This is a genomic window from Microcoleus sp. D2_18a_D3, from assembly GCF_036702455.1.
GTDB lineage: Bacteria > Cyanobacteriota > Cyanobacteriia > Cyanobacteriales > Microcoleaceae > Microcoleus.
In genome coordinates, this window is sequence record NZ_JAUBTK010000031.1 from 1 (window position 1) to 57,671 (window position 57,671).

The window sequence follows — 57,671 nt, forward strand, 5'->3', positions numbered from 1 at the left end:
ATTAGTCATTAGTCATTAGTCATTAGTCATTAGTCATTAGTCATTAGTCATTAGTCATTAGTCATTAGTCATTAGTCGGTGCTGGGTGGTTGACAATTGCCAATTCCCAATTGCCAATTCCCCATTCTTAATTACCGAGATTTAATATCTTTCTGTAGACCGATGCAGCGATCGCACTTTGAATTAAAACAAGAGACAGCGGAATCAATCTGCCTAAATAGGCATCGCCTTCATGGTGCTAATTTGTTAAGATTTATAAAGGCAAGAGATATCCGCACAGGTGCAAACTCATCAGAATTCTCACGCCCGAACCAAGCAGATGAGCAAAGTATACAACGAAATTATTATAAATTTCTTGCCCTAATGCTCTGAGGCAAGCCGATAATGAACATCGAACTATTAAAAGAAAAATTAGAACAGCTAAAAAAACGTCCCAATTGTAGCAAAGGAACGATCGACCAAATCGAAAACTGGTTAATCGGTTCCCACATTTTGCAGAGGTTGCGGATTAACCCTTACTACCTAGCAGCCGGTACAGTCAAGAATATTAAAAGAATTACTTCGGAATTTCTGCACGGAGTAAAAGCCGGCGCCTTCGACTTGCACTGGGATATTCACTGTCCCCACTGCAACATGATTACAGAAGAATTTAAGGACTTGGCAGACACATCAGAAATGTCTTTTTGCCCGATGTGCGAGCGCGAGTTTAAAATTGATTTGCTCGATCGCGTCGAAGTTACTTTTTCCCTAAACAAAGAAATCGAAGACCCGCAACTGCGGCCCGTCTGCGCTCCCCCTCCCGTACTCCAGAGCAAACTGCAACTGGTAACGCCTTTATACTGCACCGAATCGGAGATTGTCACCTTAGAAAACGGTCGATATCGGTACTGCTGTCCCCTGACTTTAGCTAAAGGGATTTTAAAGGTTGAAGGCGAAGAAACAGAAGCCATACAAGAAATTAAACTCAAGCAGTTGGCCGGCCCAGATTTTGACAAAAAAGAGCTGGCCGTGCGTCCGGGAAAAGTTAAGCTCGAATTGACTAATACCGAACACAATTTGTCGGGGCTGATTTTGCATACAGATGAATTGCCCGAGGAACTGACAGTAGAACAACTGCCCCTGCGCCTATCAGGAATGCAACTGCTTCATCACCCGGATTATAAGCGTTTGTTCGGCGATCAAGTAATATCGGAAAGAGAGCGAGTCAAGATTCGGGCGATTACTATTATGTTTACCGATATTACCGGTTCTACCAGAATGTACGAAACACTGGGAGATACTAAAGCTTACAATATTGTGCGCGACCATTTTGAAATTTTCTTTGACTCGATCGAGAAATTTGGCGGTAAAGTCATTAAAACTATCGGCGATGCCGTCATGGCTTCATTTATCAGCAACGAACAAGCAATTATGGCCGCCGTCGGTGCTGTGGCCAGTTTCAGAGAATACAATTCAACTCGCCAACAAGAAGAGTGGATTCAAGTCAGAATTGGCATTCACCGAGGTACGGCTTTGCTGGTAAATCTCAATAATTCGATCGACTATTTTGGCTCCACAGTCAACAAAGCCGCCCGCATCCAAAATCTTTCTAAAAGTGACGAAGTTTCGTTTTCCGAAGATGTTTACAACGACCAAGCATTTTTAACTGCATTAAAAGCTGCTGGAGTGTCCGAAATTCACAAACGAGTTGAAGATTTAAAAGGGATACAAGGGGCGCAAGTCGCTTTTACTGCTAGAATTAATACAGAATCAGTAATCGCACTTTCTGCTACACTGGTCGGTGAAAGAAGCTAAGTAGGTAAACAAATATAAGTAGTTATTGCCAGCCTCTTCCTGCGATCGCCCCGACAGCAGATAGAGTTTTTCGATCGCCCTCAGATAATGGCTCCAACAGTTTAGCTCATCCTGAAGCGACTGCCGTTATAATGGCAACCTCAGCTCTGATAAAAATAGTCTGAATTAATCAGCCGCACGCTTACCAGATATGTTGGCGGCTCAATAACTGAAGTCGAGGACTTCACATCATGACTTCTCCTCAATTATCTCCAGAAAATACACCCGAATCGATCGCACCACCCGCCCTCGAAATCGAACAATCAGCAAAAACCGATGCCCCTTTTCCCATTGTTGGGATTGCCGCCTCAGCAGGAGGGTTGGAAGCATTCACGCAGTTACTGAGCCATTTACCGAGCGATACGGGTATGGCGTTTGTGCTGATTCAGCATTTAGCCCCCGATCACAAAAGTCTCCTGAGCGAGATTCTCGCGAGAACGACGCAAATGCCTGTTAATGAGGTAAAAGACGGCATAGCTGTAGAGCCAAATCAAGTCTACGTTATTCCGCCCAACACCAAGATGGTGGTATCTAACGGGGCGCTGAAACTATCACCCCGCGAGAAGATTTATGGCAAATATATGCCGGGAGATGCGTTTTTTACCTCATTGGCAGTCGATCGCGGACACAAAGCAATCGCCGTAGTATTATCCGGGGGAGACGGAGACGGTTCACTCGGGCTCAACGCCATCAAAGCAGCCGGAGGCATGACTTTTGCTCAATGTCAAGGCACGGCAAAATTCGATAGTATGCCGATTACCGCTGTTGCCACAGGCAATGTCGATTTCGTTCTGCCACCGGAAAAAATTGCCGAGGAATTGGCAAACTATAGTCGCAATCCCCTTCTCACTGGTCCGCTTCACCTGAGAAAAGTTGAGGAATCGCCCGAAGAGGGAGATGCCCTGGCAAGTATTTTTGCGCTGCTAAAATCGACCACCGGCGTAGATTTCAGCCACTACAAACCCACGACGATCGCTCGACGCATCCAGCGACGGATCGTGTTGTACAAGCTCGATAGCTTAGAGGATTACGCCCAATATCTTCGACACAATTCGGCTGAAGTCAAAGCTTTGTATGAAGAAATCTTGATCCACGTTACCAGTTTCTTCCGTGACCCGGAAGCCTTTGAAAAGTTAAAAGAACTGGTTTTCCCCACGATTACCCAAAATAAATCGGCCGAAACTCCGATTCGGGTTTGGGTGGCGGGATGTTCGACAGGTGAAGAAGTTTATTCGCTCGCCATTTGCTTGTTAGAGTTTTTGGGCGATCGAGCTATCCAGCCACCGATCCAGATTTTTGCCACGGACATTGGCGAACAGGCAATTGGCAAAGCGAGGTCTGGCGTCTACTCAGAAAACCAGATGGTAGATGTTTCACCACAGCGACGTACTCGCTTCTTTATTGCCCAAGAGGAAGGTAGCTATAGAATCAGCAAGGCAGTCCGCGAACTCTGTGTATTTGCCCGACAAGACTTAGGCAGCGACCCGCCTTTTTCCAATCTCGATTTAGTTAGCTGTCGCAATGTGCTGATCTACTTGGGAGAGTCATTGCAAAAGAAAGTGATGCCGATTTTCCATTACAGTCTTAAGCCAACGGGCTTTCTCCTGTTAGGCACTTCTGAGAGTACCGGAGAATTTTCCTACTTGTTTACTTCAGTGGATAAAAAGTGTAAAATTTATGCCAAAAAGTTGACGGCGACTCGTCCCAATTTTTCGTTTACGCCGAGTTCCTATCCCGTAGCTAAAGCACGTGAACGGCAGGAAGTGAAGGACAATTTTACGAATAGCTTTGATTTACAACAAGAAACTGACCAACTGATTTTAAATCGATATGCCCCAGCCGGTGTAGTTGTCAACGAGCAGATGAAAATCTTGCAAGTGCGGGGAGACATCGATCCTTACTTGAGAGTGGTAGCCGGAACGCCCGACTTAAACTTGCTGACAATGGCAAGGGCAGGCTTGCTGGTTGAGCTTCGCACCGCGATTTATCAGGCACAAACGCAGAACGCAACCATTAGGAAAGAAGGGGTATTGCTTGAATCGGGCGGACGATCGAGTATCGTCAATTTTGAGGTGATTCCCTTCCGGCCACAGGCAGTCGAAGGACGCTACTTTTTGGTGGTATTTGAAGAGCCTTCACCCACGGTGCTTAACCTCAGCATCCTCCCTTCTGAAAGCTTCGAGCAAGCTGATGTAGTGCGTGAAATTGAGCTGCTGAGGCAGCAACTTGCAGCCGCTAACCAACAAAAGAATGCGGCTCAAGCCCAACTGCAAGCGGTGATCCAGGATCAGGAAAGTCTCAACCAAGACCTCAAAGTTGCGAACGAAGAAATCCTATCGAGCAACGAGGAGTTGCAAAGCACCAATGAGGAGTTAGAAACTGCCAAAGAAGAGATTCAAGCCACTAATGAGGAACTCACTACCACTAACGATGAACTTCGCAGCCGAAATATTGAACAAAGCCTGGTCAATAACGATCTGATAAATTTGCTTTCCAGTATCAATATCCCTATCTTAATGCTGACCAACGATTTACATATTCGACGTTTTACGCCAACGGCACAGCAAATTTTTAGTCTGATTCCCACAGATGTGGGACGACCCTTTAGCGACATCCGATCGACTCTGAACGCTCCCGACTTGGAACAGATGATGTTGGAGGTGATTGATACTCTCCAGACGAAAGAACAAGAAGTTCAAACTTTATCGGGATATTGGTACAACCTCCGCATTCGTCCTTACCGGACAACGGAAAACCAGATTGACGGTGTGGTCATGGTTTTGCTCGATATTGATGCTCTTAAACGCAGTGTCAGAACCTTGGAGGAATCCCGAAATTATGCTGAGGCGATCGTGGAAACTGTGCAAACGCCTTTAGTGGCGCTAGATGCTGATTTCCGAGTGAATAAAGCAAATCGAGCGTTCTATAAAACCTTTCAGGTTTCACCGTCAGAAATAGCGCAATATTCGCTGTTTGAGCTAGGAAACGGGCAGTGGAATATCCCTCAATTGCGATGGATATTGGAAGATATTCTCGTTAGCGATGTTCAGCTTCAAAACTTTGAGTTGGATCACGTTTTTGATCGGAGCGGGTCCAAAACCATGCTGCTTAATGCTTGTAAACTTCAACAAGAAGACCAAGCTTTAATGATTCTGTTGTCGATCGAGGATATCACCGAGCGCAAGCAGTTGGAGATACTACGATCGCAGTTATTGGAGCATGAACAGTTGGCCCGCCAACAAGCAGAAAGTGCTAACCGTGCTAAAGATGAATTTCTCGCGAATCTCTCCCACGAACTCCGCAACCCCCTGACTCCGATCCTGGGATGGGCAAAAATCCTGCGCTCCGGCGTGCTTAAGGAAGCAGCGGCTAATCGCGCTCTAGAGGTGATCGAGCGCTGCGCTAGGACGCAATCTCAGTTAATCGAAGATATCCTGGATATTGCCAGGATTACGAGCGGCAAGCTCGCTCTTAATAGCAGTTTGATGGATCTGGTTTTGGTGGTGCAAGCTGCGCTGGATGGGGTTCAATTATCAGCGGAGGCAAAAAATATTCAAGTAGTTTCGCAGTTGAGTGGTGCAACTGTTTTAGGCGATGCTGATAGATTGCAACAAGTTGTGTGGAATCTTCTGTCTAATGCCATTAAGTTTACTCCTGCGGGGGGACGAGTAGAAGTCACGCTGTCGGCGATCGAGAATTACGCTCAACTTCGAGTTAGCGACACGGGAAAAGGCATTCGGGCCGACTTGTTGCCGTATATTTTCGATCGTTTCCATCAAGGGGATTCCAGCAGCGGCAAGGCTAATCAAGGGCTGGGATTGGGTTTGTCGATCGTGCGTCATCTGGTAGAATTGCACGGGGGAACGGTGGAAGCGGATAGTCCGGGTGAGGGACAAGGAACTACAATGACTCTGAAATTTCCGTTGCGATCGTTGCCTCAAGTGTTGACATCGGCGATCGATTTAAAAACAATTGCTTTGGCTGCGCCTTTGAATGCCTCTACCGATATTGTCCCCTCTCTCGAAGGCTTGCACATCTTAGTTGTAGACGATCAGATCGATACGCGGGAGCTCTTAGCATTTGTGCTCGAAAGCTACGGGGCTGAGGTTTTGACAGTTGCATCTGCCAGAAGTGCGATCGTTGCTTTGACTGAAAATCCCGGCAAATATGACGTGCTAATCTCTGATATCGGAATGCCACAGGAAGATGGGTATTTCTTAATTCGAGAAGTGCGAACTCTTGCTGCGGAAGCAGGAGGAGAAATCCCAGCGGTGGCGCTGACTGCGTATGCGAGCGATAAAGAACGCGAAAGGGCGATCGAAGCGGGTTTTCAAACTCATATTGCTAAGCCAGTGCAGCCCGTTCAACTAGCATTAAGGGTTGCCAATTTAGCGGGACGGTTTTAAATATTGTGGAGTTTTTATTTATGATATTTCAGATTAGATGAGGCAGTTAAACTCTTGTCCCCCCCTTCTTAAGGGGGGTTAGGGGGGATCGATCCGAGATTAGGAGGATGATGACCAAATTAAACGACTCGAATTTCCACCTACCTTACAACCCAAAACTCATCCCTATCGCCAAGGAACTTCGGAAAAATCCAACTCCAGCCGAAAAAAAACTTTGGGAAGATTTTCTGAGAAATTTCCCTTTTCGAGTTTTGAGACAGCGCCCGATCGACAATTTTATTGTAGATTTTTATTGTGCTGCTTTAAGATTGGTAATTGAGGTTGATGGCGAGAGTCATTTTACCGAACAGGGGAAACAATATGATGCGGAAAGAACAGGAATTTTCGAGGGGTATGGACTGCAAGTTGTCAGGTTTACGAATGTTGATGTGTTGCAGTGTTTTGAGGGAGTTTGTCAGGAGTTGTTGGGTGCGTGCGATCGTCATTATTAGGGCCATATCCCCCCTAACTCCCCTTATTAAGGGGGGGACAAGAGTACGATCGGGCATCTCGTAATAGTTAAGGCCAGATCCCCCCTAGCCCCCCTTAATAAGGGGGGGACAAGAGAGTTATGTTGCGCTAAAAACAATTGCTAAAAATAGCACAATATGAGACCATACAAAAAAATATAAAAATTACGGAGTTCAAATTCTTGGTAACTATTAAATGTCGGGGCATTACCTTCTCCAATATCCAAGCCGTAATCTTTGACAAAGACGGCACTCTAGAGGATTCTCAGGAGTTTTTGAGACTGTTGGGGATGAAGCGAGCGCGCCTCGCAGACGCTCAAATTCCGGGCGTTGGAGAGCCTTTACAAATGGCTTTCGGTATCGAAAGCGGCAGCATTGACCCCACGGGCTTGCTAGCAGTCGGGAGTCGCAGGGAAAATGAGATTGTGGCGGCGGGATACATCGCCGAAACCGGGAGGGGATGGCTGGAATCTTTAACTATTGCGCGCCGCGCTTTTGACGAAGCTGACGAAATGTTTAAAAATAGTGCTGTTTCTCCTTTATTTGTCGGCAGTTTGGAAGTCCTGAAATATCTCTCGGAAGCGGGTTTAAAACTGGGAATTCTTTCGGCGGCTACGACGGAGGTTGTGCAGAAATTTGTGAAACACCACGCATTAGCCGAGTGGATTCAGTTAGAAATGGGAGTGGATTCAACGGTTCATAAACCTGATCCGAAATTGTTTTTGCAAGCTTGTGAGAAACTCGGAGTAAATCCCGCAGCAACTTTGATGGTGGGAGATTCAGCGGGCGATATTCAGATGGGTAAAAATGCGGGCGCGGCTGGGTGTATAGGGATTTGTTGGGGGAAGGCCGAGGTTAGTCATTTGGAAAATGCTGATGTGGCGATCGCATCTTTGGATGAAATTACAATTTTAGCAGATTGAGCAAACATCAGAGCCTGGAAAATCTCGCTTCTACCGTAGTCTCGATCCCCCTAAATCCCCCTTAAGAAGGGGGACTTTGAGCGCTTCCTGTCCCCCCCTTCTTAAGGGGGGCTAGGGGGGATCGAGGCCTAATCGTCAAACAGCAGACCGGTATTACGTTTGACCTTAAGTTGACACCAATTGGCATTGCCGTTTCCCTACAAACAACGCAAACCCAGAATTACGACATCTCTTTCAAGGCCGTCAAGTTCGGCAACTTGTGGCAGATATCCCCAGCGCTGAAAGCCAAATTTCTCAAACAATCTTACACTCGGCTGATTGTGAGCAAAAATTATTCCTATGAGAGTTTTTAGCTTCAATTCTGGACTCCGCACAATTGCCGATTGCAATAAATTTTGTCCGATTCCGCAGCGTTGGCGATCGGGTGCGACGTAGATGCTAACTTCTGCTGTATGCTGATAGGCGGCGCGTCCGTAGAAAATCTGCAAACTCAGCCAGCCAACAATATTTTGTTCTGATTCCATTACCCAAATCGGCCAGGAATGGGAGGAGTGTTCTCTGTACCACGGGAGGCGGCTTTCGACTGAGACTGGTTTTAAATCTGCTGTGGCCATTCTGCCCGGTATTGCTGCGTTGTATATTTGGACAATTGCTGGCAAATCGCTTTCTTCTGCGTCGCGGATTTTCATCGTTGGGTTGACTGTTGACTGTTGACTGTTGGCTGTTGACTGTTGACTGTTGACTGTTGACTGTTGACTGTTGACTGTTGACTGTTGACTAATGACTAATGACTAATGACTAATAACTCTTGTACAGTTCCATAATATCGCTGAGAGCCATCCGCGAATTTGCTCCCAAAGTTAGCGGTGATGTGTGTCCTCGCTGCAAGTGTTCTGCCGCTGCACAGCCAATCATTGCTGCGTTGTCTGTACAATATTTTAATGGCGGAAACAATACCCGCAAGTTGTGTTTTGCTGCGGCTGCTTGTAAGTGTTTTCGGAGTCCGCTGTTTGCTGCAACTCCCCCACCCACTACAATAGTGCTAAGCCCGAAATTTACGGCACAGTCGATCGCTCTTTTTGTTAAACCCTTAGCTACAGTTTCCTGAAAGCTGGCCGCAATATCATTAATTGTAGAGGCAGGCAAGATGCCTTCCGCACCCACATTGTTATTTTGTTTCTTGAGTTTCTGTACTAATTGCAAAACTGCGGTTTTCAAGCCGCTAAAACTGCTGTCGTAAGGATGGTAGCCGCCACCAGGCAAGGAAATTCTGCCTTCTGGTAGAGGGTATGCTTGGGGATTGCCAAGGGCTGCCAATTTGTCAATCAGCGGCCCGCCGGGATATCCTAGCTGCAACAGTCTCGCTACTTTATCAAAAGCTTCGCCGGCTGCGTCGTCGCGTGTGTGTCCTACAGTTTCATAAACGCCGCAATCTTTGACGTAAATGAAGCTAGTGTGTCCCCCGGAAACTAACAAACACAAAAACGGTGGCTGCAAGTCGGGTTCGGTAAGGTAAGAAGCGTAGATGTGCCCTTCGAGGTGGTGGACGCCTAAAAAAGGTTTTTGATGGACTATTGCCAAGCTTTTCGCCGCTGTCAGCCCGACTAACAATGCACCTACTAAACCGGGGGCACAAGTCGCTGCAATGCCGTCAATTTCTGACCAACTCAGGTTTGCTTCACCGAGACACTGGGCAATTACCTGATTGAGCATTTCTAGGTGACTCCGCGAAGCGACTTCCGGCACTACTCCGCCAAACTGCTCGTGGATTTTAATTTGTGATGCTACAACATTGCTGCAAACTTGACGATTCTTAACAATCGCTGCTGCTGTTTCGTCACAACTTGTTTCGATCGCGAAAATGGTTGCCATTAACTGGTAATTTTATTTGATAGGTTAGTTATTGCTAGCTTAACTAATTCGGCGCAAGTCCCCCGCTCTACCTGTACTCAGGTTATTGTTAAGGGATTTTTGCCCGATCGACAGGTAAGGCCATCATCTGATGCAATGAAGGAATATCCTCGCGGTATTGCTAGCTCAGCATTGACCTATGAAAACGCGAATCCCTCACTCTATTGGGATTTGCCACATCAATGATGGATACTTTACACTGTCAACAAACACGGTAATCTGGATTCCAGATTGGCAAGTTGAAATGCTTGTACAAAAACTTATTGTTTTGTAACAAAAGGAAACAATTCCATGCGACGATTGTTTGCTGCAATTTTAGTGTTGAGTGTCTGGTTCAGTTTTGCTCCAGTTGCTTCGGCTTACAATTTAGTGCCGTGCAAGGACTCTCCCGAATTCAAGGAACTGGCTAAAAATGCACGTTCTACAAATGGCGACCCGGCATCTGCGAAAGCGCGGTTCGATCGCTATTCTCAAGCGATGTGCGGCCCGGAAGGATACCCGCACTTAATCGTAGACGGCAACTTGAGCAAAGCAGGGGACTTTTTGATTCCTAGCATACTGTTCTTGTATATGGCAGGTTGGATTGGTTGGGTCGGCCGTTCTTATCTGCAAGCAGCCAAAAAATCTGACTCTCCTGAGGAAAAAGAGATTATTATCGATGTTCCAAAGGCAGTCGCATTTATGCTGAGTGGCTTTTTGTGGCCTCTAGCAGCTCTCAAAGAAATCACCACTGGTGAAATGTTTGCGAAGGACGACGAAATTACTGTTTCCCCCCGCTAAAATTGGGAAATGGAGAAGAGCTAATAGCTAACAGTTAATTAATTAACTGGAAATTAGCAATTAGCGCGCTAGACCGATAGGCAATTACCCACTGTCTCGAATTTTCAGGAGCAGAATTCATGCAATACTTTGTCAAGTTTCTTTCGACCGCCCCAGTATTGGCTATCCTTTGGCTATCCATTCAAGGCGCGGCTTTAATTGAATTTAACCGCTTTTTCCCAGACCTGCTTTTTCACCCAATGCCTTAAGATTTGAGGGAAATTAGGTTGCAAAACCTAGTAGGTAAAAGTTGAGAGTTTTGAGTTTTGAGTGATGAGTTACAGGTTAATTTAAAACTCAAATATCAAAACTCTCAAACCATACCATTTCGTCGTGCTAAACAGCGCATAAATGGGTAAAATCCCAGGATATCAACTATTTAGTTATCAAATTAGTTACCAATGACTAATGACTAATGGCTAATGACTAATGACTAATGACTAATGACTAATGACTAATATTTTGAATCGATGAAGTCTTATCTCGCCGCAGCAATTCAAATGACTAGCTTGCCTGACCTGCAAAAAAATTTGGTTCAGGCAGAGGAATTAATCGACCTGGCAGTGCGTCGGGGTGCGGAGTTAGTTTCCTTACCAGAAAATTTCTCGTTTATGGGAGAGGAGGAGGAAAAGATTGCTTCAGCAGAGGCGATCGGGCTCCAAAGCGAAAAATTTATCAAAACGATGGCCCAGCGATTCCAGGTAACGATTCTGGGCGGCGGATTTCCAGTGCCGACGGAGGGGGGGAAGGTATACAATACTTGTTTGCTGGTAGACCCAAACGGCACGGAAGTGGCAAGGTACAGAAAAGTACATTTGTTCGATGTGAATGTGCCAGACGGCATTACTTACAGGGAATCGAACACTGTGAAAGCTGGTGAAGATTTGCCGCCTGTTTATGTGTCGCCGGATTTGGGGACGCTGGGACTTTCGGTGTGCTATGACGTGCGGTTCCCGGAGGTGTACAGGCATTTGTCGTACAAGGGGGCTGATATTTTGTTCGTGCCGGCGGCGTTTACCGCTTACACTGGCAAGGATCACTGGAAGGTTTTGTTGCAAGCTAGGGCGATCGAGAATACTTGTTATATGATTGCCCCTGCACAAACTGGCCGCCACTACGGCCGCCGTCAAACACACGGTCACGCGATGATTATAGACCCTTGGGGTGCAATTTTGGCGGATGCTGGAGAGGAACCGGGTGTGGCGATCGCAGAAATTAATCCCGATCGACTAGAACAAGTCCGCCGCCAGATGCCATCTCTGCAACACCGGGTTTTTATTTGAAGGAATTTTGAGACCAATTGGTCTCAAAATTTCAGTCCCCGTCAATCGATTTTAGATTTTAGATTTTAGATTTTAGATTTTAGAGGTTGCAGGGCGATCGCGAACAATGCGAAAGCAATTTTAGAATTGAAGAATCGACCCCATACCTGCTCGTACAACATAATATAGCAACCGCTACATCGGTCTTGACATAAATAACGTCATGAATAGAGCCCCCGATCCCTTGCTTCATCAACGGTTTGAGTCGGATACTAGAGCCTTTCTCAGTAACATCAGGTGTTCTGGGATATAGGGCACAGCGGGCTTACCTCACAAAGCGATCGAACTGCTATATGTAACTGTCAACTGTCAACTGTCAACTGTCAACTGTCAACTGCTATATATTGTTTAATACAGGTTCAATGACCGTGCAGTTCTGCTAAAAGGCGAATTGGCGAAAGTAGAATTGCACGAAATGCGTCTTTTTGGGATAAATGAAACACACTCTTTCGGTTTTAGTTGAAGATGAAGCGGGTGTCCTCACTCGAATTGCTGGTTTGTTTGCCCGTCGGGGTTTTAATATTGAAAGTCTGGCCGTTGGCCCGGCGGAACAAGGGGGAGTGTCTCGGATTACGATGGTTGTACCGGGAGATGACCAAATTATCGAGCAGTTGACAAAGCAACTGTACAAGTTGATTAACGTGCTTAAAGTTCAGGATATAACGGAAATTCCCTGTGTGGAACGCGAGTTGATGTTGCTGAAAGTTAATGCTGTTAGCGGGACGCGATCGGAGATAATTGAGTTAGCTCAAATTTTTAGAGCGCGAGTGGTGGATATTGGTGATGATACGCTGACATTGGAAGTTGTCGGAGATCCCGGTAAAATGGTGGCGATCGTCCAGGTTCTCAATAGATTTGGGATTAAGGAAATTGCTCGTACTGGGAAAATTGCCCTGACGCGGGAGTCGGGGGTAAATACTGAGTTTCTCAAGTCTTTGGAAGCGAAAGTTTAAGTCATTAGTCATTAGTCATTAGTCATTAGTCATTAGTCAGAAAGAATGTTTTAACTTTTAACTTTCGACTTCTTATTACCAACTACCAATTACCAATGACTGATGACCAATGACTAATGACTCCTGACTAATTACCATTTAGGTTGACTTTCTATCAAAAGTGTGGCTGCGATGCTGTCTATAGGCTTTGAGAAAAAGTATCCTTGTCCGTATTCGCATTGCAGCGCTCTGAGTAAATTAAGCTGTTCGATGGTTTCGATTCCTTCAGCAATTACATCCATACCTAAATGACTGGCTAAAATTAAAATAGTCTGTACAATCGCTTCGTTGCCTTCATCTTCAGTCATGCGGCTGACAAAAGCTCGATCGATTTTTAAAGCATCAGTGGGAAAAGTGTGCAGGCGGCTCAAAGAAGAATAGCCAGTGCCGAAATCGTCAATATATAATTGAATTTCTAAATTTTTCAATTCCGCGAGGATAGCGACTGCTGATTCCGCATTCTCCATGATGACGCCTTCAGTAATTTCTACCTTTAAAGTGCGGGGGTCAAGCTGAGTTTCTTGTAAAATTTCACGAATGCGCTCGATTAAATCTGGTTGTTTAAATTGTTGGTTAGAAAGGTTGACGCTGACAGTCAAGGGCGGATTTGTTGGGAATTTTTGGTGCCACTCGTGGATCTGATGACAAGCCGATCGCATCATCCACCAGCCCATAGGTATAATCAATCTAGTTTCTTCAGCTACTAAAATAAACTCGCCAGGAGATACGACACCCCGCTCCGGGTGATACCACCGAATCAGCGCTTCAAAACCGCTGATTCTACCAGTAACTAGAGAGACGATGGGCTGATAGTAAAGCTGAAATTCCTGGGAGTCTAAAGCGCGTCGCAGGTCGTTTTCCAGTTGCAAAAGGGCGACGGCTCGAGTGTGCATACTTAAGTCAAAAACTTCGTGGCGAGCTTTGCCCAATCCCTTAGCATGATACATGGCAGCATCTGCATCTCGGAGCAGTTCTTCAGGCCGATCGTACAATATGGGGAACGGGGCATTGGGAACAGGAGAGTCAGAAGATAAGCAAGACAAAGAAGTTTCTCGATCGATATTTCCCAGATTTTCGGGGTTCGACAGTTTGCTGGTTTCCCTTGGATACGGAGGAAAACCAGAACAAACAATCCCAATGCTAGCACTGGTAAAAACTTGATATTCGTTAAGGTAAAAAGGCTCTGCCAGTTCCGCCTGCACTCGTTCGGCAATCTGGATCGCATCCTCGGCGCTTTTGATATTTTCCAGCAAAATAGCGAATTCGTCGCCACCGAGACGGGCAACAGTATCTCCAGCGCGCAAACAGATTCCCAGACGCTGCGCGATCGCGATCAGCAACCGATCGCCCACTAAATGCCCCAAACTGTCGTTAACAACCTTAAAGCGATCGAGATCGATAAACAGCACCGCAAACAAAATCTCCGGGCGACGTTTTGAAAGCTCGATCGCGTGCCCCAAGCGATCCATAAATAAAGCTCGGTTGGGCAAACCGGTTAGCATATCGTGCAAAGCATCGTGTACTAACTTATCTTCGGCTATTTTGCGGAGGGTAATATCTTCGACAGTGCCTTCGTAGTAAAGTAAATTTCCGTCAGGGTCGCGAACTGCCCGGCCGTTCTCGGAAACCCAGATAGTAGTGCCGTCAGCGCGGTAAACTTGGGACTCGAACTCAGACACAAAACCCTGTTTTTCGATCGCGCGCAAAAACTCGACGCGGCGGATGGGATCGAGGTAAAGTTGGCGGTCTATGTCTTGGATATTCGCGATCAATTCGGCGGCCGACTCGTAGCCGTAAATTCTCGCCAAAGCAGGGTTAGCGCTGAGGTAGCGTCCGTCGGGCGTTGTCTGGAAAATGCCTTCGATCGCATTTTCAAAGATACTGCGGTATTTCTCTTCCGCCTGTTGCAGGGCGAATTCTGCCTGCTTGCGATCGCTGATATCGGTCAACGTGCCGAGATAGCCTAGAACTTCCCCGCTTTGGGTCATTTCTGGCACTGCTTGCCAAAATACCCAGGTTGTGAAGTCACCGTTGCAAAAGCGATACTCTAACTTACAGGGCAACTTTTGTGTGACAGCGCCATACCACTGGCTCAAAACACGCTCGCGGTCTTCGGGGTGCAAACTTTGCGCCCAACCTTCGCCTAGTGCCTTTGGCGCAGTCAGTCCCGCCATCTCCAAAAATCGCTCATTGACGTACAAGCAATCTCCAGCAGCGTCGGCGCGGAAAATCCCCACCGGCAGTATTTTTGCCAAAGTGTAATAGCGGTATTCGCTTTCTAGCAGCGCGCTGGCTGCTACTTTAGTCTCTGTGATGTCAAACATTGCGCCTTGAAGGATGACAGACTTGCTTGCTTCATCGCGAACTGCGGTCGCTTGATCGCGGAACCAGACGACTCGACCGTTGCGGGCGATCGCGCGGTATTCTGAAACCAGCGACCCCTCGCAGAAGATATCTTCTCCATCGCTGAATTTCTGTGTGGCGTTTTCAACTAACACGCGGTCACGGTCTTCTGGGTGAACGAGTTTCAGCCACAAGTCGGGATCGGCTCTCCATTCAGCTACAGAATAACCTAGAAAAGTCTCAATTTGCGGGCTGATGTAAAGTTTGGCAGCCTTGCGGTTGAGGGGAGAAATGTAGGTGACAGCGGGCATTTGTTCTACCAGGGCGCAGTATTTCGCTTCTACAGTGGACAGTGCTGCTTCTAGGCGCTGCCGCTCTAATTCGGCGGCTGCCCGTCCCGCAAAGATGCTGAGAATTAATCGGAATTTGGCAAGATGTGCTTCCACCAGGGGTCGATCGTGAAAAATACAAATAATGCCTAAAGGTTCGCCGTAAGAGTTTTTCAGCAAGACTCCCAGGAAGCTGCGCGCACCTGTAGCTACCGGTCTGCGGTCTTCTGGAAAGGTTTCCAAGAGGTAGTCTGGACAGGAATACATTCCCGCCTCCAGCACCCGCGCTTCGGGAGTATTGGCGGTGTCGTACTCAAAGTTTTGCTGCTGCTGTCCGTCGCTCCAAAAACTGATAAGTTGCAATCTATCGGCAGCAGCATCGGTGCCTGCCTTCGACTTAATCGATTTGGCAGCGACGGCGGTGCGAACTCCGAGTGCTGAGGCTAAGTGGCAAACTAAGGCATCAAAGAATTCTGCTCCCCCCGGCGACTCAGTACCTGCTAGGATTTCGCCTAGCAAATCTTCCTCTAATTGCTCGGAAGCAGTAACTTTGGGAGGATTCTCGGCATTCGGGCGATCGGGATTTTCCCCCATCGAAGCCGAAATGCTCAGACTTAGGGTTTTGCAGGTTCCTGGCCCCAAAAGAGGCGAAGAATTCACACTTAGGCGCTCTTGCTTGGCCAAGAATACAGCGCGGCCCATACCTAAAACTTTACCCAAGAAGCTGTCAGTTGCCGGCCACTGATTTGAGTTGGGGAAAATCAAAAAGTTTTTCCGCATTTTCAATCCCGCAGATAAATCGTCGGGCTTTAATTCTGCCAACTGCTGTTGCTCTTGGGCTAGCGGTAGACTGGAAGGCCTTCGCTGCCACTTGAGATAAATCACGGACACCAAGGCTAAAGTCGCCGATAATCCCAGAAGATATGCAAGAATCTCAAAGTAAAAAAATAAATCTAGCTCGAACATCGATTAGCACCGCTCGACAATTATTGTAGTTATCTGAAGCCAATCTATTTAAAAATAACTAAGTATCGTCACGGATGGGTAACAAATACAAGGTCAGATCGCCCTGAAGGCGACAAGAGAGTTAACAGTTGACCAAAAACCGGGCAATACTTGACATTCCCGAACTTTTTGTGTTTTTTTTTCGTACAGGCTCAACCCGTACAGGTGAAACTGCAAACACATCTCTAGGGTTGTGGCGCTCCTCTAAGGGTGAGTTGACCTTTACTTTTATAATCATATTTAACGCTGCATTCACATCAGCATTAATCCGACTTTCATTCAAAGGCCGAAACCACCCACGTTTACCTCTCTTACCCTGGTAAGACTCTTGCTTACCGACAGGCTCTAAATCCAAAAATCTGCACTTCTTTGTATAATATGCTTCTGTAACTATTACCTTGATACCGACTAACTCAGCTTGGTAAGTAATAATTTTTAGGATATGGGTATGAGTAATTACTACAAAAATCTGATCTTTTTTTTGGTCTAATTTGATATTTTGTTTACCCCTCAGATTTGGGCCAATAATTAACTGGATTATTTTCTCATCCACCAACCGCTTGACAATCAAACTGCTGGTTTGATGAAGGTAGTTTTCTAATCGCTTGTTTCGATTATTAAAGGTGAGTGGCTGGATTTGGCGCGTGGTATCTTTTCCGTGGTCAAGTTTTGACAGTAAAAATGCTCGGCGCTGATTGAAACCTTGATGGATTGATTTGAGATGTTTTTTATCATAGATAGTTGGAATAAATGTTGGCTTATTAGATGCCAAAGGGACGAGGTGATCGAGCCATAAATCTCTACCTGCTATGAGGTGAGAATTTAAATCCACCAACGTTACAAGCTTTTGATGGGCAGCCTCAACAAAGTAGAGCGCTGTTTCAATACCTATCCTTACCTTGAGGACATTTTGGGATTTTGTAGAACTTATTATGTCACTTTGAGATAAATGAAGTAGTTCCTTATTTTTGTCCCCTCCCCTTTTTTCTATCGATTGGTTATCCTGAATTAAAAAGTTAAATCCCCAGATTTTATGTTTGTATTGGGGGATGCTGCGGAGGAATGAAAATGGAGGTAGATATCGGTCATAAGCTATTCTTGACTTGGGGCAACCCTCCCAATTCTGAACAAGTTGTTTGAGAATTTGCTTGCTAATTTTAGCCGGTAATGATTTAGAGTCGTCGGTAGGTTTTAAGATGGCAGATAACAGTCTGATACTTCTGGTATCACCAACTTTAGAGCCAGAAGGAAAAATTTGTTTACTCATATAATATTTACCATGAGCGGATAGATTTCGGGACAGAAACGATAAGTCATCAAACTGTTTATAAAACTGATGCTGCCGATCTATGTAATGCCTTTCAACAACCCTCATAATTTTGGGGATAAACGAAAACTTTTTTGTTGCTTTGCTAAGCAATATACAATAAAGTCTAGGGATTATCTGATCTAGTGTAACACCCATGATGAAAGCGATCGTTTTTCAAACCCCCGGAAGCCCGTCCGTATTGAAAGTGCAAGATATCCCCGCTCCTACTCTACAAACAGAAAGAGATGTTTTGGTGCGGTTGCGAGCGGCGGGTATCAATCCGATAGATACTAAGTTGCGATCGCGCGGCACTTTTTACCCCGATAAAACTCCTCACGTTTTGGGGTGCGACGGCGCTGGAGTCGTAGAGGCTGTCGGTGCTGGTGTGCAAAGTTTCCAAGTAGGAGACGAGGTTTTTTTCTGCAATGGCGGTTTGGGCGGGTCGATCGGTACTTATGCCGAGTTTGCCGTTGTAGACGAACGCTTTCTCGCCCTCAAGCCTGCTGCTTTAAGTTTTGCTGAGGCGGCGGCGGCACCGTTAGTTTTAATTACAGCTTGGGAATCGCTGTACGATCGAGGGCGCTTGCAAGCCGGCCAAAAAGTGCTGATTCAAGCTGGTGCCGGCGGTGTCGGCCACGTCGCGGTACAGTTGGCGAAATTACAGGGGGCAGAGGTTTGCACGACTGTTAGTTCTGAGGAAAAAGCCAATTTTGTCAAGCACCTAGGTGCAGATTCAGTTATTTTATACAAAAATACCAATGTTGTCGATGAGGTTTTGACTTGGACTCAAGGACAAGGAGTTGATTTGGCTTTCGATACAGTCGGGGGAGAAACTTTTTACCAAACTATTCCGGCTGTGAAGATTTATGGAGATTTGGTAACAATTTTGGAACCCGATCCGGCTTTGGGCAATTTGAAAACAGCGAGAATGCGGAATCTGAGAATTAGTCTGGAATTAATGTTGACACCGATGCTGGAAGGTTTGGTGGAGGAACAGGAACAGCAGGCTCATATTCTGCAGAAGTGTGCTCGTTTGTGCGATCGCAACTTGCTAAAAATTCACGTCAGCAAAACTTTCCCTCTCGAAGAAGCGCAAGCCGCTCACGAACTGTTAGAAACAGGCTCAGTAACTGGTAAAATAGTGCTGGAAATTGGGGGTTAAAAAAGCCGATGGTTAACATTGCGGGTTGAAGAAGCGCGGGCGATTTCAAGAGACTGTTGGCGAATCAAAAAAGGGTGAAACCAAACATCCAATAATCATCGCAGGAGAGCTCTAGCAATCCTTGCAGGAGTCGTAAACTTTTTACCCCATCCCAACCCTCCCCTTATCAAGGGGAGGGAATAATAAATTTACCAATGATGCGAGGATTGCTATATAAACAAGAGCGAAAACCGCATAGGAAAAATGCCGCTGTTGATAGAGAAAATTGGGGGTCAAGTGCTTAAATTGACACGACGCAAGGCACGGCTTCCTATCCTAGTTTTGGATAACTAAGGAATGAGAATTAAATAACTTCCACAAGTTTGTGGGATGGGCGTCCCGCCCGTCCCACAATAACAATTAAAATTGTAAGCTGTTACGCCTTTAAATTGGAAATTCTGGACAGGCTAGAAGCCCGTCCCACAAGAGTTTTATTGATTTTTGACACACAGTTTAAATGTAGAACAGCTTAAGTTATTTAATTCGCGATCCTAACGGCGATTCACTTGTAACCAAATTTCCAGCGTCACCAGCAGCCACAGCTTCAGCCCATAGCGGGGAAAAACTTCCCCACGATAGTTTAGCCACTCGCGGATTAGTGTTCGATCGAGGTAAGGTGCGATCGCCGCATGACGATTCAGCAGCAACGATCGCGCTTGCCGCTGCCAATCCCTCAAAAACCACTGCTGCATCGACATCACCATCCCGCTTTTCGGACGGTTGACAATGACATCGGGCAGCAAATCCGCCACAGCAGCCTTGAGAACCGCTTTTTCCTGCGCGCCCGAAAGCTTATATTCTGGCGGAATTTGTAAACTTAGTGCCACCATCCGCGCATCGAATAGGGGGGATCGAGCTTTTAGTCCCGCCGCAGCCGTGAGATTATTCACCTTGGTCAAAATGTAATCGGCTCCTTTAAACTCAATGTTGAGCCGCATCAGCCGATTCAAAAACGTCGTTTCTGTCTGTTGCAATTCCTCAGCAAAGACGGAAGGCGCATTCTTCACCTTTTCCCAAACCTCCGGCTTCAGCAAACGTGGCAAATCCACATAGCATTTTTGAAACGAAGTCAAGTAAGCTGCGATCGGATCGGCTTTAACCTGAACCGAACCGTACAAACTATTCAGCAGCATCGGCTTATTTTTCGGCCCGCCAAAGCACGGATCGCCGCCTTCGCCATTGAGTACCACGTCTGCGAATTGCTTTGCCGATCGCCCCAACAGCAAATTGGGAACCGTCAAGCCTTCCCCCACCGGATCATCCATCGCCGCCAGCGTTTCCGGTAGCAACTCCCAAATTTGCTTTGGCGAAACTTCTAAAATATGGTGCTCAGTGCCACAATGTGCTGCGACGAGGTTGGCAAATTCAATCTCGCTGGGATATTGAGCGCCAAAGTGCATGGAAAAAGTGTGCACCGGGCGATCGTGCAGTCGCGCTGCGATCGCGGCGACGCAACTTGAGTCTATCCCGCCCGAAAGATATGCTGCGACTGGTTCTCCCGCTGGTAGCGCTTCCTGCACCAGTTGTTCCAAAAGCGATCGCACTTGTTGACTATGCCATTCCAAAGGGCGATCGGCGTTAGTAATTTGCTCCTGTGGCTGCCAGTATCTCTCCGCCTCAATATCCGGTAAGTACAGGTAGCTACCGGGCCGCAACTCTCGTACCGCTTCCCACAGCGTTTGTGCTCCGGGTACAAACGCACAGCACAAGTAGTCGCGCAAAGCAACTAAATCAAGTTCTCGATCGTGATACGGATTGAGCGATCGCAGTCGAGGCGCAATCCAGCGAGTCGTTCCTGTACGGGTGTAATAGAGCGTTTTGGCTCCCACGCGATCGCGCCCCAGACACAATGTTTGTTCGTCTCTATCCCACACGGCAAGGGCAAATTGTCCTGACAGCAAGCTCAGTGTTTTAGTACCGTACTGCTCCCACAGCCGCGCGACGATCGCCAAATCGGTCAATCCATCTGTGTCAATCTGTTGTTTGAGCATGGGAGTGCGATCGAAGCAGCAGTCACCTACCAGCACAAATCGCTGATTGGGGCTGAAGGTGGGTTGAGCTCCGATTATGGCAAAACCGGAAGTTTCCCAAGTTGCAGGGTGCGATCGGGCTTCTGGGCCCCAAGCAATGACCCAATTCGGGTAGATAGACTTCTGAGTGTGCATTTTAAATTAGACATCTCCCATAATTAATTATTGTGGAACAGGCATCTTGCCTGTTCAAAACAGGCTTTTCTGGAGATGACTATTAGCTTAAAAAATATTAGAAAGTAACTTATAAATCAATCTAAAAATAGCTGTTCCAGCGATCGCACCCAAAGCACCCAACCATCCCACAAACAACACGCCAGTGATCGGAGAATTCGGATAAATCGCAAGTGCCGCCGTCTGCAAAGCCGGGAAAAACCACAGCAAAGCCAGAGTACCTGCACCAATAATCAACATCTCAGTTTGTTCGATCGCCCTGCGGTACTGGCCGTAAATCAAACCCGCCACAATCATCCCCAACAATCCGATCCTCAAGCCAGGAGAGGGCAGCAAACTCGTCAGGGCGATCGCCAGCACCCCCGCCTCAAAACCCGTAAACGCCGCCCCCGACAAAACCTCCCAAATCGAAAAAGTCGCTCTCTGCGAAGGTTGCAGCCCTCCGGGAGGTGTTGCAGGAACCCGTACAGGAGGCTGCTGAGTCGGTGGTAGCTGCTGAGTCGGTAGGGGAGTCGCAGTCCGTAGGGTCGGCGGCTGCACGACGATGTTAGGCTGTTGAGGTCGAGCCATCAAAGCTGCTTCCACCTCACTCGCAGATTGAAACCGCTGGCTGGGAGCTGATAATAACATTCGATCGAGAACGTGAGCCAAACGCGAACTTACCTGCACCCGCGACTGCCAATTCCATTCGTTTCTGTAACTATCAAAAAGCTCCGTCGGCTGCAAACCACTCAGCAAAGTAATACAAGTCACAGCCAAAGCATACAAATCCGTTGCCGGATAAACTTCTTGCCCGCTCATCTGTTCTGGCGGAGCGTAACCCAAAGAATAAATACCAGTCGAAGCTTTTGCACTCGCAACACTTTGTGTTACTTGTTTAACAGCCCCAAAATCTAATAAATAAAGCCGACCGTTTTTACCCCGCATAATATTAGCAGGTTTAATATCCCGGTGAATCGAACCGCGAGAGTGCACAAAATCGAGAACCTTCAAAATTTCCCGCAGCACCTCTACCGTTTCCGCCTCCGAGAACCTGCCTTTAACAGCTAGTTCATCCTCCAAATTTTGACCGTCTATAAATTCTTGAACCAGATAGAAAAACTGATCGTTTTTTCCCGGCTGCAAACTCGGAACAGTCAGCTCAAAAAAAGCCAGCAAACTCGGAATTTGGGAATGTTCGTTTCCCAGTTCTTCCAGCACCGCCGCTTCCCGTTCAAACAGAGTTTGAGCGATTGTTAGCTGGGGCGGAGTCAGACTTACCGACGGCTGCAAAAGTTTAGCAACGCACTGCCGCATCGCTGGAGTATAGCGGTCTCTGGCCAAAAATGCTGCCCCAAAACCGCCTTGACCCAACAACCTCACGGGCAAATAGCGCCCGCTCAAAATCATGGGCATCCCGCAAGCGGTGCAAAACTTTTGCTGCACAGTTTTCAGCCGCGAACTGTCATCGAGGTCGGGAAAATAGTTTTGAGGGCGCGGGCAGCCCGGTCGGGTGCAGTAAACTTCCATTTTTGTTTGGTAAGAAGAGGGAAGAAGGAAGAGGGAAGAGGGAAGAAGGAAGAAGCAAGAAAAAGTTATGGTTAAACCAAATTTCGATTTCTCAACTAACCGCGAACTGCTAACTGCCAGCGACCTAAGAGATTAACTTCCCGCCGAGTTGGGAGTTGCTATTTCTATGAATCCCAAATCTATCACCGGGGGTTCTTTCTTCTCCAGGATGGTGGAATAAGTAGCAAACTGGGGCAAAATTTCATTGCTGAAAGCCTCTGCTGCTTTAGAACGGTAGCGGTTGGGGTTGTAAATCAGCGACAAAATGCGAGTTACCAAAACTTCGTCCATTTGAGATTTGTGCAAGACGCCCATGAGCAACTCTTTTTCGATCGCCGAAACCGAGACAAAAGCAGCTCCCAGCCCCGACTGAACGGCATTTTTAATGGCTTCGATCGAATTTAGTTCCATCTCTATTTTCAAGCGGCGCGTGTCTATGCCGCAGCGAGTCAGTACCTGATCGATTACTTTGCGGATCGTAGACTGCGAATCGAGAGATATAAACTGCAATTTGTAAAGGTCTTCTTTTTGGATAGTTTCTTGTTGTACCATCGGGTGAGATGGAGGGAGAATCAGAGCCAGTTCGTCCTCAGCGTAAGGAACAATTTCTAAAGCTTCTACAAGTTCGGTAGGAATTTCTCCGCCAACAATTGCCAAATCGATTTGCCCGTTGGCCACACTCCACGCCGTGCGGCGGGTCGAGTGAACGTGAAGCTGTACTGCTACATCCGGGTACTTTTGGCGGAACATTCCAATCATCCGGGGCAGCAAATAGGTTCCCGTTGTTTGAGAAGCGCCGACGATCAAAGTACCGCCTTGGAGATTTTGCAAGTCTTCCAGAGCTCGACAAGTTTCCTGGCAAAGCGATAAAATTTTCTCGCCGTAACTCAGCAGCAGGTGTCCGGCTTCGGTCAGTTGCGCCCGCCGCCCCCCCCGGTCAAACAGCGGCACGTCCAATTGTCTCTCTAAGTTTTGCACTTGCAAGCTAACTGCGGGCTGGGATACATAGAGGCTGTCCGCGGCGCGTTTGAAGCTTCCTTCAGAGGCGATCGCCTTGAGAATGCGTAACTGGTCTAAAGTGAAAGGAAGGTCAGACATATATCTAAATTGTCAGTTGTCAGTTGTCAGTTGTCAGTTGACGGTTGACGGTTGACTGTAGGCAGCGAACAGCTTTCCAGCGAACAGTCAACAGCGAACAGTCAACAGCGAACAGCGAACAGTCAACAGCGAACAGTGAACAGTTAACTGACTGATAACCGCTGAATGCTCCCATAGATACTTTGTGACACAAATTGGCCGAGAATCAATAACTTTTCTTAATATTTGCAATGACGATCGACTTGGCGCTCGACTCCCACTTAGTTATTCTGGGCTTATTACTGGTTTTTGCGATCGCCCACAGCGGTTTAGCAGCCCTCCGGCCCAAAGGTGAAAAGCTGATCGGGCCGAGACTTTACCGCGTTTTGTTTGCCCTTGTCAGTTTGCCGCTAGCCGTCATTCTGATTGTCTACTTTTTCAACCACCGCTACGACGGCGTACAGCTTTGGCAAGTACAGGGAGTACCCGGAGTTAAACCCGCAGTTTGGATACTTTCGGCAATTTCTTTTCTGTTTCTGTACCCAGCAACTTTCAACCTCCTAGAAATTGCCGCCGTCCAAAAGCCCCAAGTTCACCTCTACGAAACTGGCATTATTCGTATCACTCGTCACCCGCAAATGGTGGGACAAGTGATTTGGTGCGTCGCCCACACGCTGTGGATTGGCACTAGCTTTACCCTCGTCACTTCCATCGGTTTGGTACTTCACCACCTGTTCGGAGTGTGGCACGGCGACAGGCGACTTCAGGCTCGTTTTGGAGAATCCTTTGAAACCATCAAATCTCGAACCTCAATCATGCCTTTTTTGGCAATCCTACAAAAGCGTCAAACCCTTGATTTGCTTGAGTTTCTGCGCCCTTCCTATCTAGGTGTAGTCATTTTTACGGGCCTGCTGTGGCAAATTCATCCTTTTTTGATGCGTGTCACTAGGAACATATACTGGTAGCATGATCCCTAGGATAGAAAAAAAATTATTAAATTTTGAGGGCTCATGGTGTTGTCGGTTAGCGAACGCACTTTTGCACAAGAGGTGTTTCAAGCCTCTACCCCCGTTTTAGTTCACTTTTCGGCTCCTTGGTGCGGTTTGTGCCGCGCGATCGACCCCACGCTTAAGAGTTTTGAGGCACAGTGGGCAGAAAAAGTCAAGCTGGTTGGGGTGAATGCCGATCAATGTTTCAAGTTGGCTCACACTTATCGGCTGACAAGTCTGCCCACGCTGATTTTGTTTGAGGGCGATAAAGTTCGATTTAGATTTGAAGACTACCAAGGACGCGAGGAACTGCGGCGGACTCTGGATTCCTGGATGCTGGCGGCTCACGTAGTTTCCCCATCTCACCTGTTGGCAACTTCAGGAAGTAGCCAACAGGTGAGTGGGAGAGGGGTAGAGGGGGAGAGGAAAATTACTCGTTACCAGGCTGTGTCTGGCATTTAAAAGCGTGGAATTTAAATCTGGTTTTTTCCGAGATTCAAGGCTTAGATGTCATGTTTTGGGAAAAAACCCGGTTTCTGCTCTATATTTTCGAGCGAAGTTTCAACAGTTTTTGAGAGAAGCTTAACTTTCTCCTCTATCTTTCGATATAAATTTGAGGCGAACTTTGCCCGTAAGATCGGCTGTGGGTGATCGCCTCAATGTCGGCAGGAGGCTCTCGCCTATGAAAGCAGGCGATCGGAGGAATGCCGATCGACCAATAAACGCCCCTGGCGCAACAGAGCCAAACAAGGTAGGCTCATCAGAAAATTGGGTTGGAAACCCCGTCCTTCTAGGACGGTTTTACAAATTTTTCAGTATGTATAATTAAAATGGTCCTTGACCCACCCGAGACGATGGATTCAGACAGCCTAACGAGCTCTCGTCCAGTAAAACTGGCGGCGCAGAAAAATCGGTAGACCGGGAAAAGAGGATAGGGCAATGGACAGTTCACCCCTAGAATCAACCAAACACATGAGAACTCCTTTTTTGGATTTCGACACATAAGAACCGCAGGGCTTGCGGGGATAGTCTGTGGAGCGAACGTAAAGCCATAAACTCCTTGAGGGTGGAGGCAGTTGCTATGAAGCAGAAACATAAATCGTGAGGTTTAGGAATCACCGTCCGTTTTACGGCGGTGAGGATGTCAACATAGTGAGTTTTCAAGATAAATGGAACAAGTCCTGACGCTAGTAGTAAAGCTTCAAGTGGGTAGCGAGCAACATCAATTGTTGACCGATACCTGCACGGCTTTCGCGTCGGCTTGTAACTGGATCGATGAGAACGTAAACCCCCGACTAACCAATCGGAACTCGATTCAAGCAGTCTGTTACAAAGAGGTTAAAGACCAATTCGGACTGACAGCTAACCACGTCGTCAGGGCTTGCGGTCGGGTAGCTGCTAATCGTCTCGGAGCGAAACAGAAGGGGAAGAAAGTTAAGAACTTCGCTCCGACAAGTTTCGACTGTGATGCGCGAACGTTCCGTTTTATCGAAAAAGATTGGACGGTAAGCGTCAGCACGACAGGGAAACGATTAACCCTTCCCTTGAGAGCGAGTAACTACCATCGGGGCAAGTTAACCAGTCAGAATCCTACATCTGCTCAAATCTGCTTGCATCGTGACGGCGATTGGTACGTTCATATTCAATTGAAATCGGAACCACCGAAACTATCAAGCTCGGATAATGTTATCGGTGTCGATTTTGGCAGGACAGACATTGCCGTTACGAGTACGGGTCAATCGTGGTCAGGGGAAAGAATCAAGGAAATTAGAAATAAATACAGTCGCGTTAGGGCTTCTCTCCAAAAAAAAGCGTCTCAAGGCACGAGGTCTACTCGTCGCAGGGCGAGACAAATCTTGAAACGGTTATCGGGACGGGAGAGAAGATACCAAACATGGCTGAATCACAATATCAGCAAGGCTATCGTTTCCGAGGCGAAATTAACTCGCTCTGCTATTGCCATTGAAGACCTGACCGGTATTCGGGAAAGAACCAATCAGAAGCCTAGAAATAAGACTGAGAGAAGACTGTCAAACTCGTGGGCTTTTTCTCGGTTGAGGACTTTTCTCGAATATAAGGGAATCAAGGAAGGAATCGAGGTTATCGCCATTAATCCCGCTTATACTTCTCAAACTTGCCATTGTTGCCTGCATATCGGATTGAGAAGCAATAAATCTTTCAAATGCAGCAACATAGCTTGTGGCTGGATCGGAGACGCTGACGATAACGGTAGCCAGATGATAAGACTTTTGGGGCTGAGTGTAAGCCAGCCTTTAGGCTCGAATTTATTGGCTTGTCCGATAGATTCAGGGCTAACAAAAGCCCAAACTGTACCGTTAGGGAGCGTGGGTAGTTTACAATTGTTTACAGTTTGGCAAATCTAGTTAACAGATATAAACTACATCAGTCATGGAACTGCTTTATCAATACGCTTGGCTGATCCCAGTCCTGCCACTGGCAGGCGCAATGCTAGTAGGTCTAGGCTTAATCACCTTTAACCAGGCAACCAACAAACTCCGACAAGCGAATGCGATATTAATCGTCTCCACACTCGGAGGGTCAATGGTACTCTCTTTCGCATTGCTGTGGAGTCAACTACAGGGCCACGCACCCTACACCCGCAGTATTCAGTGGGCTTCTGCTGGCGACTTCTCGCTGAATATGGGCTATATCATTGACCCGCTGACGGCGGTGATGCTGGCGATCGTCACTACGGTCGCCTTTTTGGTGATGATTTACACCGACGGCTACATGGCTCACGATGACGGGTACGTGCGCTTTTACGCCTACCTGAGCATCTTCAGCGCCTCGATGTTGGGTCTCGTAATCAGCCCGAACATTGTTCAGATTTACATTTTCTGGGAACTGGTAGGTATGTGTTCGTACCTGCTAGTCGGATTTTGGTACGATCGCAAACCCGCTGCTGACGCTTGCCAAAAAGCTTTTGTCACCAACCGCGTCGGCGACTTCGGCCTACTGCTGGGCATCCTCGGCATTTACTGGGCCACCGGTAGCTTTGAATTTGAGGTGATGGGCGAACGCCTGCACTCCTTAGTCGAATCCGGCGCCCTTTCCGCGACTCTGGCGACAATCTTCGGCGTCCTGATATTTTTGGGGCCAGCAGCCAAATCCGCTCAATTCCCGCTCCACGTCTGGCTGCCAGACGCAATGGAAGGCCCGACACCGATTTCGGCCTTAATCCACGCCGCGACAATGGTAGCCGCCGGCGTATTCCTGATCGCTCGGATGTACCCAGTGTTTGAGGGGCTGCCGGCTGTCATGAATTTGATCGCCTGCACCGGCTGTTTTACGGCATTTATGGGTGCTTCGATCGCGATTACCCAAAATGACATCAAAAAAGGCCTCGCCTACTCCACCATCTCCCAACTCGGCTACATGGTGATGGCAATGGGCGTCGGCGCTTACAGTGCCGGACTTTTCCACTTGATGACTCACGCTTATTTCAAAGCAATGCTGTTCCTGTGTTCAGGTTCAGTCATTCACGGTATGGAAGCAGTTGTCGGCCACAACCCCGCTCTCGCTCAAGATATGCGAGTCATGGGCGGCTTGCGGAAATATATGCCGATTACCGCTTCTTGCTTTTTAATCGGAAATTTGGCAATCTGCGGAATTCCGCCGTTTGCTGGTTTTTGGTCAAAAGACGAAATCCTCGCCAGCGCCTTCGCAGCAAATCCCGCTTTGTGGGCTGTTAGCTGGCTGACGGCCGGGATGACTGCGTTTTATATGTTCCGAATGTATTTCAGCACCTTTGAGGGCGAATTCCGGGGCAATGACAGCGACATCAAGCGACAACTCTTGCAACCCGGTCTTGTTTTTGGCCCCGGAGCGATGAACGTTAAGGAATTGGCATCAACTGGCGAAAGTCACGATGAGCACGACCATTTGCCTCACGAATCTCCTCTGACAATGGCTCTGCCGTTAGTGTTGCTGGCAGTACCTTCTGTGTTTATCGGTTTTCTCGGTACGCCGTTTGCCAATTATTTCGAGCAGTTTGTTCGCGCTCCTGGCGAGTCTCTCGAAGAAGTTTTGGAACACGCTGCTGAGTTCAATTTGACGGAATTTTTGATTATGGGCGGAAGCTCTGTAGGTATTGCTTTGCTGGGCATTACTTTGGCTTCTCTGATGTATTTGAGCCGTAAAATTGACGCAAGTGCGATCGCCCAAAAAATCAAACCGCTTTACGAGTTCTCCCTCAACAAGTGGTATCTCGACGATATCAACGATTTTCTTTTTGTCAAAGGCAGCCGCCGTTTAGCGCGGCAAGTCATGGAAGTGGATTTGCGAGTCGTCGATGGTGTAGTCAACCTGACCGGTTTGGTCACGCTGATTACCGGCGAAGGTTTGAAATACTTTGAGAGCGGTCGCGCTCAATTTTATGCCCTGATTGTGTTTGTCGCAGTTCTGGGTTTTGCGATCGTTTCGGGAGTCAGTTAAATCGGTAGGGACACGGCCTTGTCCATTAGTCTCAACAAACAGGTAAAACCGATAGTCCGACAGGGAATGAATTCCCTGTCTCAAAGCTAAAGTCCTCTCTTTCTTGACTGAAGAACTCCTTAAACCTCTTATTGTGGAACAGGCATCTTGCCAGTTCAATACTGGCTTTTTTGGAGATATCTATTAGTCCTCATAGCGAGGACTTTCGCTATTAGCCAGGGGTTGAAACCCCTGGCGGACTCGCAAAATTGCAGATCATCAGCTTAAGTTGACACGCCTTGGGCAATGCCATTTCCCAGCAGAAGATATTTTAAGAAGGGGTATTAGCTCAAAAACTCACAATTGACAATTAGCAAATAGAAATAAATTTGTGATTAAACTTAACTGTTGCGATCGCATAATTTGTCCAAATAATAGCAAAAAAAAATGTTCCGTCTAAAGAAAGTATAAAATTTAGGCTAAAATTGGCAAAATGTGTTTAAACCTAATAACTGATGGATCATTTTAAAACGCAATGGATACAGCTAACTTTCCCTGGTTAACAACAACAATTCTGTTTCCCATTGCTGCGTCCTTGCTGATTCCTTTAATTCCCGATAAGGATGGCAAGACGGTGCGGTGGTATGCCCTAATTGTGGGTTTAATCGATTTTGCCCTACTTGTTTACGCTTTTTACACTCAGTACGACTTCAGCAATCCAGATTTGCAACTGGTAGAAAGCTATAGTTGGGTGCAGCAACTCGATTTGAATTGGTCGGTGGGTGCTGACGGTTTGTCGATGCCGCTGATTTTGCTGACTGGTTTTATTACTACGCTGGCTACTTTAGCAGCTTGGCCCGTCACATTTAAACCGAAGCTTTTTTACTTTTTGATGCTGACAATGTACGGCGGCCAAATCGCAGTTTTTGCCGTGCAGGATATGTTGCTGTTTTTCCTGGTTTGGGAACTGGAATTAGTCCCGATTTACCTGATTTTGTCGATCTGGGGCGGCAAGAAGCGCCTCTACGCAGCAACTAAGTTTATCCTGTACACCGCAGGCGGTTCGCTGTTTATTTTGCTTGGCGGGCTGACGATGGCGTTTTACGGCGATACGGTGACTTTCGATATGCGGGCGATCGCAGCTAAAGATTACGCCCCGAATGTAGAATTGATCCTGTATGCAGGTTTCTTAATAGCTTACGGCGTCAAACTGCCAATTTTTCCGCTGCACACTTGGCTCCCTGACGCTCACGGCGAAGCAACCGCACCCGCCCACATGTTGCTAGCAGGAATTCTGCTAAAAATGGGCGGCTATGCTTTGCTGCGGATGAATGCGGGAATGCTCCCGGATGCTCACGCTACCTTCGCGCCCATCTTGGTAATTTTGGGTGTGGTAAATATTGTTTACGCCGCTTTAACTTCTTTTGCTCAGCGAAATTTGAAGCGAAAAATTGCTTATTCTTCGATTTCGCACATGGGGTTTGTGCTGATTGGGATAGCTTCGTTTACCGATTTGGGAATGAGCGGTGCCATGCTGCAAATGGTTTCCCACGGTTTAATCGGGGCGAGTTTGTTCTTCATGGTAGGATGCACTTACGATCGCACTCACACCCTCATGCTCGATGAAATGGGCGGTGTCGGGCAGAAAATGCGTAAGGTTTTCGCGATGTGGACTGCTTGTTCTATGGCTTCTTTGGCTTTGCCGGGAATGAGCGGTTTTGTAGCAGAATTAATGGTGTTTGTAGGTTTTGCAACGAGCGATGCTTACAATCCTGTTTTTAAGGTTTGTGTGGTATTTCTAGCTGCTGTCGGGGTGATTTTGACTCCGATTTATCTCCTGTCAATGCTGCGTGAAATCTTCTACGGGCCTGAAAATAAGGAATTGTCGGATCACGAGGAATTGGTAGATGCGGAACCGCGAGAAGTGTTTATTATTGCGGCTCTGTTAGTGCCGATTATCGGTATCGGTTTGTATCCGAAGATGCTGACTCAGGTTTACGATGCGACTACTGTACAGTTGACTGCAAAGTTGCGCGATTCTGTGCCTTCGCTTGTGGCTAAGGCTGCTACGGATAAAACTGTGTCTCTGCGTGCTCCGGCGATCGAGCCGAGCAAGTTGTGATTTGAACTCGATGCGAGGAAGAAAACCCCCAAACCCGATTTTAAAATCGGGTTTGGGGGTTTTCTATTTTTTTGGGGCTGGAGCTTGTCTATTAGGCGTTGCTTAATACAGGTATGAATTCAAGATTTCCCAATTGCTATAAGCCCAGTATGGTGAGTTTTGTAACTTCAAGCGAAAAGTTGATTCATACCGTGAATCAGCAACGCCGTCTATTAGAGGTTGGCGTCAATTTGCGATGATGTTATATTTGAGATGTTCCGTCTTAACAATTTGATACTCAAAGAGAATGACAGAATATAATATTTTAAAGCATTATGTCCAGCCACTTTATCTCAACGTTTTACACGGTAACTTTTTACGACGGATTGACAAAGAAGATGTAGATGCGTTTGTGGACTCGACAAGAGTTGCTTTATATGAAGTAACTGACATAGAACTTATCCAGATGTATAACCGTTGTTGGAGGCATACAATTAGTGCAAGTTGGCTTTGTGGAATTGGGCGCTTTCCACAACATCTCAAGAAAATTGAAAGTTTGCTGATTCCAAGTCAAACTTGTTATGCAGGACAATTTCATTGTTTTGCATTAGCTCGTTTTGATGATGCTGAGTCGGTAAGAGTTTTGCGATCGTATCTCGACACATACTTACCCGTTGGTGAGCGACAATACGACCAAGAATGGGCTATTGGAGCCTTACGGTGGTTAGATCGCAGGCATGGAACAGATTATGCACAGGTTTATCTAAAAAACTCCGATAATTGGAAACTTAGATATCTAGACCACGAGTATGGGACACTAAGGCCAGAGGAAGGAATTCTCCACTTTCAAAAGGTTATGAACTTTGTAGACAAGTATTTCCCAGAATTTGCGACGTAGATAGCTCGGCTTCCTAGATATCGATTTGCCTAGAATAAGCGATAATAAATAATATGCCATTTTCATTGTAAGAGTGTGCTAGCCATGACTGAGTTACTGGAGCGTGCGATCGCTAAGTTGAAAACCTTGTCTGCAAGTGAGCAAGATGCGATCGCCTCAATGATTTTGGAAGAACTTCAAGACGATCTAAGATGGGATCGAGCCTTTGCGAGTTCTCCCGATGTTCTTGCTAAACTTGCAGCCTCCGCAATGGCTGAGTATCACGCAGGTAAAACCCAAAAACTCGATCCAGAAACATTGTGAAGTCTCGTACTACAGCCGAATTCCGTAAATCTTTTGCTAATCTGCCAAAACAAGTTCAAGAGCAAGCACGCGAGGCATATCGCCAGTTCAAGGAAAACCCAAATTATCCCAGTCTGCGTTTCAAAAAAGTGCATCCAGAGTTACCAATCTACTCTGCTAGAATCAGCAACAACTATCGAGCCGTTGGTCAGTTGGATGGAGATACTGTGATTTGGTTTTGGGTTGGTTCACACGCAGAGTACGACAGGTTGCTATCTCAGTTATAATGGTTATTTCATCTACTTTAGTTTAACTTTATCAGAACGTTCACTGCGGTTGTTGAAAAAGACCATGAAACTGCTTTTGAGCTTTATACTGAGGCATTTTTATGTTGAACGTGACAGTTGACGAAATTCAGCGCGATCCTTCAAAGTATATCCGTCAAGTGGAAGCAGGTGCAACTTTTGTTATCCTGCAAGCAGATAAGCCGATCGCCGAACTCAGACCTATTTCTAGCAGCAAGCAATTGCGACCATTCGGTTTGTATGCAGGCGAGTTTACCGTTCCAGATGATTTCAACGATCCTTTGCCAGAAGATATCCTCACTGCATTTGAAGGTAAATGAAGATTTTGCTAGATACGCACATCTTTTTATGGTTCATCAGTGGTGACGCCCAGTTATCAACAGATGTTCGAGATGCAATTCGCGCTCCAGATAATGAGGTTTATTTGAGTGCAGTTTCAGTCTGGGAAGCAACGGTTATTTGGCGTCGCACAACTTCATGGCACCATTTGCGCTCGCCATACCCAATACCCAATACTTAAAAATTACCTGCGGTCGATCGCTCTTCATTCCGGTATTGCGATCGCTCTCTTAATTTCTCTCCTTATTGTTATGCCAAGAGTGGGATCTTTGGAAAGGGCGATCGAGCCGAGTAAGTTGTAATTTGAACGAGATGTAGGAAGAAAACCCCCAAACCATTTTAAAGATAGTTTTGGGGGTTTTCTGTTTTTTTGCGGTTGGGCGATCGAAACTGAATTATTTGGTAGTTGTGCTATCCTAGTAGTGCAGTCTCTGTTAAAAACATTACATTAGCCGCCATGCCGACACCTTCCACAAGTGATTTACCAAAACCTAAATCTTGGGATGAATTTGAGGATATTACATGGGAAATTTATAAACGAAAATGGCACGACAATCATGCACAGAGATATGGCAGAAGTGGACAGGCACAAAATGGTATTGATATTTATGGTCGGCAAAACAGTTCCGGCAAGTATATAGGTGTTCAGTGTAAACGATATGAGGATAACAAGCTAAACCAGCAAATAATCCAGGCAGAAATTCTCAAAGCAGAATGCTTTTCATCTCCACTCAGTGAGTACATTATTGCAACTACGACATTAAGAGATACAAAGCTTCAAGATTTTGTCCGGTCTTTAAATGAAGAGCGTGGATTAGAAAATAAGTTCGCTGTCTATATAGTGTTTTGGGAAGATATATGCAATGACTTGGCAGATCCCAATAATCGTGATTTGCTCAAGAAGTATTATTCTGATTGGGAACAGATATTTAGCAATGAAGAGAAATCTATAAGTGAGCAGGTTGCATCTATTCATTGTCTTTTGAGCTTTGAAATACAGCAAGACTGCAACTTACTTCAGGAGCTTCTTAATAAAAATCAATATGATTTATCGGAAAAATGGCAATCATCCTTTAGTCAAAATCGCGGCGTATGGCGAGATATCTCGTCTCGTTTACTTCTTGCTAGAAGTAGAGAGTTAATGTCAAAAATTCAAATTTTTTACCAGCAATTGGATGATATTGAGATGAGCTACAAAAGTCTACTTGCCTTGATATATCAAATTAAATCTGTTGAGTCAAAACCCAAATACAATGGTGGGATTTTGGGATTTGATACAATGCCTACACCAGCTTGGGCTAGTAACTACTTCACCGAATCAGACATGAGAAAGTCAATTAATTTAAAGAAAAGCTACTTTACAAAGTTCAATAAACTGAAAAAAAAAGTTCATGAAACGCTGAATATTGGTAATCAAATAACTTGTGAGTTCAATTAAATTATGCAATTGCTCGGACTTGATATAACAAGCCCGTTGTAGCCCGACTGTATCGAGGTCGTTGAAGGTGGAGTTGAGAATTTTCATGAACTCATCATGCTTCGATCGCAATACCGAATACTTAAAAATTACCATTTGGTCGATCGCTCTTCAATTAAGTACGTTAGCGAAGCTTGCAGAAGAGGATCGCTATCTGAGTTTCTAGCCTTAAGTTTATTGGTGAGTGTTCTGCATCAAGTTGGATGGAGACATTTTTACACTTGGCAAATTATATTTTGTCGCCGAAAGCTGTGCAACCATTTCTGCACGAGACGAAACCTCAAGCTTACGGAACATTCGCTTCAAAGCTTGCTTCACTGAATTCTCAGTAATCCAAAGTTCCCTCCCGATTGCTGCGTTGGTTCGCCCCAAAGCAACCAATTCGGCAATTTGCAATTCACGAGGCGTTAGGCGTGAAGTCTTCAAAGGTTGGTGCTGCGATTCCCTACGGGATAGCTTCGCCGCGCGTACTGTTGCAGCCCAAACAGACAAATGCAAACAGATCGCACTCAAATCCGCTAGATTTTCTGTATCGAAAGCGGGCATTGAGCGATCGCGCGTACAACCCACTACACCCATTAATTGACCACGACTGACGATCGGCCCCGCCATCACGTGCCAATGATCGGGTCGGGGACAAATTATTGTCCAAACCTTGGGTGATGCCACCAATGCTTCATGGACAGGAGCATGACGTTCTGCTAGATAACGCACAACAGGATTATGTTCGATTGATAGTCCAATTTGCAGTGTTTTCTGAAGATTGCTATCTACCAAGGGCAGTCGATCGAAGAAAAAGATTCCCGATCGTTTAGCTGCAAAATACTCACCGATTTTGGGCACGACTTGCGATCGCAAATCTTGTTCGTCCTTTACCTGGTGGATCGCTTCAAATAAAAGCTGCAAGGGACTTTTCATGGTCATGGTATCAACCGATTTTAGATTTTAGATTTTAGATTTTAGATTTTAGAATTGACCCCACGGATGAATCTGGGGGCTTGTAACCAAATTGCTGGATTGTCAAAAAGAGTACCCGATCGAGGTCTAGAAGCATTGCAATACTCGAATTATATTACCCTTGTAATCTCCAAAGCAACTTGACATGACAACCAGTTCGCAAACCGATCGCGATCGCACTCCCACACCTGGGATACAGCTCGGCTTTTATGTGACTTCAATCATCTTTAATGTCTGCTTGATTGCTCAGTTATTAACGGTTGGAGTTGCCTACTTCAATAATCCTGCATGGTGGAATATTCATGTTTGGTTCGTGCGAGGGTACAGTGGGCTGTCATTAGTATTACTGGGATGGTCGTTAATCGCCCCCTTCTCACGCAGAATACGACATCTCGCAGCAAGTTTGCCAGTGCTGCTTGGACTACAGTTTTCCAGCATTCATCTCAAAAGTCCTCTTCAGCTCGAAATACTCCATCCTCTAATTGGATTTACGTTACTCTATGTTTCTTCAAGCCTTGTACATTCCCTAGGGCGAACTTTCTCGCCCACCAACAATCATAACCATTAAATTTGAGAGGTAGAAATGACGCAATCTACAATTTTTAGTCCCTTCTTTGCAACCGTGTTTCTAACATTCTTAGTCTGGGCGTATATGTACATCCGCCGTATCAGTTTTATCACCAGTATCAAGCTCGATCCGAATGAACTTGCTGTACCGGGCGCACTGGCGCAAATTTCGCCACCAAGCGTATCCAATCCATCGGATAACCTAAAAAACCTGTTCGAGATTCCGGTACTTTTCTATGCGCTTGTCCTATACCTGTTCATCACAAAGCAGGTGGATACAGTGTATGTGAACGCCGCTTGGGTATTCGTTGTGTTTCGTACATTGCATAGTGCTGTCCATTGCACATTCAATCTCATCATACTTCGGTTCTACCTCTACCTATTTGCCACACTCGCGGTGTGGTTCATCGCGAGCCGCGCAGCACTTATTCACTTTGGAACAATCAATTAACCTCGTTCAAATGAGCTAGAAGTTATCAACAATTGCCGAACAATGAGGGTGCGGCGGAAAGCCGGCCCTGTTTCTGCGTGTGTGTTCGGGGTTTTGCGGGGCGGTCTGCAACTGAACCAAGTCGTTAGGTCGCGATCGCAATACCCAATACTTTAAAAATACCAGTAGAGCGATCGCGCCGGAGCAAGTTTTGAAGCGATGCGCTAAAATCCTGTTCAGATAGCTATTATAGATTAATCATGAAGATTAAGGCGAAATATGTTTCTGGCAAAGGACTCGGCAAAATGTTTTAGCGACATGGTTGGTCGCTAAAAATAACCGCTTTGTCTCGTTAGAAGGCTCTTTTGCTATCCATCCCTAATTATTCAATCCACCGGGTTGTATTCATCAATAAAATTGAAAAAAGCCAAGCATTTTTAGATCCATGAAAGGGTTGATTCAATATCTTTACGAAATCAAATTAGATAAAGCTATTCTCTGGTGCTATCTCATTTGGTATGTTATAGTAGTTTGTTTTCATTTTGATCCTTCGGTTAAGATATGGCTCAATTCAATTGGTATAAGTGCTGTAATCGGTACGGGTCTGATGCTAAGTGTTTCTAGTAAAGGCAAAAGAGATCATTGGCAGGCATTCAGGTTATATCTCATGCCATTTTGTGTCTCAAGTTTCTCTGCCTTGATTAAAGACCAGGGATTTATCATATTTATATCACCAAATATCACCGAAACAATAGTATCATTATCATGTTGTGGTCTGTTTTTATTACTTATTTTAGTAGTCAAACTATTCAAAAATAAAGTTATTTAGCGCGCTTACAAAATTGGTGGAAGCAGTATAAATATGACATTTTAGGTTGAAATTACCCCGATCGCCTTTAAAGACGATCGAGCTTGTAGAACTCTTACACCCCGATGAAGCGAGGGAATTGCTTATTGAAATCGCTTTCTTAGTTTCTAGTCGGATAGTTCTTTGAGTGCGATCGCTTGTTGGTTGGGCGATCGCCGAGTTGTACTATACTGGCCTCTGTAAAGAAATTACCAAGATCCCCAGACGAATATCGGCGGTAAGCGGGTTGCTAAAATCGGTCGATCGCGCTGGCATTTTTTGCCCTCAAATCCCTTTCTTTGGATTAATTGGCGTTTTAAATTCTGCGTTCTACTTTCTCCGTTGCGGCGACACAAGCGGCGGGTAATGTCCACCCTACCGTCAATTGTCAATAACCAATTATTAATTGTTAGTATTCCATAAGGAAGCCAAAAAGATATATCATAACCTTAACCAGATCATTTCTTCCCAGATATGTTCTACTGTTCTAATCCCGCGTGTTCTCATCCTTTCAATCCCGACAACTCTAAATTTTGTCAAAGTTGCGGCCAGTCCGACCTCACGCCTCTCTTCAGAAACCGCTACCGCGTGATTCGACTGTTGGGCGAAGGGGGATTTGGCAGAACTTACGAAGCGGTAGATACGGATCGTATGGACGATCCCTGCGTAATTAAGCAGTTTGTACCCCAATTTCAAGGAACCTCAGCACTTGAAAAAGCCTCACAATTGTTTAAAGAAGAAGCGAAACGACTTTACGAACTCGGTGAACATCCCCAAATTCCTCGATTAATTGCTTATTTTGAACAAGACAAGCGACTTTATTTAGTACAAGAGTTGATTGAGGGGCAAACTTTACTAGCAGAATTAACTCAGCAGGGTGCTTTTAGCGAAGAAAAAATTTGGCAGTTGCTGGCCGATATTTTGCCGATTTTGAAATTTGTGCACGATCGCCAGGTCATTCACCGAGACATCAAACTTGAGAATATCATGCGGCGTCGCACCTCTGTTAACTCCTCCCTGCCAAAGGCGGGAAATTTTCGGAATTCAGCTTTCCCAAGGGGAGGCCGCGGAGAGTTAGTTTTGATAGATTTCGGCATTTCTAAACAAGTGACGGGCTCCCTGATGAGCAAAGTAGGCACGACGGTAGGAACGCCCGGATATTCGCCGGTAGAACAAATGCGCGGTCAAGTTTTCCCCGGCAGCGATTTGTACAGTTTGGGAATAACTTGCCTGAGACTGCTAACTCAATGTTTGCCAAAGATTGACGGTTCCGATGACCTTTATGACCCGATAAACGGCGGCTGGATTTGGAGAGAACGGTTGCCAGCCGGCACAAAAATCAGCAGCGAGTTGGCAAATGTTTTAGACAAATTAATTCAAGATTATCTCAAAAATAGATATCAATCTGCTGATGAAGTAATCAAAGCTTTAAATCTCTATTCTTTACCTCCCCAACCCCATTGTGCCAATGGAGGACAACTTGCTCTAAATTCTTTTCGGACAAAGGGAGGACAACTTGCAATCAATAGCCCGCTCAATCAAAGCGGGCAAATCAACAGCAATATCTCTGTCAATCCGAGGAAAAAATCCAACACCAATCCGCCATTGAACAAGGCATCGCAGAGAATTGCTGCTGTCAAAAGCACTTTTGAATTTCAGGTGGTGACAGTAGACAAGCGCGGGAAGCCAACTAATGTTAACAGCGGCCAAGCGCGTTTTTTTGAAGAACATCTCGGTAGCAGTACAATGCTGGAAATGGTATCTGTTCCTGGCGGTACTTTCCTCATGGGTTCTCCAAAAGAGCGGGGCGACAGCGACGAAAAACCGCAGCACCCAGTAACTTTAGCATCTTTCTATATGGGCAAATTTCCAGTCACTCAGGCCCAGTGGGCAGCAGTTGCGGCGCTGCCGGAAATTAAAATATTTCTCAATCCCGATGCGGCCCGTTTTAAAGGTGCAAATCGACCTGTAGAAAATGTATCTTGGTACGAGGCTGTGGAGTTTTGCGATCGACTTTCTCGCAAAACTGGTAAGAATTATCGCTTGCCTAGCGAAGCCCAATGGGAATATGCTTGCCGGGGGCAAACTACGGGGCCGTTTCATTTTGGGGAAACGATTACCAGCGAGTTAGCAAATTACAACGGAAATTCTAATTACGCTGATGCGTCGAAGGGAGTTTATCGCTTTCAAACGACAGATGTTGGCAGTTTTAAACCTAATGCTTTCGGATTGTACGATTTCCACGGAAATGTTTGGGAATGGTGCGCGGATTCTTGGCACAATAATTATAACGGTGCGCCTGCGGATGGTAGCGTTTGGGAGTCTGACGGGGACTCTTCGCTGAGGTTGTTGCGGGGGGGTTCTTGGAACGATCATCCTCCGAATTGTCGCAGCGCGTGTCGCCTCAGATATCAGCCGGATTGTAAGGCTAGTATTGTGGGTTTTCGAGTGGTTATTTCTGTTGTTTAAACTCCAATTGTAGGCATTCCTTCTCCTATCTTGAAATGCCTCTACGGTTTCCCTATTAATCAAAAATTTATGCAATAAGCCTATTGATCTTGTCTCGGCATTGAGAAACCCGGTTTCTTCAAGAAACCGGGTTTGGGAATGGACGATCGCCCAAATTCAAGCCTTAACTAGCCTTCTTCTGAGGAGCCATTATGCGTTCCACACTCATAGCAGCCACGCTCAACGTCACCACAGCCATGCCCAGAATTGCCACAGGCTGCAAATTCTCATTGATAATTATAAACGCAAAAAGTGCGGTCAGCGCTGGCCCCAAAGTGCCAATTACTGACGCTAAGGCTGCCCCCGCAAAGCGGATGGCAAAATTATTCAAAAGATAGCTAAACAGCGTCAGCACCCCTAAAACAACGCCTCCGATAATCAAACCAGGCCAAACATTTTGGTCTATTTTAGGAGAAAAATTGTCCGACAGCGGCACCCACAAACTTAGGGAGGAAAATACAAAAATTGCGGCGAAATTAACTAAACTAAAAGGAATTGGGTGCAGTTTGCCCGCGGCCATTTGCGTCAGCAATACGTAACCTGCAAAGGTAATCCCAGAAGCCAGTGCCGCAGCGACTCCCACTCCAACATTGCCGCCGTCCGGAGGTGGGGCCGCAAAACTCGGCCACCCAGCTAAAATCAGACCTGCGGTAATCCCGACTATCGCCAAAAAGCCGACTGTGGTGGGGCGAGAACCAAACAAGATCCAAGAACCTAGTACGGTGACGATCGGGTAAATAAAGAAAATCGTAATCGCAATCCCCGCTGGAATATTGCCGATCGCCAAATAAATCAAAACCTGAGACAAAAACAGAAAAAATGCGCTTCCTAAAACTTTACTCCACAAAGCTCGATCGCCCGACTGGAACAACCGTCTAATATCTTTCCACACAGAAGGATACAGAAATGTCGCCAATATCGGCATCAAAGCCATCACCACGATCAGCCGCATCAACAAAATCAACAAAGAATTTCCAAAGCCTGGAGTCACCACCCCCGGAAATTCAAACAACCCAAAAACCATCCGAGGATTTTTGCTTTTAATCAGAATTCTCAAACAAACATTAAACAGCGACAATACCACCGCCGAAGACAAAGCCAGCACCAAACCTGTCTGCACTTGAGAAGCTACTTTAGCGGGTGCCGTCGGTGGCGCTGAAGAAGGCTGTGGAACCGGTTCTCGCGGCGTTTCCGCAGGTGTTGGCGGCTGCAGAAGTTGCGGGCGGACAGAATTAAGAGAATTAGTTGATTCTTCGACATAGGAATCTTGAGCATCGAAAGGATTCTCAAGATATTCTTCTTCTTCTTCGAGTTCTTCCCTGATGCGGTTTACGAGATTTTGTAACAGCTCTTCCCCTTGCAGTTCCAAGGTTTTCATGTTGTTGAGCCGCACGGAAAGCTCGCTTTCGTAACTGGTTAAATCTTGTTCCAGCATCTGGAAACTGCGATCGATCCTTTCATCCAGCGCCGCCAGCAACTGCGAGGCGCGTTCGTCGTAGTTGCTCGGTGGCAGGGGTATCGGGAACTCGCCGCTGGGAATCGGGCTGCTGAGAGAATTTCCCGAATTAGCGCTGAGTTCGTTGAACCGCTGCACCAACAAATCCTGCAAATTGTGAGCCAAAACTTGAGCCAATTGCTTCAGCCACAATTGCTGCTGCTGAATGTATCGCCCCGACAGAGATTCCATTTGCTGAGACTGCAATTTGCGATATTGCTCCCGGAGGTCTTCAATATCTTCAATCAGGTGATTTTTTTCAGTTTGCAGCCGAGTAATGTCTTGATTTAACTGGCCTTTGACATTTTCATGCAAAGCGTCCAGTTCTTGCATTACTGAGTGGAGGACTTCTTCTGCTGATTGTGCATCCTCTGGCTCGCCCTTTGACGAGTATACGTTCCGCTGCGCCATTAGCCTATAACCTCTAATTTAAACTGCACGTTCACTGTTCTTAAGTATTTTGCCAAATCAGGCCGCAAGTTCTAGTGAGTGGCTCTAAAAGATTGCGGACACTGTTGAATCAATAGTAGTCGCTAAGCTACAAATGTGAGAAAATTGCGTGAAGCAAAGCTATCCGGTAGGGAATCGCCCCAAGAACACTTTGTGCAATTAGAAATCATACTACAGCATGACCTCTCCACGGATTGCTCCCGGTAATTCTCGCATCTAACTCACCCGATTGCACCCGAATCACAAGCCTAAGAGCCCGTTCCGCGACTAAATTTGATTGGGGGGTCGCACTCCTAGCCCCTCAATGGATAACTTGATGCTGCAGCCAGAAATCCGGTTTCTTTTGCCCGCCTTTCTGCCGCACTCCCGCACCCAGGTTTATGATTTTAACAGTTCCGATCTTTTGCTCGCGAAAGTTTTAAGAGGCGATCGCACCCTGAAAAAGCCACCCCGCGCCATCCAAAAATTAGCACATCCCATCCCCCAAGAGCAACAGATATGGCATCCGAAATTTATGACAATTCCTTGACAAGCGATATAGAAAAACTGAATATTTCCTCAGAAGCCGAAGTCTTTGTCTTTCCGGCATCATTTGCCCAGCAGCGCTTGTGGTTTCTCGACCAATTCGCACCGGAAAACCCTTTCTATAATGTAGTAACAGCACTGCGCTTAACTGGTTCCCTCAACTTAACAGCCTTAGAGCAAACCTTCAACGAAATAGTGCAGCGACACGAAACTTTGCGAACCACTTTTGCGGCGATATCAGGTCAACCAGTGCAGATAATCTCTTCTGCTTTCAAGACTAATTTAATACTATTAGAACTGCAACATTGGTCGCCAGAAATACGGGAAACCGAAGCAAAGAAACTCGCCGCCGCAGAATCTCTTCGCCCTTTCAATTTATCCACGGGGCCGCTGATGCGAGTAACCATCCTGCGGCTGACAGAAACCGAGCATATTCTATTGCTAAATATGCACCACATCGCCTCTGATGATTGGTCGATCGGGGTGCTAATTCGAGAAATAGAAGCTATCTATACAGCTTTGATAAATCAACAGCCATCTCCCCTGCCAGAATTATCTCTGCAATATGCCGATTTTGCCGAGTGGCAGCGCGAATGGCTGCAAGGCGAAGTATTAGAAACTCAGCTAGCTTATTGGCGGCAGCAATTGCACGGGATTTCGGTGTTAAATTTGCCCACCGATCGCCCTGCACCAGCTCGGCAAAATTATCGGGGAAAAACTCAATATTTAGAACTGTCTAAAAAGCTGAAGGACGCACTTGTAGCGCTCTCGCAGCGAGAAGGAGCGACTTTATTTATGACAATGCTCGCAGCATTTCAAACTTTGCTTTACCGCTACTCGCAACAAGAAGATATTGTGGTAGGTTCGCCGATCGCCAATCGCAACCGCAGCGAAATAGAATCATTAATCGGTTTTTTTGTCAATACTTTAGTGCTGCGAACAGACTGTTCGGGAAACCCGACATTTCGAGATTTTTTGGGCCGGGTGCGGGAAGTAACCCTGGGAGCTTATGCTCACCAAGATTTGCCTTTTGAGAAGCTCGTCGAGGAATTGCACCCAGAGCGATCGTTGAATCGCCACCCCTTGTTTCAGGTGGTATTCGGGCTGCAAAATGCGCCGCTTGACGAGCTAGAATTGCCAGAATTAAAGTTGAGTTCTTTTCCTTTAGAGACTCAAACAACGCGCTTTGATTTAGAGCTGTATTTGTGGGAAGCTTCCGATAACTTTAGGAGCAGATATGGCGAACATTGGGAAGATTCGGAAGGCCTCCGAGGCTTAGCTGTGTACAATACAGATTTATTTGATGAAGTTACGATCGCCCGAATGCTGAGGCATTTTAAAACGCTGCTGGAAAGCATTGTGGCTAATCCAGAACAAGGAATTGCTAACTTACCTTTATTGAGCGAGGATGAAGTGAATCAATTATTCAGAGAATGGAACGATACTCGGACAGATTATCCTCAAAATAAGTGCATTCATCAGTTATTTGAAGAGCGAGTCCAGCAGCATCTGGAGGATGTCGCCCTAACTTTCGAGGACCAGCACTTGACTTACAGAGAACTCAACAGTCGCAGCAACCAACTGGCGCGCTACCTGCAAAAACTGGGCGTGGGGGCGGAGGTTTTAGTGGGGCTTTGTGCAGAGCGATCGATCGACCTAATTGTCGGGATGTTGGCTGTACTGAAAGCGGGAGGAGCTTACCTACCGTTAGATCCGAGCTATCCGCGCGATCGGCTAAACTTGATGCTGGAAGATGCGCGAGTTAAAGTCTTGCTAATTCAGGATAAATTGATTGAGAATTTCCGAGACTTCTCAAACTCGGTGATTTACTTCGATCGCGACTGGGAACACATAGCCAAAGAAAGCACCGAAAATCCCGCCAACACCGCAACAGCAGACAACCTAGCTTACGTTATTTACACATCTGGATCTACAGGAAAACCCAAAGGAGTTGCTGTCACCCACAAAGCAGTAAATCGGCTGGTACTCAACACCAACTATATAAAAATAGAACCTACCGATAAAATTGCCCAAGCATCAAACGCTTCATTCGATGCAGCAACATTCGAGATTTGGGGAGCCTTGCTTAACGGCGCTCAACTCGTGGGAATTAGCACAAATATTACCCTTTCGCCACACGATTTAGCCTTAGAACTGCGCCAACAAGGCATCACCATCTTGTTTTTAACAACTGCCTTATTTAAACAAATTGCTAGAGTTTTACCGCAAGCTTTTAATTCGCTGCGCTGCTTGCTGTTTGGGGGAGAATCGGTCGATATGAGATGGGTTAAAAAAGTTCTCAAACACGCGCCAACCACTCAATTAATCCACGTTTACGGGCCTACAGAAAATACCACATTTTCGGCTTATTATTGCGTGCAAGACGTACCCGAAACCGCAACATCTATCCCCATCGGCCGCCCGATCGCCAACACGCAAATTTATCTCCTCGATGCGGATTTGCAGCCGGTGGCGATCGGTGTTATAGGTCAATTGTACGTCGGCGGTGACGGACTGGCGAAAGGCTACCTCAACCAGCCTGATTTAACTGCGGCTGCATTCATTCCCAATCCTTTTAGCAATAAATCTGGTTCTAGCCTTTATAAAACAGGTGATTTAGGCCGCTATCTGGTTGACGGCAACATCGAGTTTTTAGGTCGCGTTGACGACCAAGTAAAAATTCGCGGCTACCGCATCGAATTGGGAGAAATTGAAGCGGCTTTGTGCCAGCATCCACAAGTGCGCGAAGCAGTAGTAATTGTGAGAGAAGACATCCCAGACGATAAACATTTGGTAGCTTATGTTATTCCTGACGGTATTAATGAAAAATCCGAAACTCAAAATCTCAAGTCAAGTGACTTGCGCCAATTTTTGAAAGAAAAGTTACCAGGATATATGGTTCCTGCAACTTATGCAGTGTTGCAGAATATGCCACTGACGCCTAATGGCAAAGTAGACCGCCGCGCCTTGCCTGATATAGATACAGACAGCGAGGATCTAACAGAAAACTATGTAGCGCCTCGGACTGATCTCGAAAAGGCGATCTGGAAAATTTGGGCTAAAGTTTTGGGAAAACAGCAGGTTAGTATCTATGATAATTTCTTTGAACTAGGCGGGCATTCCCTGCTAGCAACTCAGTTGATTTCTCGCATCCGAGACGCTTTGCAAGTCGAGTTATCGGTCAGCAATTTTTTTGAGGCTCCGACTGTGGCGAGTCTGGCAAAATACATTGAAACAATGCGCTGGGCAGCGACTGGTTTGGATACTCCCAGAACAGACGAAAATGAGCGCGAAGATGTGGAATTTTAAGGGCTTACATAATTGGATGATTTTGATTGTTTTGTGGAATTGGCATTTGCCTGTCGGTAGAAATTACCGCAATGGGAACTGATATTCAAGTCTGCTTCACGAGGAGATGTAGACCTGTTACTTGCTAACCTCCTAAAGGCTGAGGCTGCCTATATACTTGCAAAATTGCTTGCAGGGCATTAAAAATAAGGGAGAAAATGTTTTCTCAACAGCCAGTCATCAAGAAAATCCGAAACGATGTCCAACCAAGCGTCTGACCGTCTTAAACAAAATGCTGAAAAAATTATGCGGATGTGGGAGAAGCGGGCGCGTGAGGAAGTCAGCGCATCAACGCATCAAGATTCTCTTGTCTTGCAAGATTCCCTACCTCTCTACTTAAACCAACTGGTAGATGAACTCTCAAACAGAATTGTCAGGACATCTGCCCGAATTACAGCCGACGAGGTAGAAAGTACGCGGATTGGCAAGCTGCATGGGCATGAACGGGCGGGGTATGCGGACTACTCCATGAGTCACCTCATTTTCGAGTATCACCTCCTCCGTCAAGTAATATTTCAAGTTTTAGAAGAAGAAGCACCTTTGGAAGTGCAAGATAGAGACATTATTATCGGCTCCATTGAGCAAGCCGTTAATGACGCGGCTACTCAATTCTCCGAAACGCTGCGAGATATTCAAGAACTATTTATGGTGACGTTAACTCACGACCTCAGAAATCCCATCAATGTCGTAAAAATGGGAACTCAACTAACTCTGCGGCGGCTTGAACGAGGAGACAGCCATATGGATGTGGCGGCGAGGATGCTCAGTGCGATCAATCGGCTGGATTCGATGATTCAAAATCTGCTTGATGCGAGTCGGCTGCGGGCAGGGCAGAGCTTAAAGATTGAATTTGAAGAATGCGATTTTGTGATGCTAGTCCAAGAGGTGGTAGAAGATTTGAGCTTCGCGTATGGAGAGCGGTTTGTTGTAGTCTCTAATTCTGAAATGAGGACTTTTTGCAGCCGTAAAGAAATACGGCGGGTGATTGAAAATTTAGCAATTAACGCTGTGAAATATGGTGCGCCTAGTACGCCTATTACACTCACGCTCCAGCAAACTGAAACGCAGATCAGCCTTACTATCCATAATGAAGGCGATCCGATCGCCCTAGACGCTCAATCCATCCTCTTTCAACAATTTCGTCGAACCATTTGTGCTGAGGAGCAAACCGGCTGGGGATTAGGATTATTTTTAGCAAAGAGTATTATTGAAGCCCATAAAGGGACACTTACGGTTGAAAGTGTAGAGGGCAAGGGGACAAGCTTTATTATCACTTTATCAAAGATTCTTCTTTAGTTCGGGACATTAAGACTAAGAAGAAAAATAGGGTATCCCCAGCCAGAACCTACAGGATTTTAACTCACATTTTTAGTCACGAAATTTCAGTGCAGAATGCCCTGACAGCTTCGGCAAACTGCTGGTTATGTTCCATTAATGCCATGTGTCCTCCTTTCTGTATAGTAACTAGCTCTGCTTGAGGTAATTCTGCTTTCATTCGCAGGCTAGCTGGGGGGGTAGTGGCGATATCTGAATCGCCGCAGATCACCAACACTGGAATGTCAATTGATGGCAAAGTTTTTGTTTCGTCAAATTTGAGCATTCCCAATGTGCCGCGAGCGAGAACGCCGGGAGAACCCAAGGCTGATAAGAAAGCGGAAAACTCTAATTGACCGCGCGTTTCAGTGCCTTTAAATCCCGATACTTCTACACTGATGTACAGTGAACCATTGAGATAGCTCAGCCAAGTCATTCCCCACATAATGGGTTCAAGAGCTATTGTGAGATAGAGCATAGGTTGGAGCAGCGGCTTCTGCAAAGCGCGCCATAAACCGCTAAAAATAGCGGTTTTGAGAGGATTAGTATAAGTCGTATCTACCAGAATTAAACCAGCTACTCGACTACCGAGAAGTTCTGGAAAAAGCCGACTGAATGTTAGAGCAATCATGCCGCCCATGCTGTGTCCGAGTAGGATAACAGGTTTAGTTCCTGCTATGGCAATGACGGCTTCGAGATCGCGGGCAAATTTTTCTAGGGAGTAGTCGCTGTTTTTTGGTCGAGTGGATTTTCCCAAACCTGGAAGATCCCAAACAATCACTCGGAAGCGATCGCTTAGTTGTCGTTTCGCGTAATACCAAACCATACTGTTCGGCCCCCAACCGTGGGAGAGAATAATCGGCTGTCCGTCCTCTGGGCCGTAGAATTCTACTTGTAAAATAGTGCCATCAGGCCTCTCTACCCGCTGCACCGTACCCGTCCGCGTCGGCTTCGGTTCGTCAGCACCGGGGCGGCGGAACAGGGGCAAACTGATAAAGCGGCCGCCAACAGACCAAAGAAGCATTAAGACTCCGCTGACTAAGTAGGAAATCCCTACAAGTTCGCCGATGTACCATTCGTAAATAATGTATATACCTCCGCCAAGTACCCCGATCGACAGCAGTCCTACCAGCCATAGGAACAGAAAATTGAAGGGCATGAACGGCATAAGCTGAAACCTTGGGTAGAATTTGGGTTGCGGATTCAAACAGAATCATACTCAGGTTAGGCCACAGTAGGCAAGGGGTAAGTTAAGCTCTTAGCTTGTGCGCTGGTGGAATTTCTTTTATATTTGCAAAAGTAATCATATCAATTCCGGCAGTCAGGCCGGAATGATATCAAATGCTTGCTTCAAAAGTCGGGCATCAAGTCGAATCAAGCTCGCAACAAATAATAATTCGCGCAATTTTCATTTTTTTGACCCGTCCGTCAACAGTCAACAGTCAACAGTCAACAGTCAACAATGATTCCGGTGCAACCGGAATCGATATCACAGGATGACTCAAAATGCCCGAGCCAAAAATATCGAGTTCATCGCCAAATGCCAGAGATTCTGTCACGGTGGAGTTAGTTGAGTTTTTATCTTACCTTCGCAGTCTAGATATTAATATTTTTGTTGAGGGCGAGATCCTGCGCTGCAACGCTCCCGAAGGAATTCTTACACCAGAACTGCGCGCCAAAATTTCTCAGAGAAAAGCAGAAATTATTTCCTTTTTAAAAGCAGCTAATCGTACTTCTAGTTTCACTGCTACACCGATTGTTCCTATGGGGCGGGACGGAAATCTACCGCTTTCCTTTGCACAGCAGCGCTTGTGGTTTCTCGACCAATTAGTCCCGAACAATCCTTTTTATAATGTTCCCGCAGCCTTGCGTTTGACAGGTTCGCTCAATTTTTCGGCGCTGCAACAAACTTTCAATGAAATTGTGCGCCGCCACGAAGCTTTACGCACGACTTTAGCAGTAGTTTCGGGGCAACCAGTTCAGAGAATAGCTGCTGCTTTCCACCTCCCTATTAATGTAGTGGACTTGCGAAGCTTGCCAAAGGAATCTCGACAAACTGAAGCAAACCGGCTCACCGCCCAGGAAGCTCAACGCTCTTTCAATTTGTCCAATGACTTGTTGCTGCGAGTCACATTATTGCAGTTAGATGATGCCGAATATTTACTAATGCTGAATATGCACCACATTGTCTCCGATGGTTGGTCAATCGGAGTGCTTATTCAGGAATTAGGCGCACTTTACACGGCATTTGCTAGCGAAAAACCTTCGCCTTTACCGGATTTGTCGATCCAGTATGCTGATTTTGCAAAATGGCAGCGCGAATGGCTGCAAGGGGAAGTTTTAGAAACGCAGCTTGCTTACTGGCGGCAGCAGTTAAACGGCATTTCTCTGCTAAATTTGCCTGCGGATAGACCCAGGCCAGCAATTCAAAGTTACCGAGGCAAAAGGCAATTTTTGCAACTGCCAAAACAACTGAGCGAGGCTTTAGAAACGTTGAGCCAGCGCGAAGGAGTGACGCTGTTTATGACTGTGCTGGCAGCTTTTAAAACGTTGCTTTACCATTACGCGCAGCAAGAAGATATTGTTGTAGGTTCGCCGATCGCCAATCGCAACCGCAGTGAAATTGAAGCATTAATCGGTTTTTTTGTCAACAGTTTGGTGCTGCGTACAGATTTGTCGGGAAATCCAACTTTTCGGGAACTTTTAAACCGAGTCAAAGAGGTAGCATTAGGAGCTTACGCTCACCAAGATTTGCCGTTTGAGAAGTTAGTAGAAGAACTGCACCCCGATCGCGCGTTGAACCAAAATCCCTTATTTCAGGTGGCGTTTGCGCTGCAAAACGCGCCGGGGAATCGGTTAGAATTGCCAGAATTAACACTGAGCCCGCAGCAGTTAGATGTGGGTACAGCGCGGTTTGATTTGGAGTTTCATTTGTGGGAGCGATCGCCCAACAGCTCGGGAAGCAACCAATCGCCCAGCAATAAGCTGTGGGTTGATAGCTCCGAGGGGATCAGCGGCATGGTTATTTACAGCGCCGATTTATTTGATGAAGCTACGATTGCGCGCCTGATCGGGCATTTTCAAACTCTGTTAGAAAGCATTGTGGCAAATCCCGAACAGCGAATTGCCAACTTGCAATATTTGAGCGCCAAAGAGCGCGATCGTTTGTTAGTTGAATGCAACAATACTCAGGCGGATTATCCGCAAGATTTGTGCATCCATCAGCTATTTGAAATGCAGGTCGATCGGACACCGGATGCGGTGGCGCTGGTATTTGGAGAGGAGCAAGTCACCTATCGAGAGCTAAATTTTCGCAGCAACCAACTAGCACGTTATCTGAAAAAAATGGGGGTTGGGGCGGAAGTTTTAGTCGGGCTTTGCTGCGGGCGATCGCTCGCTCTGATCGTGGGGATGTTGGGTATCCTGAAAGCGGGTGGAGCTTACCTAATTTTAGATCCGAGCTATCCTGCTGAGCGATCGAGCTTTATGGTAAAAGATGCTCAATTATCTGTTGTGTTAACTCAGCAGCAATGGGTAGAGAATTTGCGCTCGCCCCATTTACAGATAGTTCGTTTAGACACAGACTGGGAGATGATTTCCCAAGAAATCGCCGACAATCCCACCAGCGCCGCCACAGCCGAAAATCTGGTTTACGCGATTTACACCTCCGGCTCCACGGGAAAGCCGAAAGGAGTGGAAATTGAGCACAGGAGCTTGTTAAATCTCGTTTTTTGGCATCAAAGAGAGTTTGGGGTGTCAGCGGGCGATCGGGCAACGCAAATTGCTGCGATCGGCTTTGATGCTTGCGGGTGGGAAATTTGGCCTTATCTCGCCGCGGGATCTAGCATCTACTTTCCAGAAGATGACATCAGGCGAGATCCTGAAAAACTGCAAAACTGGTTAGTATCAAACGCCATCACCATTAGCTTTTTACCAACACCTTTAGCCGAGAAACTTTTGCTATTAGATTGGCCTCAAACAACAGCCTTGCGAATCTTGCTCGCAGGCGGCGAAAAACTGCAACAACATCCTTTAAAATCCCATCCATTTAAGCTAGTAAATAATTACGGCCCAACCGAAAACACCGTCGTCACAACTTCCGGTTATATTCCTGTAACAGAGCAAACAGACATCGCCCCCACAATTGGCAGCCCCATTGCTAACACTCAAATCTACATATTAGACAAATATTTGCAGCCCGTACCAATGGGGGTTGTTGGCGAATTGTACATCGGCGGAGACGGACTCGCTCGCGGCTACCTCAACCGCCCAGATTTAACCGCACAAAGCTTTATTCCCAATCCTTTTAAACCAAATTCAGGAGAGCGACTTTACAAAACCGGCGACTTAGTGCGCTACAGAGGCGATCGCAGCCTTGAATTTTTAGGACGCATTGACGAACAAGTAAAAATTCGCGGTTTCCGCATCGAATTAGGAGAAATCGAGACACTATTAACTCAACATCCCGCCGTGCAGCAAACTGTAGCAATAGCTTCGGAAGATGGACAGGGAGATAAACGTTTAGTAGCTTATATTGCCCTGAATCCAGAATATAGCAGTGCCAGGGAAAAAAACCAAATAATGCAATTGCAGGACGAACAGGTTTTGCAGTGGCAAATGCTCTACAATGAAACTTACAATCAACCTGCTGTTGACTCAGATCCAACATTTAATATTGTCGGCTGGAATAGCAGTTATACTAATCAGCCAATCCCAGCAGAACAGATGCGCGACTGGGCGAACAATCAAGCCGCCCAAATTTTAGCTTTGCAGCCTAGCCGAGTGTTAGAAATTGGCTGCGGCACGGGTTTGTTGCTGTTCCAAATAGCCTCTCGCTGCACTCAATATTGCGGCACAGACTTTTCACCTATTTCGCTCAACTATATTCGGCAGCACTTGGCAAATCAACAGTTAGCTAATGTAACGCTGCTTCAGAAAATGGCGACTGACTTTGAAGGAGTAGAGACAGCAGCTTTTGACGCAGTAATTCTCAACTCAGTCGTGCAATATTTCCCAAATATCGACTATCTCGTGCAGGTGCTAGAAGGTGCGGTGAAAGCAACTGCCCCCGGCGGTTTTATATTCATCGGAGATGTCCGCAGCTTGCCGTTGCTGGCAGCTTTCCACGCTTCGGTACAACTGTATCAAGCCGAACCTTCTCTCGCGGTCGAACAGTTGCAGCAGCGAGTACAAATGCAAATTTTTCAAGAAACAGAGTTAGTTATTGAGCCAGATTTTTTTGGCGCATTAAAGCACTGCTTTCCGCAGATTGACGGCGTAGAGATTCAATTAATTCGCGGTAGTCATCGCAATGAGTTAACTGCTTTTCGGTACAATGCGATTCTGCATATTGCGTCTGAAACAGCACGCCCAAAATCATCGCCAAAAGGGGAGCGGGGCGCAGAAAAACGGCTGGATTGGTTGGATGAAAATCATAATCTGACTGTTACCAAGGTGCAACAAATATTATTGCAAAATCAACTCGATGTTTTAAGAATTGCTAATGTGCCTAATGCGCCGGTAACGGCAGCAGTTAAGGCGGCAGAGTTGCTGTCTGTTGTCGATAAATTTCCCACAGCAGGTCAGTTGCAGAAAGCCGTGGAAAAAGTCGAGGATTTAGGAGTAGATCCCGAAGCTTGGTATGCTTTGGAAGTTCCGTATAATGTTAATATTAGTTGGTCTAATTCCGACAGTCAAGGGCGCTACGATGTAGTGTTTGCACGGGGCGAAATTAGAGATTTTGTGCGAGAAACCCGAAGCGATAACTTGCGTCCTTGGCGCTCTTATGCTAACAATCCCTTACAAGCTAAAGCAGCGCGTAAATTAGTGCCGCAGTTGCAGGCTTATCTAGCAGAAAAACTGCCGGAATATATGGTTCCGTCGGCTTTTGTGGTGCTGGAGTCGCTACCGGTGACGGCTAACGGAAAGGTCGATCGGCTCGCTTTGCCTGCACCGGAGCCGATTAAGTTAGAATGGGCTGGCGGTTATGTTGCGCCTCAGACTTCTATTGAGGAAGTTTTAGTAAAAATTTGGGCTGAGGTTTTGGGGATAAAGCGAGTGGGTATCCGGGACAATTTCTTTGAATTGGGAGGCCATTCGCTGCTGGCGACTCAGCTTGTTTCTAGAGTGCGAGATGCTTTCGGGGTAGAGTTGCCTTTGCGCCGGGTTTTTGAAGCACCGACAATTGCAGAATTATCTAAGATTGTTGAGAGTTTGAAAGATAAGAATTGTAAAAGTGATGCTCCGGCTTTAGTGCCGATTTCGCGCGATAGTCGGCGGCGGAAGCTATCATCTTTTAATGGACCTATTGCATAATTTTTTGATTGATAGAGCAACCGCAGATGAAGGGCAGATTAACGCTGATAAACGCAGATAATTTTAAGATGGTTTTTGGCGTGGGCAAGATGTTGAATGGAGAAAGTAAATAAAAAGGATGGCTGTTGAACAGGATGCAATTTCGATAAATATGCAGCAAGAAACAGAAGTTTTTGTATTTCCCGCATCATTTGCTCAGCAGCGGCTTTGGTTCCTCAATCAATTAGCACCGGGCAATCCTTTCTACAATGTCTCTACAGCCCTCCGCTTAACAGGTTCCCTCAACTTAAGATCCTTAGAGCAAACCTTCAACGAAATTGTGCAGCGGCACGAAACTTTACGCACCACGTTTACGCTTTTGGAAGGGGAACTCGTACAAATTATTTCTCCCATTTTAACCGTATCCCTCCCCACAATCGACTTACAAAATCTCTCGCCAGCTCAGCAGGAAACGGCAGCGCTGCAACTCGCAACTGATGCAGCGCAATGCCCTTTCGATTTAGCCGCCGGGCCGTTATTTAAAGTAACGCTGTTACAAATCAGTGAAACAGAATATATATTGTTGCTGAATTTACATCATATTGTGGCTGATGGTTGGTCGATTGGAGTGCTAATTCGAGAGCTGGGAACGCTCTACACCGCATTTGTAAAAAATGGGATCTCGCATTTACCAGCACTGCCCGTGCAGTACGCCGACTTTGCAGAATGGCAGCACCAATGGTTGCAGGGCGAAGTATTAGAAACGCAGTTAGCTTATTGGCGGCAGCAGTTAAACGGAATTACCGCACTCAATCTACCAACTGACAGGCAAAGACCAGCCGTTCCATCCTACCGCGGCGCTAAACAATTTATAACGCTATCACCTGCTTTGAGCGAGGCGCTAAAGTCATTTAGCCAGCAAGAAAGCGCGACTTTATTTATCACTCTCCTAGCCGCTTTTCAAACTTTGCTGTACCGCTATACAGGACAAGTAGATATTGCAGTAGGAACGCCGATCGCCAATCGCAACTTGAGCGAAATAGAAGCATTAATCGGTTTTTTTGTCAATAGTTTAGTGCTGCGTGCAGATTTATCAGGAAATCCAACTTTTCGGGAACTATTGCATCGGGTAAAAAACGTCGCAATGGCAGCCTACGCGCACCAAGATTTGCCCTTCGAGAAGTTGGTCGAGGAATTGCACCCCGATCGCGAGTTGAGCCGCAACCCCCTATTTCAAGTTAGTTTTAGCCTGCAAAACACTCCTGTAGCAGCGCTAGAATTGCCGGGAATCGTTGGAGAGGCGATCGACTTTGACGCGGGAACCGCCAAGCTAGATTTAGAGTGCCACTTGTGGGAAAATGCAGGAAGTATTCAAGGGCAATTTGTCTACAGCACAGACTTATTTGATAGCGGCACAATTGCGCGCATGGCGGGACATTTCCAAACGCTGCTCGAAGCCATTGTTGCCAATCCCAAACAGCACCTCAGCGACTTGGCTTTGCTGACAGCGCCAGAATACCAGCAATTATTAATCGATTGGAATGACACTCAGAGAGATTATCCGCAAAACCAGTGTTTCCATCAGCTATTTGAAGAGCGAGTCGCGCGATCGCCCGATGCTGTAGCCGCCGTCTTTGAAAACCAGCAGTTAACCTACCGCCAACTCAACAGCCAAGCCAACCAACTTGCACGTTACTTGCAGCAATTGGGAGCAGCACCAGAAGTTTTAGTGGGCCTTTGTGTAGAACGTTCCTTAGATGCGATCGTCGGATTGCTAGGCATTATCAAAGCAGGCGCAGCCTACCTGCCTTTAGATCCAACTTATCCTCAAGAGCGGCTTAACTTCATGTTAGAAGATGCTCAGGTGTCGATTTTGGTAACTCAGCAGCACTTAGCCAAAAACTTGACGCAGCCGGAAAATTACGAAGTTTTTTCAGTAGTGTGTTTGGACTCCGACAGAGAAATTATCGCCCGACAAAGCCCAGAAAATCCAACTACAAATATCCTACCCGAAAACCTAGCCTACGTCATTTACACATCTGGTTCAACCGGAAAACCCAAAGGCGTTTTAATCGAACATCGGGGACTCTACAACTTAGCCCTAGCTCAAATAGAAGCTTTTAACTTAAACTCAAATCACCGCATTTTGCAATTCGCATCCCTGAGCTTTGATGCCTCAATCTTTGAGATTGTCATGGCCTTGGGAACCGGAGCAACACTTTACTGTGCCAAGAAAGAATCTTTGTTGCCCGGACAAACATTAATCCAATTTTTGCAGGATAATGCTATTACTCACGCTACCCTCCCGCCCTCGCTGCTAGCTGTCCTTCCAAACGCCGAACTTCCCGCACTGCAAACAATCATCTGTGCTGGCGAATTCTGTTCCCCGGATATTGTTAAACGCTGGGCTTCTGGGCGCCGATTTTTTAACGCTTACGGCCCTACAGAAGCGACAGTCTGGTCAAGTTTGGCCGAAATTGGCGATAGCAAAAAACCGCCCATCGGCCGCCCAATAGCTAACACTCAACTATATATTTTAGATAAAAATTTACAGCCTGTACCCGTGGGAATTCCCGGTGAATTGTACATCGGTGGCAGCGGTTTGGCGCGAGGCTACCTGAACCGCCCCGAATTAACCGCCCAGCGATTTATTGCTAATCCCTTTAGCCAAAAAGCAGGAGAACGAATTTATAAAACTGGTGACTTAGCTCGCTATTTTCCCGACGGCAATATTGAGTTTTTAGGCCGCACTGACGAACAGGTAAAAATTCGCGGTTATCGAATAGAATTGGGAGAAATTGAAGCGCTACTGGTTCAGCATCCAGCAGTCAAAGAAACAGCGGCGGTTGCTGTGGATGATTTGTCTGGCAACAAACGCCTAGTTGCTTATGTCGTCCCCAATCAAAATCAGACGATTAATCCTGTGGAAATACGCAACTTCCTCAAACAACAACTGCCCAATTACATGATTCCCAGTGCTTTTGTGGCGATGGATTTTCTGCCCCTAACTCCCAATGGCAAAATTGACCGCCTGCGCCTACCTGTACCGGGAACTTTAACTAGCAATTCAATAGATAAAAGCTGCCTTGCACCTCGCACGCCAACCGAGTCAACCCTCGCCAAAATTTGGGCCACAATCCTCAATGCAGAGTGCGTTGGCATTCGCGACAACTTCTTCGATTTGGGTGGAGATTCCCTGCTGGCAATCCGCCTCATCAATGAGATTAACCAGCAATTTGAGCGCGAGTTGCCGCTGTCTGCTCTTTTTTTAAATCCGACAATTGAAGGTTTAGCCGATTCGCTAAATTCAGGAACAAATTCTCTGGAATGGTCGCCTTTAGTTGCAATTAAGCCTCGCGGTAAAAAGCCCCCGTTCTTCTGCGTCCATCCCATCTTTGGCGTGGTATTTCCTTATGTCGAGTTAGCATTTCAACTAGGAGAAAATCAACCGTTTTACGGGCTGCAACCAAAGGGTATTGACGGCGAAAGTTCTCCGTTAACTAGCATTGAAGACATGGCGACTGACTACATCGCAGCCTTGCGTACCGTTCAACCAAAAGGGCCTTATTTTTTAGGAGGTTGGTCTTTTGGAGGTTTGGTTGCTTTTGAGATGGCTCAACAGTTGCTCGCAGCGGGGGATGAAGTGGCTTTACTTGCTGTGCTGGATACTTTAGCGCCGGTTTCTGCTAACAAACCTTCTTTTTGGGACGGTTGCAAGTTTATTCTGACTACTGTTTCTCGCTCTATCTGGCCTTTTGTAGTAGATTATTTTCGCTTGGTGGCTGCTGCGGAAAATGTTCAAAGTGGCGGTATTGCTGCCAAATTCCCGAAATTAAATAAGATGCTTAATTTGGCAGCTAATTTTTTGCATCGCTGGAATTGGAAACAGGCCGTTATGGTTAGCATCCTATCTCAGGAGTCAAAAGAACGGAGCTGGCGCGAGCTGGCAATTCCCTCAATGTTTACTGTATTTCAGGCTAATAGTCAAGCAACTCTCAGCTATGTACCGAAAATTTATCCGCAGCGAATTACTCTGTTTAGATCGAGGGAAAAGCTAAGCATGAATCATCAAGATCCGACTCTTGGGTGGAGTGAATTAACGACGCAAAAAGTAGAGGTGATTAGAGTTCCTGGAAATCATCTTACTATGTTGAGAAAGCCTAACGTCGAGGTGCTGGCTCAAAAGCTGAAGCATTGCTTTGAGGAGGAATTAAGTGATTGAGGAACCCGCGTGCTTGTGTGTCGAATAAAATAATCTTTATCACGTTTGTAGTGAGGACTAAAGTCCTCAGAGTTTTATGAGACTAAAGGGACACGGCATTGCGGTGTCCCTACTGTACTGGAATACGCTTTATCACGCTTGTAGTTAGGATGTCAAAA

The 57,671-nt window shown here is 46.3% G+C and carries 39 protein-coding genes; 28 read left to right on the forward strand and 11 right to left on the reverse strand.

Annotated elements, in window-relative coordinates:
- The first annotated feature begins 384 nt into the window (after window positions 1–384).
- The 4 genes from QUB06_RS16015 (at window position 385) to QUB06_RS16030 (ending at window position 7,671) form a co-directional block, all read left to right on the forward strand.
- On the forward strand, window positions 385–1,794 hold the full coding sequence (locus QUB06_RS16015; RefSeq protein WP_333436103.1) for an adenylate/guanylate cyclase domain-containing protein: 1,410 nt from the start codon (window positions 385–387) through the stop codon (window positions 1,792–1,794).
- 230 nt (window positions 1,795–2,024) lie between these two features.
- Window positions 2,025–6,239 carry a chemotaxis protein CheB gene (locus tag QUB06_RS16020; RefSeq protein ID WP_333436104.1) on the forward strand — a complete coding sequence of 1,405 codons (4,215 nt, stop codon included), beginning with the start codon at window positions 2,025–2,027 and terminating at the stop codon, window positions 6,237–6,239.
- A 107-nt stretch (window positions 6,240–6,346) separates the two neighbouring features.
- Window positions 6,347–6,730, forward strand: a complete 384-nt coding sequence (locus tag QUB06_RS16025) for an endonuclease domain-containing protein (protein ID WP_333250124.1) — start codon at window positions 6,347–6,349, stop codon at window positions 6,728–6,730.
- 200 nt (window positions 6,731–6,930) lie between these two features.
- The gene (locus QUB06_RS16030) at window positions 6,931–7,671 is read left to right on the forward strand and encodes an HAD family hydrolase (RefSeq protein ID WP_333436105.1); all 741 of its coding nucleotides are present in this window, start codon (window positions 6,931–6,933) and stop codon (window positions 7,669–7,671) included.
- 197 nt (window positions 7,672–7,868) lie between these two features.
- Here the strand turns inward: QUB06_RS16030 and QUB06_RS16035 are convergent, their stop codons facing one another.
- The gene (locus QUB06_RS16035) at window positions 7,869–8,360 is read right to left on the reverse strand and encodes an N-acetyltransferase family protein (RefSeq protein ID WP_333436106.1); all 492 of its coding nucleotides are present in this window, start codon (window positions 8,358–8,360) and stop codon (window positions 7,869–7,871) included.
- 109 nt (window positions 8,361–8,469) lie between these two features.
- Entirely contained in the window at window positions 8,470–9,543 is a 1,074-nt protein-coding gene (gene tsaD / locus QUB06_RS16040) for a tRNA (adenosine(37)-N6)-threonylcarbamoyltransferase complex transferase subunit TsaD (RefSeq protein ID WP_333436107.1), read from the reverse strand.
- A gap of 330 nt (window positions 9,544–9,873) precedes the next feature.
- Here tsaD and QUB06_RS16045 point away from each other — a divergent pair, with 330 nt between their 5' ends.
- The 4 genes from QUB06_RS16045 (at window position 9,874) to ilvN (ending at window position 12,676) form a co-directional block, all read left to right on the forward strand.
- Complete coding sequence (locus QUB06_RS16045) at window positions 9,874–10,362, forward strand: Photosystem I reaction center subunit III (protein WP_333436108.1); 489 nt, start codon at window positions 9,874–9,876, stop codon at window positions 10,360–10,362.
- A gap of 119 nt (window positions 10,363–10,481) precedes the next feature.
- Window positions 10,482–10,610, forward strand: a complete 129-nt coding sequence (gene psaJ, locus QUB06_RS16050; RefSeq protein WP_106151078.1) for a photosystem I reaction center subunit IX — start codon at window positions 10,482–10,484, stop codon at window positions 10,608–10,610.
- A 261-nt stretch (window positions 10,611–10,871) separates the two neighbouring features.
- Window positions 10,872–11,684, forward strand: a complete 813-nt coding sequence (locus QUB06_RS16055; RefSeq protein ID WP_333436109.1) for a carbon-nitrogen hydrolase family protein — start codon at window positions 10,872–10,874, stop codon at window positions 11,682–11,684.
- 473 nt (window positions 11,685–12,157) lie between these two features.
- On the forward strand, window positions 12,158–12,676 hold the full coding sequence (ilvN, locus tag QUB06_RS16060) for an acetolactate synthase small subunit (RefSeq protein ID WP_333138820.1): 519 nt from the start codon (window positions 12,158–12,160) through the stop codon (window positions 12,674–12,676).
- A 131-nt stretch (window positions 12,677–12,807) separates the two neighbouring features.
- On the opposite strand, the gene QUB06_RS16065 is transcribed toward ilvN, so the two are convergent.
- A complete protein-coding gene (locus tag QUB06_RS16065) occupies window positions 12,808–16,353 on the reverse strand; it encodes an EAL domain-containing protein (protein ID WP_333436110.1) in 3,546 nt (1,181 codons plus the stop codon).
- Window positions 16,354–16,474: 121 nt separating this feature from the next.
- Window positions 16,475–17,857, reverse strand: a complete 1,383-nt coding sequence (locus QUB06_RS16070) for a transposase (RefSeq protein ID WP_333436111.1) — start codon at window positions 17,855–17,857, stop codon at window positions 16,475–16,477.
- Between the two features lies 1 nt (window position 17,858).
- Here QUB06_RS16070 and QUB06_RS16075 point away from each other — a divergent pair, with 1 nt between their 5' ends.
- Entirely contained in the window at window positions 17,859–18,863 is a 1,005-nt protein-coding gene (locus QUB06_RS16075) for a zinc-dependent alcohol dehydrogenase family protein (protein ID WP_333436145.1), read from the forward strand.
- Window positions 18,864–19,393: 530 nt separating this feature from the next.
- On the opposite strand, the gene QUB06_RS16080 is transcribed toward QUB06_RS16075, so the two are convergent.
- From QUB06_RS16080 to QUB06_RS16090, 3 genes are all read right to left on the reverse strand, one after another.
- Window positions 19,394–21,067 carry an asparagine synthase-related protein gene (locus QUB06_RS16080; RefSeq protein WP_333436112.1) on the reverse strand — a complete coding sequence of 558 codons (1,674 nt, stop codon included), beginning with the start codon at window positions 21,065–21,067 and terminating at the stop codon, window positions 19,394–19,396.
- A gap of 87 nt (window positions 21,068–21,154) precedes the next feature.
- Window positions 21,155–22,615: a serine/threonine-protein kinase gene (locus QUB06_RS16085; protein ID WP_333436113.1), complete on the reverse strand. Its 1,461-nt coding sequence runs from the start codon at window positions 22,613–22,615 to the stop codon at window positions 21,155–21,157.
- 132 nt (window positions 22,616–22,747) lie between these two features.
- The gene (locus tag QUB06_RS16090) at window positions 22,748–23,752 is read right to left on the reverse strand and encodes a LysR family transcriptional regulator (protein ID WP_333436114.1); all 1,005 of its coding nucleotides are present in this window, start codon (window positions 23,750–23,752) and stop codon (window positions 22,748–22,750) included.
- 230 nt (window positions 23,753–23,982) lie between these two features.
- Here QUB06_RS16090 and QUB06_RS16095 point away from each other — a divergent pair, with 230 nt between their 5' ends.
- The 11 genes from QUB06_RS16095 (at window position 23,983) to QUB06_RS16145 (ending at window position 34,517) form a co-directional block, all read left to right on the forward strand.
- Complete coding sequence (locus QUB06_RS16095; RefSeq protein WP_333138838.1) at window positions 23,983–24,696, forward strand: NnrU family protein; 714 nt, start codon at window positions 23,983–23,985, stop codon at window positions 24,694–24,696.
- Window positions 24,697–24,741: 45 nt separating this feature from the next.
- Window positions 24,742–25,182 carry a thioredoxin family protein gene (locus tag QUB06_RS16100; protein ID WP_333436115.1) on the forward strand — a complete coding sequence of 147 codons (441 nt, stop codon included), beginning with the start codon at window positions 24,742–24,744 and terminating at the stop codon, window positions 25,180–25,182.
- Window positions 25,183–25,889: 707 nt separating this feature from the next.
- Window positions 25,890–27,104, forward strand: a complete 1,215-nt coding sequence (locus QUB06_RS16105) for a transposase (protein ID WP_333286773.1) — start codon at window positions 25,890–25,892, stop codon at window positions 27,102–27,104.
- A gap of 25 nt (window positions 27,105–27,129) precedes the next feature.
- Window positions 27,130–29,175 (forward strand): NAD(P)H-quinone oxidoreductase subunit 5, encoded by a 2,046-nt coding sequence (locus QUB06_RS16110; protein WP_333436116.1) that lies wholly within the window; start codon window positions 27,130–27,132, stop codon window positions 29,173–29,175.
- Between the two features lie 514 nt (window positions 29,176–29,689).
- Entirely contained in the window at window positions 29,690–31,276 is a 1,587-nt protein-coding gene (ndhD1, locus tag QUB06_RS16115) for a photosynthetic/respiratory NAD(P)H-quinone oxidoreductase subunit D1 (protein WP_333436117.1), read from the forward strand.
- 286 nt (window positions 31,277–31,562) lie between these two features.
- Window positions 31,563–32,153 carry a DUF6000 family protein gene (locus QUB06_RS16120; protein ID WP_333436118.1) on the forward strand — a complete coding sequence of 197 codons (591 nt, stop codon included), beginning with the start codon at window positions 31,563–31,565 and terminating at the stop codon, window positions 32,151–32,153.
- A gap of 84 nt (window positions 32,154–32,237) precedes the next feature.
- Window positions 32,238–32,456: a hypothetical protein gene (locus tag QUB06_RS16125; RefSeq protein WP_333138846.1), complete on the forward strand. Its 219-nt coding sequence runs from the start codon at window positions 32,238–32,240 to the stop codon at window positions 32,454–32,456.
- On the forward strand, window positions 32,453–32,722 hold the full coding sequence (locus QUB06_RS16130) for a ParE family toxin-like protein (RefSeq protein ID WP_333436119.1): 270 nt from the start codon (window positions 32,453–32,455) through the stop codon (window positions 32,720–32,722). Before QUB06_RS16125 ends, QUB06_RS16130 begins: the two co-directional genes overlap by 4 nt.
- Before the next feature lie 101 nt (window positions 32,723–32,823).
- On the forward strand, window positions 32,824–33,060 hold the full coding sequence (locus QUB06_RS16135; RefSeq protein ID WP_333436120.1) for a type II toxin-antitoxin system Phd/YefM family antitoxin: 237 nt from the start codon (window positions 32,824–32,826) through the stop codon (window positions 33,058–33,060).
- Window positions 33,057–33,260 carry a PIN domain-containing protein gene (locus tag QUB06_RS16140; protein ID WP_333436121.1) on the forward strand — a complete coding sequence of 68 codons (204 nt, stop codon included), beginning with the start codon at window positions 33,057–33,059 and terminating at the stop codon, window positions 33,258–33,260. Before QUB06_RS16135 ends, QUB06_RS16140 begins: the two co-directional genes overlap by 4 nt.
- Window positions 33,261–33,536: 276 nt before the next feature.
- Window positions 33,537–34,517, forward strand: coding sequence for a restriction endonuclease (locus QUB06_RS16145; RefSeq protein ID WP_333436122.1), 981 nt, complete (start codon window positions 33,537–33,539; stop codon window positions 34,515–34,517).
- Window positions 34,518–34,730: 213 nt separating this feature from the next.
- Here QUB06_RS16145 and QUB06_RS16150 read toward each other — a convergent pair whose 3' ends face one another.
- The gene (locus tag QUB06_RS16150; RefSeq protein ID WP_333436123.1) at window positions 34,731–35,480 is read right to left on the reverse strand and encodes a LuxR C-terminal-related transcriptional regulator; all 750 of its coding nucleotides are present in this window, start codon (window positions 35,478–35,480) and stop codon (window positions 34,731–34,733) included.
- A gap of 178 nt (window positions 35,481–35,658) precedes the next feature.
- Here QUB06_RS16150 and QUB06_RS16155 point away from each other — a divergent pair, with 178 nt between their 5' ends.
- Together QUB06_RS16155 and QUB06_RS16160 are read left to right on the forward strand one after the other, a co-directional pair.
- The gene (locus QUB06_RS16155) at window positions 35,659–36,081 is read left to right on the forward strand and encodes a DUF6220 domain-containing protein (protein ID WP_333436124.1); all 423 of its coding nucleotides are present in this window, start codon (window positions 35,659–35,661) and stop codon (window positions 36,079–36,081) included.
- A gap of 15 nt (window positions 36,082–36,096) precedes the next feature.
- Window positions 36,097–36,531, forward strand: a complete 435-nt coding sequence (locus QUB06_RS16160; RefSeq protein ID WP_333436125.1) for an MAPEG family protein — start codon at window positions 36,097–36,099, stop codon at window positions 36,529–36,531.
- Window positions 36,532–37,566: 1,035 nt separating this feature from the next.
- On the opposite strand, the gene QUB06_RS16165 is transcribed toward QUB06_RS16160, so the two are convergent.
- Window positions 37,567–37,749, reverse strand: a complete 183-nt coding sequence (locus QUB06_RS16165; protein ID WP_333436126.1) for a hypothetical protein — start codon at window positions 37,747–37,749, stop codon at window positions 37,567–37,569.
- Between the two features lie 82 nt (window positions 37,750–37,831).
- Here QUB06_RS16165 and QUB06_RS16170 point away from each other — a divergent pair, with 82 nt between their 5' ends.
- On the forward strand, window positions 37,832–39,826 hold the full coding sequence (locus tag QUB06_RS16170) for a bifunctional serine/threonine-protein kinase/formylglycine-generating enzyme family protein (protein ID WP_333436127.1): 1,995 nt from the start codon (window positions 37,832–37,834) through the stop codon (window positions 39,824–39,826).
- Between the two features lie 163 nt (window positions 39,827–39,989).
- Here QUB06_RS16170 and QUB06_RS16175 read toward each other — a convergent pair whose 3' ends face one another.
- Complete coding sequence (locus tag QUB06_RS16175) at window positions 39,990–41,771, reverse strand: EamA family transporter (RefSeq protein ID WP_333436128.1); 1,782 nt, start codon at window positions 41,769–41,771, stop codon at window positions 39,990–39,992.
- Window positions 41,772–42,126: 355 nt separating this feature from the next.
- On the opposite strand from QUB06_RS16175, the gene QUB06_RS16180 reads away from it, so the two are divergent.
- From QUB06_RS16180 to QUB06_RS16190, 3 genes are all read left to right on the forward strand, one after another.
- Entirely contained in the window at window positions 42,127–42,339 is a 213-nt protein-coding gene (locus QUB06_RS16180; RefSeq protein WP_333436129.1) for a hypothetical protein, read from the forward strand.
- Entirely contained in the window at window positions 42,309–45,644 is a 3,336-nt protein-coding gene (locus tag QUB06_RS16185; protein ID WP_333436130.1) for an amino acid adenylation domain-containing protein, read from the forward strand. The genes QUB06_RS16180 and QUB06_RS16185 overlap by 31 nt, the downstream gene beginning before the upstream one ends.
- A gap of 237 nt (window positions 45,645–45,881) precedes the next feature.
- The gene (locus tag QUB06_RS16190; protein ID WP_333436131.1) at window positions 45,882–46,979 is read left to right on the forward strand and encodes a HAMP domain-containing sensor histidine kinase; all 1,098 of its coding nucleotides are present in this window, start codon (window positions 45,882–45,884) and stop codon (window positions 46,977–46,979) included.
- Between the two features lie 76 nt (window positions 46,980–47,055).
- On the opposite strand, the gene QUB06_RS16195 is transcribed toward QUB06_RS16190, so the two are convergent.
- Complete coding sequence (locus QUB06_RS16195; protein WP_333436132.1) at window positions 47,056–48,165, reverse strand: alpha/beta hydrolase; 1,110 nt, start codon at window positions 48,163–48,165, stop codon at window positions 47,056–47,058.
- Window positions 48,166–48,503: 338 nt separating this feature from the next.
- On the opposite strand from QUB06_RS16195, the gene QUB06_RS16200 reads away from it, so the two are divergent.
- Complete coding sequence (locus QUB06_RS16200; protein ID WP_333436133.1) at window positions 48,504–53,312, forward strand: amino acid adenylation domain-containing protein; 4,809 nt, start codon at window positions 48,504–48,506, stop codon at window positions 53,310–53,312.
- Between the two features lie 118 nt (window positions 53,313–53,430).
- Window positions 53,431–57,513, forward strand: a complete 4,083-nt coding sequence (locus tag QUB06_RS16205; RefSeq protein ID WP_333436134.1) for an amino acid adenylation domain-containing protein — start codon at window positions 53,431–53,433, stop codon at window positions 57,511–57,513.
- Window positions 57,514–57,671: the final 158 nt, after the last annotated feature.

Coding starts and splice junctions, on each gene's coding strand:
- QUB06_RS16125 (WP_333138846.1), top strand. CDS start 32,238: ATGACTGAGTTACTGGAGCGTGCGATCGCTAAGTTGAAAACCTTGTCT.
- QUB06_RS16015 (WP_333436103.1), top strand. CDS start 385: ATGAACATCGAACTATTAAAAGAAAAATTAGAACAGCTAAAAAAACGT.
- QUB06_RS16180 (WP_333436129.1), top strand. CDS start 42,127: ATGCTGCAGCCAGAAATCCGGTTTCTTTTGCCCGCCTTTCTGCCGCAC.
- QUB06_RS16105 (WP_333286773.1), top strand. CDS start 25,890: ATGGAACAAGTCCTGACGCTAGTAGTAAAGCTTCAAGTGGGTAGCGAG.
- tsaD (WP_333436107.1), bottom strand. CDS start 9,543: ATGGCAACCATTTTCGCGATCGAAACAAGTTGTGACGAAACAGCAGCA.
- QUB06_RS16035 (WP_333436106.1), bottom strand. CDS start 8,360: ATGAAAATCCGCGACGCAGAAGAAAGCGATTTGCCAGCAATTGTCCAA.
- QUB06_RS16190 (WP_333436131.1), top strand. CDS start 45,882: ATGTCCAACCAAGCGTCTGACCGTCTTAAACAAAATGCTGAAAAAATT.
- QUB06_RS16055 (WP_333436109.1), top strand. CDS start 10,872: ATGAAGTCTTATCTCGCCGCAGCAATTCAAATGACTAGCTTGCCTGAC.
- QUB06_RS16065 (WP_333436110.1), bottom strand. CDS start 16,353: ATGTTCGAGCTAGATTTATTTTTTTACTTTGAGATTCTTGCATATCTT.
- QUB06_RS16160 (WP_333436125.1), top strand. CDS start 36,097: ATGACGCAATCTACAATTTTTAGTCCCTTCTTTGCAACCGTGTTTCTA.
- QUB06_RS16135 (WP_333436120.1), top strand. CDS start 32,824: ATGTTGAACGTGACAGTTGACGAAATTCAGCGCGATCCTTCAAAGTAT.
- QUB06_RS16120 (WP_333436118.1), top strand. CDS start 31,563: ATGACAGAATATAATATTTTAAAGCATTATGTCCAGCCACTTTATCTC.
- QUB06_RS16085 (WP_333436113.1), bottom strand. CDS start 22,615: ATGGAAGTTTACTGCACCCGACCGGGCTGCCCGCGCCCTCAAAACTAT.
- QUB06_RS16110 (WP_333436116.1), top strand. CDS start 27,130: ATGGAACTGCTTTATCAATACGCTTGGCTGATCCCAGTCCTGCCACTG.
- QUB06_RS16075 (WP_333436145.1), top strand. CDS start 17,859: ATGAAAGCGATCGTTTTTCAAACCCCCGGAAGCCCGTCCGTATTGAAA.
- QUB06_RS16170 (WP_333436127.1), top strand. CDS start 37,832: ATGTTCTACTGTTCTAATCCCGCGTGTTCTCATCCTTTCAATCCCGAC.
- QUB06_RS16100 (WP_333436115.1), top strand. CDS start 24,742: ATGGTGTTGTCGGTTAGCGAACGCACTTTTGCACAAGAGGTGTTTCAA.
- ilvN (WP_333138820.1), top strand. CDS start 12,158: ATGAAACACACTCTTTCGGTTTTAGTTGAAGATGAAGCGGGTGTCCTC.
- QUB06_RS16195 (WP_333436132.1), bottom strand. CDS start 48,165: ATGCCGTTCATGCCCTTCAATTTTCTGTTCCTATGGCTGGTAGGACTG.
- QUB06_RS16155 (WP_333436124.1), top strand. CDS start 35,659: ATGACAACCAGTTCGCAAACCGATCGCGATCGCACTCCCACACCTGGG.
- QUB06_RS16090 (WP_333436114.1), bottom strand. CDS start 23,752: ATGTCTGACCTTCCTTTCACTTTAGACCAGTTACGCATTCTCAAGGCG.
- ndhD1 (WP_333436117.1), top strand. CDS start 29,690: ATGGATACAGCTAACTTTCCCTGGTTAACAACAACAATTCTGTTTCCC.
- QUB06_RS16080 (WP_333436112.1), bottom strand. CDS start 21,067: ATGCACACTCAGAAGTCTATCTACCCGAATTGGGTCATTGCTTGGGGC.
- QUB06_RS16205 (WP_333436134.1), top strand. CDS start 53,431: ATGGCTGTTGAACAGGATGCAATTTCGATAAATATGCAGCAAGAAACA.
- QUB06_RS16185 (WP_333436130.1), top strand. CDS start 42,309: ATGGCATCCGAAATTTATGACAATTCCTTGACAAGCGATATAGAAAAA.
- QUB06_RS16145 (WP_333436122.1), top strand. CDS start 33,537: ATGCCGACACCTTCCACAAGTGATTTACCAAAACCTAAATCTTGGGAT.
- QUB06_RS16150 (WP_333436123.1), bottom strand. CDS start 35,480: ATGACCATGAAAAGTCCCTTGCAGCTTTTATTTGAAGCGATCCACCAG.
- QUB06_RS16045 (WP_333436108.1), top strand. CDS start 9,874: ATGCGACGATTGTTTGCTGCAATTTTAGTGTTGAGTGTCTGGTTCAGT.
- QUB06_RS16095 (WP_333138838.1), top strand. CDS start 23,983: ATGACGATCGACTTGGCGCTCGACTCCCACTTAGTTATTCTGGGCTTA.
- QUB06_RS16200 (WP_333436133.1), top strand. CDS start 48,504: ATGCCCGAGCCAAAAATATCGAGTTCATCGCCAAATGCCAGAGATTCT.
- QUB06_RS16140 (WP_333436121.1), top strand. CDS start 33,057: ATGAAGATTTTGCTAGATACGCACATCTTTTTATGGTTCATCAGTGGT.
- QUB06_RS16175 (WP_333436128.1), bottom strand. CDS start 41,771: ATGGCGCAGCGGAACGTATACTCGTCAAAGGGCGAGCCAGAGGATGCA.
- psaJ (WP_106151078.1), top strand. CDS start 10,482: ATGCAATACTTTGTCAAGTTTCTTTCGACCGCCCCAGTATTGGCTATC.
- QUB06_RS16025 (WP_333250124.1), top strand. CDS start 6,347: ATGATGACCAAATTAAACGACTCGAATTTCCACCTACCTTACAACCCA.
- QUB06_RS16070 (WP_333436111.1), bottom strand. CDS start 17,857: ATGGGTGTTACACTAGATCAGATAATCCCTAGACTTTATTGTATATTG.
- QUB06_RS16020 (WP_333436104.1), top strand. CDS start 2,025: ATGACTTCTCCTCAATTATCTCCAGAAAATACACCCGAATCGATCGCA.